This window comes from Pseudonocardia sp. DxW, from assembly GCF_058448985.1.
Genome location: NZ_JBZFLK010000001.1, coordinates 396278 through 450107, shown reverse-complemented (window position 1 = coordinate 450107; position 53830 = coordinate 396278). Strand labels below are relative to the sequence as shown.

Here is a 53830-nt window from a genome sequence, read left to right as displayed (position 1 = left end):
GGTGATGAGCTTCTTCGTCGGCGGCGGGCTCGGCCTGCGCGACGGCAGCCCGCTGGCGATCCTGTTCAGCCTGGTGGTCATCGGGGTGGCGGCGTTCAGCCTGCTGCTCGACTTCGACGCCGCCGACAACGCGGTGAAGGCCGGTGTGCCGGAGAAGTACTCCTGGTACATCGCGTTCGGTCTGATGACCACGCTGGTCTGGCTCTACATCGAGATCTTCCGCCTGCTGAGCTACTTCCAGGGCGACTGACCCGCAGCACGACCCGGCCCACGCGGGCCGGGGAGCGGGCCGGACTCGCCCCCTCCGGTCCGACGCGCCGCGGACACCTCCGGGTGTCCGCGGCGTCGTCGTGTCCGGTCGTGTCCGGGCTTACCTGCACGCTCCGCGCGCCGTACCGTCTCCCTCGTGCCCGGGAACGACCCGGTCGCGGCCGGGGTCACCATCTTCCTGGCCATCGCACTGGGACCGGCGGTGCTGGTGGGGCTGCTGGTGCGCGCACCGGCGCTCGTCCGGCGGGTCGTGGCGCTGCGCCGCCGTTCCCGGCCCGCGCCACCGGTGCCGGTGGGGCCGCCGCTGGAACGGCTCGTCGCCGACCTGCGCCGGCTCGACCGGCTGCGCCGTGGCCCGCCGCCGAGCACCCGGTTGCGCCGGGTGGCGCTGCTCGCCGCCTACGACGACGTGCTGCTCGCCGCCTGCCGGGCCACCGGCGTCGAGGACCCGCCGCTGCGGGCCTGGGTCGACGCCGGCGGCACCGCCGGAGCGCTCGACGCGGGGCGCGACCTGGCCCGGCTGCGCACCGAGGCCGCGCTGGAGGCGACCGGGGTGCGGATCGACCCGCCGGGCCCGGCCGCCGCCTGAGGGGCGCTCAGGACAGCCGCTCGAGCACCATCGCCATGCCCTGGCCGCCGCCGACGCACATCGTCTCCAGGCCGTAGCGGCCGTCCCGGGCGCGCAGCCCGTTGAGCAGCGTCGTGGTGATCCGGGCGCCGGTCATGCCGAACGGGTGGCCGAGCGCGATCGCGCCGCCGTGCACGTTCAGCTTCTCCTCGGGGACGCCCAGGTCGCGGGCGCTGGGCAGGACCTGCGCGGCGAACGCCTCGTTGATCTCGACCAGGTCGATGTCGTCGATGGTCAGCCCGGCCCGGTGCAGCGCCTGCTCCGAGGCCGCCACCGGCCCGTAGCCCATGATCTCCGGCGACAGGCCGGTGACGCCGGTCGAGACGACCCGGGCCAGCGGCGTGATGCCGAGCTGCTCGGCCCGGGTGTCGGACATGACCACCAGCGCCGCGGCGCCGTCGTTCAGCGGGCAGGCGTTGCCGGCGGTGACCAGCCCGTCCGGCCGGAACACCGGCTTGAGCTGGGAGATCTTCTCGTAGGTGGTGCCCGGCCGGGGGCCGTCGTCGGTGCGCACGACGGTGCCGTCGGGCAGCGTCACCGGGGTGATCTCGCGCTCGAAGAAGCCGTCCGCGATGGCCTGCTCGGCGAGGTTCTGCGAGCGCACGGCGAACCGGTCCATGTCCTCGCGCGAGACGTTCTTGTAGCGGGCGAGGTTCTCCGCGGTCTGGCCCATCGCGATGTAGGCGTCCGGCAGCAGGTTCTGCTCGCGCGGGTCGGTCCAGGTCTGCGCGCCCTTCTCCGCGGTCTCCGCGGTGCGGGCCTCGGCGTCGGCGAACAGCGGATTGTGCGTGTCCGGCCAGGAGTCGGAGGTGCCGCGGGAGAACCGGGACACCGTCTCCACACCGGCCGAGACGAACACGTCGCCCTCGCCGGCCCGGATCGCGTGCAGCGCCATCCGGGTGGTTTGCAGCGACGACGAGCAGTAGCGGGTGATCGTGGTGCCCGGCAGCCCGTCGTACCCGAGCTGGACGGCCACGATCCGGGCCAGGTTGTTGCCCTGCTCGCCGCCGGGGAGACCGCAGCCCAGCATCAGGTCGTCGATCTCGGCCGGGTCCAGTGCGGGGACCTGGTCCAGGGCCGCGCGCACCATCTGCACGGTCAGGTCGTCCGGGCGCATCCCGGCGAGGGAGCCCTTGTTGGCTCGGCCGATCGGGGAGCGGGCCGCAGCGACGATGACGGCTTCGGGCATGGGACGTCCTCCTCCAGCGCAGGGGTCGGCCGCGACTGTACTCGCGGGTAACCGGACGTCCGCCCGGGACGTGACGAAACTGTCAGAGGGTCCCGGCATGCTGGCGCCATGACCTCCTGGGGAGAGTTCCGGTCCGCCGAGCCCGCGTTCGCCGAGCTGGCGCAGCGGATCCTGCAGCGCGGCGTCGCCCTGGTGATCGCGACCCTGCGGGCCGACGGCGCACCCCGGGTGTCCGGGATCGAGGTCGTGTTCGACGACTCCGGGCCGGTCACCGAGCTGGCGTTCGGCTCGATGCCGGGCGCGCGCAAGGGCGCCGACCTGCGGCGGGACCCGCGGTTCGCGCTGCACGCCGCACCGGCCGACCAGAGCGGCGGCGACCTGGGCGACGGTGATCTCAAGGTGGCCGGGCGGGCCGTCTGGAACGGGCCGATGTCCGGGCCGGTCGCCGGCGACGCGTTCCGGGTCGATCTCGGAGAGGTGGTCTGGACCGGCCTGAACGACGCCCGGAACCGGCTCGTCGTGCGCTGGTGGACGCCGTCGACCGGACTGCGCTCGGTGGAGCGGGAGTGAGCGGTGCGAGGATGCCCCCATGCGCTACGTCGAGCACGTCGTCGACCTGGTCGGGAACACCCCGCTCGTCCGGCTGGGAGCGGTCGCCGAGGGCATCGCCCCGCCGGTCCTCGCCAAGGTCGAGTACCTGAACCCGGGCGGCTCGGTGAAGGACCGGATCGCCCTGCGGATGGTCGAGGCGGCCGAGGCGTCCGGCGAGCTGCGCCCCGGCGGCACCATCGTGGAGCCGACCTCGGGCAACACCGGCGTCGGGCTGGCGATGGTCGCGCAGCGCAAGGGCTACCACTGCGTGTTCGTCTGCCCGGACAAGGTGGGCGAGGACAAGCGGAACGTGTTGAAGGCCTACGGCGCCGAGGTCGTCGTCTGCCCGACCGCCGTCGACCCGGACCACCCCGACTCCTACTACCGCACGTCGGACCGGCTGGTCAGCGAGATCGAGGGCGCCTGGAAGCCCAACCAGTACGCCAACCCGGCGAACCCGGAGTCGCACTACCTGAGCACCGGCCCGGAGATCTGGGAGCAGACCGACGGGAAGATCACCCACTTCGTGGCGGGGATCGGCACCGGCGGCACGATCTCCGGCATCGGCCGCTACCTCAAGGAGGTCTCCGGCGGCGCGGTGCGGATCATCGGCGCCGACCCGGAGGGCTCGGTCTACTCCGGCGGCACCGGCCGGCCCTACCTCGTCGAGGGGGTCGGCGAGGACTTCTGGCCGACCACCTACGACCGGGACGTCTGCGACGAGATCATCGCCGTGACCGACGCCGACTCGTTCGACATGACCCGGCGGCTCGCCCGCGAGGAGGCGCTGCTCGTCGGTGGTTCCTGCGGGATGGCCGCGGTCGCCGCGCTGCGGGCCGCGGCGACGCTGCCGGCCGACGCGGTGGTCGTCGTCCTGCTGCCCGACGGCGGGCGCGGCTACCTCGGCAAGGTCTTCAACGACGCCTGGATGGCGAGCTACGGCTTCCTGCCGCCGTCCGATGGCGCCACCATCGGGGACGTGCTGCGCCGCAAGGACGGCTCCATCCCGGCCCTGGTGCACGCGCACCCGAACGAGACGGTCGCCGACGCGGCGCTCTACCTGCGCGAGTTCGGCGTCTCGCAGATGCCGGTGGTCAAGGCCGAGCCGCCGGTGATGGCCGCCGAGGTGGCCGGCGCCGTCGTCGAGCGGGACCTGCTGGACGCGCTGTTCACCGGCCGCGCCCAGCTCGCCGACCGGCTGGAGGACCACATGTCCCCGCCGCTGCCGACGCTGGGCGCCGGGGAGTCGCTGCAGGACGCGATGGCGGCGTTCGTGAAGGCCGACGCCGCCCTGGTGCTGATGGACGGCAAGCCGGCCGGCGTCGTCACCCGGTCCGACGTGATCGCCTTCCTCGGCAACGGCTGACCGGCCGCAGGCCGATCGGGCGGCGCGCGTACCCTCCGAGCGCATGCAGGGCTTCTCCACACGGGCGATCCACGCCGGTCAGGACCCCGACCCGACCACGGGCGCGGTCACCACGTCGATCCACACGAGCTCCACCTTCGCGCAGGACGGCGTCGGCGGGACCCGTGGCGGGTACGAGTACTCGCGCAGCGCGAACCCGACCCGCACCACCCTGCAGGAGTGCCTGGCCGCGCTGGAGGGCGGCCGGCACGCGCACGCGTTCGGCTCCGGCATGGGCGCGACCGACACCCTGCTGCGGGTCCTGCTCCGCCCCGGCGACCACCTGGTCATCCCGCACGACGCCTACGGCGGCACGTTCCGGCTGGTCGACAAGGTGCTCGCCGGGTTCGGCGTCGAGCACACCACGGTCGATCTCGCCGACCTCGACGCGCTGCGCGCCGCGCTGCGCCCGAGCACCCGGGTCGTCTGGTCGGAGACCCCGACGAACCCGCTGCTGGGGATCGCCGACATCGCCGGCCTGGCCGGGATCGCGCACGAGGCCGGCGCCCGGCTCGTCGTCGACAACACCTTCGCCTCGCCGTACCTGCAGACCCCGCTCGCGCTCGGCGCGGACGTCGTCGTGCACTCGACCACCAAGTACGTCGGCGGGCACTCCGACGTCGTCGGCGGCGCCCTGGTCACCGACGACGACGAGCTCGCCGAGCGGATCTCGTTCACCCAGAACTCGGTCGGCTCGGTCCCCGGCCCGTTCGACGCCTGGCTGACGCTGCGCGGGGTGAAGACGCTCGCGGTGCGGATGGAGCGGCACTGCGACAACGCCGAGCGGATCGCCGAGCTGCTCGGCGCGCATCCGGCGGTCTCGCAGGTGCTCTACCCGGGCCTGCCCGGCCACCCCGGCCACGAGATCGCCGCGAAGCAGATGCGCCGGTTCGGCGGGATGGTGTCGTTCCTGGCCGCCGGCGGTCGGGAGGCGGCGCTGCGGATCTGCGCGGAGACGAAGCTGTTCATCCTCGCCGAGTCGCTCGGCGGGGTCGAGTCGCTGATCGAGCACCCCGGCCAGATGACCCACGCCTCGACCGCCGGGTCGATGCTGGAGGTGCCGGACAGCCTGGTCCGGCTGTCGGTGGGGATCGAGGACGCCAAGGACCTGGTCGACGACCTGCGGACCGCGCTCGACACGGTCCGCTGAGCGGCCACATCGAGCACGGTCCGCTGAGCGGCCACATCGAGCACGGTCCGCTGACCGGCCACATCGAGCACGGTCCGCCGAGCGCGCCGGTGCTCAGCTGCGGGACTGCTCCGGGGCCGTCGCCGGGTCGGTGACGGTCGGCGGCGGGGGGACGACGAGGTCCCCCGGCTCGACGCACCCGCCGACCAGCGCCCAGGTGCCGTCCGGCCCCGGCTCGTAGCGGCCGGGGTCGTCGCAGCCCGCGCCCTGCACCGTCGTCACGGCGAGCGCGGTCAGCGCGGCCGCCAGCAACAGCGGCGCGGTGGTGCGCAACCGGGTCATTCGCGAGTTCCTCCCCGACCCCGGACGCCGGGCCGAACGGACCCCGCACCGTCCGGGGCCCGCGCAGCGCGCCTCTACCCCGAGTGGCTCGGGGATCACGCCCGGTGGACATCCGCGAGGCTACCGGCGGTGGTGCGAGACTGCCCGGATGGTCGCCCCGCCGGACGCCTCCGTCACCCCGCCGGTCACCTCCGCCGACGTGTACGCCGCCCGCGAGCTGCTGGCCGGTGTGGTGCGCACCACACCCGTCGCCGGGGCCAGGGCGCTGTCCGATCTGGCCGGCACGCCGGTCCACCTCAAGTGCGAGAACCTGCAGCGCACCGGCTCGTTCAAGATCCGCGGCGCGTACACCCGGATCGCCCGGCTCACCCCCGAGGAGCGGGCCCGCGGCGTCGTCGCGGCCTCGGCGGGCAACCACGCCCAGGGCGTGGCGCTGGCGGCCCGGCTGCTCGGCGTCCGGGCCACGGTGTTCATGCCGGAGCGCGCCGCGCTCCCGAAGGTCGACGCCACCCGCGGCTACGGCGCCGAGGTCGTGCTGACCGGCCGGTCGGTGGACGAGGCGGTCGGTGCGGCCGCCGAGGCCGCCGAGCTCTCGGGCTCGGTGCTGGTGCACCCGTTCGACCATCCGGACATCATCGCCGGCCAGGGCACCGTCGCCTGCGAGATCCTCGAGCAGGTGCCCGACGTCGGCACCGTGCTCGTCTCGGCGGGCGGTGGCGGGCTGCTCGGCGGCATCGCCGCGGTGCTGCGCGAGCACCGGCCCGGCACCCGGATCGTCGGCGTGCAGGCCGCCGGGGCAGCAGCCTGGCCCGCGTCGCTCGCGGCCGGTCGGCCGGTCCCGCTGGGCGGGATGCGCACGATGGCCGACGGGATCGCCGTCGGACGCCCGGGTGACGTCACGTTCCCGCAGGTGGCCGGCCTGATCGACGAGCTGGTCACGGTCGGCGAGGACGCGCTGTCCGGCGCGCTGGTGCACTGCCTGGAACGGGCGAAGCTGGTCGTCGAACCGGCCGGCGCCGCGCCGGTCGCGGCGCTGCTGGAGCACCCGGACCGGTTCGCCGGGCCGGTCGTCGCCGTGCTGTCCGGCGGGAACGTCGATCCGCTGGTCCTGCTGCAGGTCATCCGCAACGGGCTGGTCGCGTCGTCGCGGTACCTGACGCTGCGGGTGCAGGTGCCGGACCGGCCCGGCGCTCTCGCCGAGCTGCTGGCCCGGGTCGGGACGCTCGGCGCGAACGTCACCGACGTGGCCCACTCGCGGATCAGCGGTGCGCTCCCGGTCGGCGAGGTCGACGTCGAGCTGAGCCTGGAGACCCGCGGGCCCGAGCACCGGGACACGATCGTCGCCGGGCTGCGGGCGGCCGGGCACGTCGTGACGGCGCCGGCCTGATCCGTGCCGTGCCGGGCCGGTCCTGTCCGGGGCCCGGTACGACGACGGGCCCGGCCACACCGGCCGGGCCCGCGTCGTCAGGTCCGGCGTCAGCCGGTGAACGCCTCGATCCCGACCAGCGTGACCTTCATGTTCCCGCCGTCGGGGAGCTGGTACTCGCGGGCGTCGCCGGGCTTCGCGCCGAGCAGGGCCGCGCCGAGCGGGGAGTTCGGCGAGATCACCTGCAGGTCGCCGTGGCTGCCCTCTTCGCGGGAGCCAAGCAGCACCTTCTCGGTGTCCTCGTCGTCCTCGTACTTGATGGTGAGGACGGTCCCGGGGGCGGCCTGGTCGGCGCTCGACGGCGTGGTGCCGACCTGCGCGGTGCGCAGCAGCTCCTGCAGCTGGCGGATCCGCGCCTCCTGCTGGCCCTGCTCCTCGCGGGCCGCGTGGTAGCCGCCGTTCTCCTTCAGGTCGCCCTCCTCACGGCGGGCGTTGATCTCGGCGGCGATGACGGGCCGGTTCGCGATCAACCCGTCCAGCTCGGACTTCAGCCGGTCGAAGGCCTCCTGGGTCAGCCAGGTCGCCTGGGTATCCGTCACCGTCATCAACTCCTTCAGGGAACAGGGCGTGTCGCCGCCGGGCGCCGGGCGCCGACGGGGCAGCGGGGTCAGCGGCACCGGGCGGCACGCCCCGAGTAAGGAAAAACACGACCCGCTGGCGGGCCGTGTACGAGACACCCTAGCACGATGCGCGCCGCTCGTCGCAGCTCCTCGATGAACGGCGACGCCTCCGAGTTGGTTCCCGATGGGCGGATCGTCGCAGGTGAGAGCGATGATAGCCGAGCGGCCGATTTCCTTTCCGACGTGCAGCGGAACCGCCCGCCGCAGCGTTCCGGTACGGGCGTCCAGCTCTGGGAACAGCGGAAACCCGGACCGCGTTGGCAGAGCTGAGCATCCCGTGCGGAGCGGTCGTTGTCGGTCCCCTCTGCCAGGATCACGACGAACACGAACTCGCCGCCCGCGCCGGTCCCGGTCGCGCAGCGGGCCCGAGCAAGGTGACCGTGGAGGAACCCGCCCGATGACCCCATCGCCCACGCCACAACCCGTGTCCCAGCCCCTGTCGCTGCCGGCTCCCGGCGAGCGGCCCCGGCTGCTCACGGTGCACGCCCATCCGGACGACGAGTCGTCGAAGGGGGCGGCCACCACCGCCCGGTATGCCGACGAGGGCCACGAGGTGCTCGTCGTCACCTGCACCGGCGGTGAGCGCGGCAGCGTCCTCAACCCGGCGATGGACCGGCCCGAGGTGCTGGCGAACATGACCGAGGTCCGGCGCGCCGAGATGGCCCGGGCCGCCGAGATCCTGGGCGTCCGGCACGCCTGGCTCGGCTTCGTCGACTCCGGCCTGCCCGAGGGCGACCCGCCGCCGCCGCTGCCCGAGGGTTGCTTCGCGCTCGGCGACGTCGAGCAGCAGACCGGGGAGCTGGTCCGGCTGGTCCGCGAGTTCCGCCCGCACGTGATCGTCACCTACGACGAGAACGGCGGCTACCCGCACCCCGACCACATCCGCACGCACGTCATCTCGATGGCCGCCTGGGCGGCCGCCGGCGATCCGGCCCGCTTCCCGGAGGCCGGTCCGCCGTGGCAGCCGCTCAAGCTGTACTACGGCCACGGCTTCTCCCGGGCCCGGCTGGAGGCGTTCCACCAGGCGTTCCTGGAGGCCGGCGAGGAGTCGCCGTACGCCGAGTGGCTGGAGAACTGGCGGGCCGACCGGCCGGACCCGGGTACCCGGGTGACCACCCGGGTGCCGTGCTCGGACTGGTTCGGCCGCCGGGACGACGCGCTGCGCGCGCACGCCACCCAGATCGACCCGACCAGCCGGTTCTTCTTCACCCCGCTCGAGGTGCAGGCCCGGGTCTGGCCGACCGAGGACTACGAGCTGGTGCACTCGCTGGTCGACACCGCCACCCCGGAGGACGACCTGTTCACCGGCATCCCGTTCGAGCGCGGGGAGCAGCGGAGGGCAGGCTGACCCGCGGGTAGCCTGGCCGTCGGGCGCGGCGCGAGCCGCGGCCGTGACGGTGACGGTTCGGTGAGTGCGGAGGCGGTCGGCGGTGCTGTTCGACGGCGCGACGGTGGTGGCGCGCGAGCTCGCGGCGGGCTTCCTGGTGCCGATGCAGGAGCGCCCGCCGCCCCCCGGGCAGCTGCCCGAATGGGGCAGTGCGGCGCCGGTGGGGCTCGCGGTGGTGCTGGTGCTGCTGCTGGCGACGGCGTTCCTGATCCGGAACATGAGCAAGCGGATCACCCGGTTGCCGGAGTCGTTCGACGAGCCGGGCGATCCGGGCGAGCGCGGCGGGCAGGACGCCGGCGCGGAGCCGCGCAACACCTGAGAGGCTGTGCGGCATGCCGAACCGGCTCGCCGCGGCCACCAGCCCGTACCTGCTCCAGCACGCCGGCAACCCGATCGACTGGTATCCCTGGTCGGCCGAGGCGTTCGCCGAGGCCCGCCGCCGGGACGTCCCGGTGCTGCTCTCGGTCGGCTACGCGGCCTGCCACTGGTGTCACGTGATGGCCCACGAGTCGTTCGAGGACCCGGCGATCGCCGCGGTCGTGAACCGCGGCTTCGTGGCGATCAAGGTGGACCGGGAGGAACGCCCGGACATCGACGCCGTCTACATGGCGGCCACCCAGGCGATGACCGGGCAGGGCGGCTGGCCGATGACCTGCTTCCTCACCCCGGACGGTGAGCCGTTCCACTGCGCCACCTACCTGCCGCCGCAGCCCCGGCACGGGCTGCCGTCGTTCCGGCAGCTGCTCGACGCGGTGTCCGGCGCCTGGACCGGGGACGGCGAGCGGGTTCGGGTCGCCGCGGCCCGGATCGCCGAGCAGCTCGCCGAGCAGGCCGCGTCCGATCCCGAGCCGGTCGCGATCGGCGAGCAGACCCTCGACGACGTCGTCGAGACGCTGGCCGGGCAGTACGACCCGGAGCACGGCGGGTTCGGCCGCGCCCCGAAGTTCCCGCCGTCGATGGTGCTGGAGTTCCTGCTCCGCCATCACGAGCGGACCGGCTCCGAGCAGGCGCTGCGGCTGGTCGAGGGCACCTGCACGGTGATGGCCCGGGGCGGTCTGCACGACCAGCTGGCCGGCGGCTTCGCCCGCTACTCGGTCGACGACGGCTGGGTGGTTCCGCACTTCGAGAAGATGCTCTACGACAACGCGCTGCTGCTGCGCGCCTACGGGCACCTCGGCCGCCGCGGCTCGGCGTTCGCCGCGCAGGTCGCGGACGGGACCGCCCGGTTCCTGCTCGACGCGCTCCGCACCCCGGAGGGCGGTCTGGCCTCGGCGCTGGACGCCGACACCGACGGGACCGAGGGCCTCACCTACGTGTGGGCGCTGGCGCAGCTGCGCGAGGTGCTCGGGCCGGACGACGGCGACCGTGCCGCCGAGCTGCTCGGCGTCACCGCGGAGGGCACCGCCGGCGACGGCACCTCCACCCTGAGGCTGCTGCGCGACCCGGACGACCCGGCGTGGTGGGAGCGGACCCGGTCCGCGCTGCTCGCGGCGCGCTCGGCGCGGCCGCAACCGGCCCGCGACGACAAGGTGGTCACCGCCTGGAACGCGCTCGCCGTCGTCGCGCTGGCGGAGGTGGGGGCGGCCACGGCCCGCCCGGAGTGGGTGCGGGCCGCCGACCGGATCGCCGATCTGCTGCTCGACGTGCACGTCGTCGACGGGCGGCTGCGGCGCTCGTCGCGGCACGGCCGGCCGGGGGACGCCGACGGCGTGCTGGAGGACCACGCGCTGCTCGTCGCCGGGCTGCTCGCGCTGCACCAGGCGACCGGCGACCCGGGCCGGCTGGCCGCGGCGCTGGAGCTGCTCGACACCACCCTGGAGCGGTTCGCCGCACCCGATCGGCCGGGCAGCTACCTGGACACCGCCGCCGACTCCGCGGACGCCGACCTGCTGCTGCACCGGCCGCGCGAGCTGACCGACAACGCCTCGCCGTGCGGTTCGTCGGCGCTCGCCGAGGCGCTGGTGACGGCGTCGGCGCTGGCCGGGCCGGACCGGGCGGCCCGCTACCGGGAGGCCGCCGAACGGGCCGTGCGCTCGGTCGGGACGCTCGCCGGGCGCGCGCCGCGCTTCCTCGGGCACTGGCTGACCGCGGCCGAGGCGCTGGTCGGCGGTCCGCTGCAGGTGGCGGTGGCCGGCGAGGCCGGTGCCGGGCCGCTGACCGACCGGGCCCGCCGGGAGGCGCCCGGCGGCGCCGTCGTCGTCGCGGGGGAGCCGGACGCGGACGGGATCCCGCTGCTCGCCGGGCGCGGCACGGTCGGTGGCAGCGCGGCGGCGTACGTGTGCCGGGGTTTCGTGTGCGACGTGCCGGTGACCGGGCCCGACGAGCTGGCGGCGTTGCTGGCCCGATGATCCTCATCGCGCTATGACGTAATGAGTGCAATGCTGTAATCGCCGAACCGGGGGTGTCCGATGATGACAGCACGAGGACGTGGACGCGGCGGCTGGCAGCAGGCCGACCTGCCGCCCGCCGACGACGCGCAGGCCTGGTTCTCCGGCCGGCTGCCGGACGGGTGGTTCGCCGGGGCGCCGGAGGTCACCTGCGACCGGGACGAGATCGTCGTGGTCGGCGAGCTGCCCGCGCTGGACACCGCGCATCCCGACACCGACGCCGGTCGGGCCGACGCGGCCGCCGAGGAGTCCGGCCGGATCTCCCGGTTCCGCGAGGAGACCCGGGAAGCGCGGATCGAGATCGCCCGGCAGGCGGAGGCCCGCTACCGGCGCAAGGTCGCGTGGGGAGCCCGGCTCGGCGGGACGACCGAGCTGTTCACCACCATCTCGGTGCCGGTGATGACCCGGCTGCGGCAGCCGGAGCGGCTGGTGCTCGACACCCTGGTCGACGCCGGCGTGGCCCGGTCCCGCTCGGACGCGCTGAGCTGGTCGGTCCGGCTGGTCGGGCAGCACGCCGACGAATGGCTGGCCGAGCTGCGGTCGGCGATGGCGCGGGTGGACGACCTGCGGGCCCAGGGCCCGGGCTGAGCCCGGTCTGCGCCGGCCCGGCCCGGTCAGCGCAGCAGCACCAGCCAGATCGCGATGTGGTGGCAGGCCCAGGCCAGCACGGTCGCCGCGTGGAAGATCTCGTGGTAGCCGAACGTCGCGGGCCACGGATCGGGCCGGCGCAGCGCGTACACCACCGCGCCCGCCGTGTAGAGCGCCCCACCGGCGAGCAGCAGCACGAGCGCGGCGACGCCGCCGCCGTCGAGCAGGCCGGGGAGCACGAAGACGGCCACCCAGCCGAGCGCGACGTAGATCGGCACCCCGACCCAGGACGGTGCCGACGGCCACGCCAGCTTCAGCGCGACCCCGGCGAGCGCGCCGCCCCAGACCACCGCCAGCACCCAGGTCGCGGTGTCCGCGGGCAGGGCGAGCACCGCCACCGGGGTGTAGGTGCCCGCGATGAACAGGAAGATCATCGAGTGGTCCAGGCGCTTCATCAGCCGCCGTCGGCCCGGATCGCTCCAGGTGCGCCGGTGGTAGAGCGAGCTGATCCCGAACAGGCCGAACGTGGTCAGCGTGTAGACCGCGGTCGCGACCGCGGCCGGTGCGCCGACCAGCGCGCCGGCGATGCTGATCAGCGCTGCGCAGGCGAAGACGGACGCGACCAGGCTCCACAGGTGCAGCCAGCCGCGCATCCGGGGCTTCAGCGGCGCGGGGGCCGTGCTCAGCGAGGACACGTCCCGACGTTACGTGCCGTACCGGCGCACGTCCCGGCAGGCGGGCGAACGCCACACCCGTTGCGGCGCCCGGCGACCAGCGCCCGCGTCGGCTCCCGGCGGTCGGACTAGGGTCCGTGTTCGTGGCAGTTCGAGATCTGCTCTACACGGTGTACGAGCGCAGGATCCTGCGCCAGATCGCCGGCGCCGACAGTCCGAAGCACGTCGCGCTGATCCTGGACGGCAACCGTCGCTGGGCGCGCGAGGCCGGGCTCGACGATCCGGCCGAGGGGCACCGCGCCGGTGCCGCCAAGATCGCGGAGATGCTCGGCTGGTGCTCCGAGGCCGGGGTCGAGGTGGTGACGGTCTTCCTGCTCTCGACCGACAACCTCGACACCCGGTCGCCGGACGAGCTGAAGGACCTGCTCGAGATCATCGGCGGGGTGGTGGACGACCTGTCCGGCCCAGAGACGCCGTGGCGGTTGCGGGTGGTCGGGGCGATGGAGCTGCTGCCGGCGTCGCTCGCGGACCGGTTGGCGGCGGCCGTGGCGCGCACCGGCGACCGCGGCGGGCTGCAGCTGAACGTCGCCGTCGGCTACGGCGGCCGTCAGGAGATCGCCGACGCCGTCCGCAAGATGCTGCTCACCCAGGCGGAGTCCGGCCGGACCCTGGAGGAGATCGCGGAGAGCCTGGACGTCGACCACATCGCGGAGCATCTCTACACGTCCGGTCAGCCGGATCCGGACCTCGTCATCCGGACCAGCGGTGAGCAACGTCTGTCCGGCTTCCTGCTGTGGCAGTCGGCCCATTCGGAGTTCTGGTTCTGCGAGGCGTACTGGCCGGAGTTCCGGCGGGTCGATTTCCTGCGCGCGCTGCGCGATTTCGCCGCACGGCACCGACGTTTCGGCGGCTGATCCGAATTCGTGCGTAACCTTCGGCGCACTCGCTCGTTATGGAGGATTCAGTCGTGCGGGCGGGCGCGCCCCCGGTGATGCGAGAAGGGCCCCGGGGGTGCACCCCGGGGCCCTTCTGCTGCGCGATGCGCGAACGACTTACTTGTAGCCCTTGTCGCTCTTGTCGCCACCGTGCTGCTTGCCGCCGTTGTCCTGGTCGAACTCGTCGCCGACCTCGGAGGCGTTGGTGCAACTGACGCTGTTGTCCGAGGTGACGCCGGAGGAGTTCTCGGCCTCGGAGAACAGGCCGCCCAGGGCACCCTGGATCAGGCTGTTGCCGTTGAGCGCGGTGCCGCAGAGCTGCGGGGACACGTTCAGGTTGTTGCCCGAGACGTTGACCAGACCGGTGCTGGACTTGTCCGCGACGTTGCCGCCGTTGTGCCCGAACTGGACATCGGTCTTGTCGATGTCCTTCACGTCGGTGTAGGTCTTGTTGTAGCTGTCCTTGGTCTTGTTGTAGCTGTCGGTCGCCTCGTGGCTGTCGCTTGCGAACGCCAGCGGGCTCAGCGCGACGAGCGACGCGGCGCCGGCCGCGACGACGATTCCAGCCTTCTTCAGCACAGTCCGTCTCCTGTTTGAGTCGGAGAGCGCGCACGGGGGATCCGGAGCACTCTCAGTACTTGTCGACGCTCGAACCGGGGAGCCCGCATCGACTGGGCGTCAATCTAACGGAGGCTTCCGGCGGCGACAATCTGACCCTCCGTATTTTTTTCGGTGGAGCTGCGGGCCGTTCGGGTACCAGGGGATTCGTCGATCGCGATCTCCCCTCGCCCGGCGTGGCGAACGGGCGTGTCGTGACTGCGCCGGTCGGTGTATCCCGAACGGGCCGAGCGGTGCAGGGGGAGACGGCGTGCGGAAGGGGGCGCCGGGGAGTCGGCGCCGGTGAGCGTTCGCGCCGGAGCGCCCGGCGCGGCGGGACGGTCCGGGCGCGCTCCGGTGTACGGCCCCGCGGCGCGGTCGGGTGTGGTCCCGCGGCGCGGTCCGGGCATGGTCCGGCGGCGCGGTCCGGGTGTGGCTCGGGTGCGGTCCTGCGGTGCGACCTCGCGGTGCGGCCCGGCGGCGTGGTCCGGGTGCGGCCCCGCGGTGCGGTCCGGCGGTGCGGTCCGGCGGAGTGGTCCGGTACGGCCCGGCGGCATGGTCCGACGGCGCGGTCCGACGGTGTGATCCGGGTGTGCTCCGGCGGAGCGCGGCGCTCCGGCGGACCGGCCGGGCCGGGGCGTCGCCGGGATACCACCGGCGCGAGCGGGTCCGTGGGCGGGCGCCGGGCCGCGGCGTGAACAGAGCCGGAGTCCGCGGCCCGCCCGACCGGACCGGATCCCGGGCCGGTCACCGGGAGTGAGCAACCGCCCGGCATCCGGATGGTCCCGGCAAACCTGCCGCCCCGACGGGTGAGACCGCTGCCCCGATATGCACCGCGGGTGCTCCCGGCGCGATCGCGTCCATCTGTCGGGGGAAACCTGAAAATGGCACGAAAAAACCCCGGAGCAGTCGCTCCGGGGCTTTTCCGGTGATCAGTTCGAGATCAGCCGATCGAGTCGCCGGCGCCGGACTCCTGCGCGCAGGCGTCGGACTGGTCGGTGACCGAGTCGCCGGACTTGGCCTTGGCGTCGCCCAGGATGCCCAGGGCGCCGGTGAGGCCGTTGAGGGCCGAGGCGTCCTCGACCGGGACCTGCACGCCCAGGACGTTGACCGGGATGTTGTTGTTGCAGGCCTGGATCGGCACGTTGACGTTGTTGCCGTTCAGGCCGGCGATGAGGCCCTTGGCGTCCTTGTCGATGACGTTCTCGGCACCGTGGTGGTGGCCGCCCTTGTGGCCGTGGTCGTCGCCCTTGTCACCGGCGAAGGCGATCGGGCTCACCGCGAGCAGGGACGCGGTGGTGGCCGCAACCAGGATTCCAGCCTTCTTCAGCACAGTTTTCTCCTGTTGAGTCTCGAGTCGGCGCGAAGCCGGTCTCACGCTTGCCGACACGTTGACAAGTGGGGGAGCCCGTGCCGACTGCGTGACAATCTATAGCTCCGGCCGGCGCCGAACAAATCGCACAACACCATCGGGTTAACATATTACTTTATGTTCCGATACTCCCTGGATCGGGCATTCACGACGCGGTTCACGACGCGGTCACGCCCGGAAGTGCGATCACCGACGGTGATTACGTACGGCCGATCGGATGCGTACCCGGCGGCTGCGGCCGTCGTTCGGTGTCGTCGCGCCTACGCTCCGGGGGTGTCACCGGAGGGCCTGCCGCGCGAGATCACCCGGCTCGCGTTGCACCTGGAGCGGCTCCGGCCCGGCGTGCTGGACGGGCCGGGCCCCGATCCGGAGCTCGCCCGGGCGATCGGCGCACAGCCCCGCCCGGCGCCCGCCGAGCTCGTCGTCCGGGCGTCGGCGCTGCGCCGGGAGATCGCCGCCGGGGGCCTGCCGGCGTCGTCGGCGGCGCACTGGGACGCACTGCTGGTGGCGCTGCACTGCCACGCGCGGATCCTGGCCGGGGACCGGCCGGGCTACCTGGACGAGGTCCGCGCGCTGTTCGGGGTGAGCCCGCGCCGGACCGACCCGGACCGCTACCGGGAGGCGCATCGCGTGCTCGCCGGGCTGCTGCCCGGCCGCGGCCCGGTCGCTCCGCGGATGCAGGCGTACCGGGACGCCGATCTGGTCCCGCCTGCCCTGCTCGGTGCCGCCGTCACCGCGCTGACCGCCGAGCTGCGCCGTGCGACCGGCGAGCGGCTCGGCCTGCCGCCGGGGGAGCAGGCGGTCGTCGAGCTGGTCCGCGGGCGGCCGTGGACGGCGTTCACCCGGTACCGGGGCGGCCTGCGCAGCCGGGTGTCGATCAGCACCGGCGCCCGGCTCCGGGCCGGATCGCTGCTCCCGCTGCTCGCCCACGAGATCTATCCCGGGCACCACACCCAGTACTGCCGGGCGGAGCGGGCCGCGGCCCGGCATCCGGAGCTGGCACTGCGGCTGGTGCACAGCCCGCAGGGGCTGATCGCCGAGGGCGCCGCCGAGGTCGCGGCGACCGTGCTGCCCGGCCCCGGCTGGGGCACCGTGGCACAGCGGGTGCTCGCCGGGATCGGCGTGCGGATCGACGGCGGGCTCGCCGAGCGCGTCGAGACCGCGCTGGAGCTGCTCGGCCGGGTCCGCCAGGACGCGGCGCTGCTGCGGCACGTCGACGGCGCCGGCCCGGACGAGGTCGTCGCCCACCTGACGCGCTGGCTGCTGCTGCCCGAGGACCGGGCCCGGCGGGTGCTCGCCTTCCTCGACCACCCGCAGTGGCGCAGCTACCCGGTCACCTACGCCGAGGGCGCGCCGCTGGTGCGCGACTGGCTCGCCCGGGTGCCGGACGGACCGGTGGCCGGCCTGCGCCGGCTGCTGGACATCCCGGTCCTCCCCGCCGATCTCGCCGCACCGGACCGCCCGGAGATCGGGAACGGTTCCGATCCGGCGGCACCCGCGGGACTCCCGGTACCCCGTCCGTAGCACCCCCGGCTGCTCCGTACGGCGGGCGCCCGGCCGTGTTCACGCAGGTCGGGTGACGCCGGACGGTGTCGATCACACGATGAACGGCAGGTTACAACTCTGCCATCGGGGTTCTTTGTAGCTCACCGACCGAGAGTTGCTATTGACCGCACGAGGGTGACCACTAGTAGCGTCCATGTTGACGCGCCGTATCCGATGCGGCTCGTCCGGGAGGCCCTGGACGTGGTGTCGAACGCACCCGAGAGGGCCGGCACCCGGCCCTTGCGGGCGTGCCGGCCGGAGGACCGCCATGGTCCGCCGACGCCGTCACGTCCCGCGTCAGGACCGGCCGGCCCGACGCAGAGCAGGTGTGGTGCCGCGCCTGCGAGGGAGCACCCGTGACCGATCGTCGTCCCGCCCTCACCGATCAGGCTCCGATCTCGGAGACCGTCGGGGACACGCCGGCAGGTTCCACCCGCTGCTACGTGCTCGACACGTCCGTCCTGCTGTCCGACCCGTGGTCGTTGCTCCGCTTCGACGAGCACCAGGTCGTCCTGCCGCTGGTCGTGATCTCCGAGCTCGAAGCCAAGCGTCACCACCCCGAACTCGGCTGGTTCGCCCGGACCGCACTCCGTCAGCTCGACGAGATGCGGGTCAGGTACGGCCGCCTGGACGCGCCGATCCCGATCGGCGACAAGGGCGGAACCCTGCACGTCGAGCTCAACCACTCCGATCCCGCCGTGCTGCCGGCCGGGTTCCGCACCGACTCCAACGACTCGCGGATCCTGGCCTGCGCGCTGAACCTGCGGGCCGATCCCACGTCACCGGCCGAGGTGACGCTGGTCACCAAGGACATGCCGTTGCGGGTCAAGGCCGCGGCCGTCGGGCTGGACGCCGACGAGTACCACGGTCAGGACGTCCTGTTCTCCGGCTGGACCGGGATGACCGATCTGGAGGTGGGTGCCGACGACGTCGACGCGCTGTTCCGGGACGGGGTGATCGACCACGACGCCGCCCGCGACCTGCCCTGCAACACCGGGCTGCGGCTGGTCGGCGTGTCCAACGCGCTCGGCCGGGTCACCGCGGACAAGCGGGTGAAGCTGGTCCGCGGCGACCGGGACGCGTTCGGCCTGCACGGACGGTCCGCCGAGCAGCGGATCGCGCTCGATCTGCTGCTCGACAACGAGGTGGGGATCGTCTCGCTCGGTGGCCGGGCCGGCACCGGGAAGTCGGCGCTCGCCCTCTGCGCCGGCCTGGAGGCGGTGCTGGAGCGCCAGGCGCACCGCAAGATCGTGGTGTTCCGGCCGCTCTACGCCGTCGGCGGGCAGGACCTCGGCTACCTGCCGGGCAGCGAGAGCGAGAAGATGCAGCCCTGGGCGCAGGCGGTCTTCGACACGCTCGGTGCGCTGGTCAGCCAGGACGTCATCGACGAGGTCATCGCCCGCGGGATGCTGGAGGTGCTCCCGCTCACCCACATCCGCGGCCGGTCGCTGCACGACACCTTCGTGATCGTCGACGAGGCGCAGTCGCTGGAACGCAACGTGCTGCTCACCGTGCTGTCCCGGCTCGGGTCGGCGTCCCGGGTGGTGCTCACGCACGACGTCGCGCAGCGGGACAACCTGCGCGTCGGCCGGCACGACGGGGTCAACGCGGTCATCGAGAAGCTCAAGGGGCATCCGCTGTTCGCGCACGTGACCCTGACCCGCAGCGAGCGCTCGCCGATCGCCGCGCTGGTCACCGAGATGCTGGAGGGCCCGGCCTCCTGACCGGCGGACCCGCGGCCCTAGAGCCCGTGCGGGGTGCCCTCGGTGAACCCGGCGGTGGTCTGCACCCCCACCACGGAGCGCTCGTGCAGCTCGTCGACGGTGCGGGCACCGGCGTAGGTGCACGCCGAGCGGACGCCGGAGCAGATCTCGTCCAGCACGTCCTCGACGCCGGGGCGCTCCGGGTCCAGCTGCTGGCGGGACGCCGAGATGCCCTCCTCGAACAGCGACTTGCGGGCCCGGTCGAACGCGTTGTCGCCGCGGGTCCGGGCACTGACGGCGCGCTTGGACGCCATCCCGAAGGACTCCTTGTACGCCCGGCCCCGCTCGTCCCACAGCAGGTCACCGGGGGACTCGTAGGTGCCGGCCAGCCAGGAGCCGATCATCACCGAGGCGGCACCCGCGGCCAGCGCCAGCGCGACGTCGCGGGGATGCCGCACGCCACCGTCGGCCCAGATCACCGCGCCGCGCTCGCGGGCGGCCGCGGCGCACTCGGCGACCGCGGAGAACTGCGGCCGCCCGACGCCGGTCATCATCCGGGTGGTGCACATCGCGCCCGGGCCGACCCCGACCTTGACGATGTCCGCGCCGGCCTCCACCAGGTCGGCCACCCCGTCCGCGGTCACCACGTTCCCGGCCGCGATCGGCACCGTGCTCCCGGCGTCGTCGACGACCCGGCGGACCGCGCCGATCGCGTCCAGCATCTTCTCCTGGTGGCCGTGCGCGGTGTCCACGACCAGGACGTCCACCCCGGCGTCGAGCAGCGCCTTCGCCTTCACCCCGACGTCGCCGTTGATCCCGAGCGCGGCCGCGGTCCGCAGCCGGCCCGCGTCGTCGAGGGCGGGGGTGTAGATCCCGGCCCGGATCGCGCCGAGCGGGGTGAGCAGGCCGGCGAGCCTGCCGTCCGGGTCGAGGCCGAGCGCGACCGTCGCCCGGCGCGCGTCGATCCGCTCGAAGACCTCGCGCGGCGCGGTGTCGACCGGGAGCACCAGCGGGTCCGGCGCCAGGACGTCGGCCAGCCGGGTGAACCGGTCGACGCCGGCGCAGCCGGCCTCGTTGACGGTGCCGACCGGGCGGCCGCCGTCGTCCACCACGACGACGGTGTCGTGCGCCCGCTTCGGCAGCAGGTTCAGCGCGTCGGCGACCGCGTCGCCGGTGCGCAGCACGAGCGGGGTGTCCCACACCGGGTGCCGCGACTTCAGCCAGGACACGATGCCGGCCACGGCGTCGGTGGCGACGTCCTGCGGCAGCACGGTCAGCGCTCCGCGGCGGGCCAGCGTCTCGGCCATCCGGCGGCCCGCGACGGCCGTCATGTTGGCCGCCACCACCGGGACGGTGGCGCCGCTGCGGTCGGGGGCGGTGAGGTCGACGTCGAACCGGGAGGCGACCGAGGACCTGCGCGGGACGAGGAAGACGTCGTCGTAGGTGAGGTCGTGTTCCGGCCGGCGGTCGTCGAGGAAGCGCACGGTATCGGGATCCTACGCGCCGTAGGACCGTCCCGGCGTGTCACGCGGCTGTCATTCGCGGGGAACCGTCGAGCAATGCGTTACCCCTACCGTGGAGTACATGCCGGTGCCGTCGCCGATTCCGCGGGTGCGTGCTTCCGACGCGCGCCGGGTCCGTGACCTGCTGCGGATCGCGATCGCCGGGCGCCCGCGGATCCGCGGCCTGCTGCCCCGCGAGGACGAGCTGATGATCGGCTACGGCGTGCCGCGGTCGTCGGTGCGGGCGGCGCTCGCGCTGCTGTCCGAGGAGGGCCTGCTGCGGCCGGGGCCTGCGGCGCACCGGATCGTGGCGAAGCCGGACTACCCGGGCCGCACCTCGGTCGTCGCGGACCCGGGGGAGCGGCCGCGCCCGCTGGAACGGTCCGGGATCGCCGCACCCGACGTGCTCGCGGCCTGGCTCGGGGTGCCCGCGGGCAGCCCCTGCCTGCGGGTGGAGTGCGTGGCCCGGACCGCGGGCGGCGGGGCGGTCCTGGAGACCCACTACGTGGCCGCGCCCGCAGCGGCCGACCTGCTGACGGTCCCCGACACCGGCCCGTTCGACCGGCTGCTGGCCGAAGCGCACCTGCGGCCGGGGGCGATCCGGGCCCGGTCCGGCCCGGTGCCCGCCGACCCGGACGCGGCGACCCTGCTCGGGGTGCCCGCCGGGACCCCGCTGCTCGGTGTCGAGCGGACGCTCACCGGCCCGGACGGGCGGGTGCTGGCGGCCGGTGTGCTGCGGGCCCGCCCCGGCACTGCGGTGCCGTCCGCCCGCGATCACCCCGAGAGCAGCGCCCGCACCGCGTCCAGCGAGTCGGCCTCGGCGGGGGTCTTGTCCGGGCGGTAGCGCAGCACCCTGGCGAACCGCAGCGCGACCCCGCCCGGGTAGCGGGAGCTGCGCTGCGCCCCGTCCAGCGCGATCTCCACGACCAGCTCGGGCCGCAGGTACAGCACCCCCGGCTCCTCGGCCCGCGCGTACCGCGGGAACGTCCCGGTCTGCCAGGCGAGCAGCTCGTCGGTCATGCCCTTGAAGGTCTTGCCGACCATCACCGGTTCGCCGCCGTCGGGATCGCGGGCCCCGAGGTGGATGTTGGACAGCGATCCGGTACGCCGCCCGTACCCCCATTCCGCGCCGAGCACCACCAGGTCGAGGGTGTGCACCGGCTTCACCTTCTGCCAGGCCTTCCCGCGCCGGCCGGCCGCGTACGGTGCCGCCAGATCCTTCACGACGACGCCCTCGTGCCCGGCCTCGAGCGCCCCGTCCAGCACGGCGGCGGCCTGTTCCGGCGTCGGCCGCCGCACGCCGGGCATCCGCAGCGGGGCCCGGTCCTCCCCGGCGAGCAGCCCGGCGAGCAGGTCGAGCCGGGTCTCCAGCGGCTCGTCGACCAGGTCCCGCCCGTCGAGGTGCAGCAGATCGAAGAAGAACGGGCTGAGCAGCACCGCACCCTCGTCGTCGCCGGAGCCGAACCGGCTCATCGTGTCCTGGAAGGCGCGCGGGCGGCCGTCGTCGTCGAGGGCGAGGGTCTCGCCGTCGAGCACCGCCGCCGAGCAGGGCAGCGCGCGGGTCAGCTCGACCAGCTCCGGCACCGCATCGGTGATCTCGCGCAGCGTGCGGGTCCACACCCGGACCTCGTCGCCGGCGCGGTGCACCTGGATGCGGGCGCCGTCGAGCTTGTGCTCGACGACGACGCCGGTGCCGAGCGCGGCCAGCGCGGCATCCAGCGAGTCGCCGGGCGAGGCCAGCATCGGGCGGACCGGGCGGCCGACCCGCAGGCCGATCTCCGCGAGCGCACCCTCCCCGCCGCCGAGCGCGGTCGCCGCGGTCTCCGGCAGCCGCCCGGACAGCATGAACGCCCGCCGGACCGCCGCCTGCCCGGCGCCGGAGGCGACGGCTACCGCGTCGACCATCAGCCCCTCCAGCGCGCCCTGCCGCAGCTCCCCGGTGAGCAGCCGGTGCAGGAACCGCTGCTCGTCGGCCGTGGCGGCACCGTAGAGCCGGTCCAGCAGCTCGCGCCTGCGCCGGGCCGAGCCCTGACCCGCGGTGCCGGCCAGCTCGTCGAGCAGCTCGTCGACCTCCTGCACGGTCCACGACGGCGTGCCTGCGGGTGGCACGTCGACCGCGGCGAGGGTGCGCCAGCCGGTGCCGATCCGGCCCTGCCGGGGTGTGCCGGACAGCCAGGCCACCACCGGCAGCACCTCGCCCGGCGCGGCGGCCCGCAGCAGGTCGGCGAGCGCGGCGGTCTTCTCCCGGCGCGCCCGGGTCGCCCCGACCGCGGCCGAGGTGGTGACGACGTCGCTGAGCAGCACCCGGTCAGTGAAGCAGCGACCCCCGACAGTCGCGCGCCGTCGTCACACCGCGGTGCGCGACGGCGGGCCCGCCGGTGGCCGGTCGGGGACCGGGCCGGCCCCGTCCGGTGACTGCCCGGCGGCCACGGACGGCGGCCGGGGCGCCGGCGGCGCTGCCGGCACAGTGGGCGCTGCCGGCACAGTGGGCGCTGCCGGCACAGTGGGCGCTGCCGGCGCAGTGGGCCGGATCGTCCGGCGCCACAGCTCGGCGACGGTGACGACCCCGCGGCACACGCCGTCCGGGGTGACGACGACCAGATCGTCGTACGCCCGGGACGGTTCCCCGGCCAGGCTCAGCTCCAGCGCCCGGGGCAGCGGGGCCCGCTCGTCCACCGTGCGCGGCGGGTCGGCGAGCGAGCTCGCGGGCTTGTCCGCCCACAGCGCGTGCCCGAACCGGCCGGTCATGGTGAGCAGGAACCGGCTCCGGTCCAGGTAGCCGACCGGCCGGTGGGCGGCGTCGACGAGCACCACCCCGGCCGAGTCCGGGTGCTCGCGCATCGCCTCGCGGGCGGTGTCCGCGGTGACGTCGGCGGTCAGAGTGACCGCGGGACCGGCCAGCCCGCGGACCGGTGGACCGGCCGGTGCGGCCGGGACCGGCGCACCCGGTGTCGACCGCAGCAGGGTGAGCAGCTCGGGCAGCGTCGCCGGATCGGGATCGGGGGTGGAGCGGGCCCCGCCGAGCAGCGGGCCCTGGGCGAGCGCGACGCCGCTGGCGTACAGCCCGGCCAGTCGCTCCGGGTCCCGCACACCGGTCGCGGCGACCGGGGTCCCGACCGATCGGGCCACCTCCAGCACGGCGCGCACCGCGGCGCCGGAACCGGCGTCGAGCACGCCGTCGGCGAGATCCGGCTCCAGCTTCACCACGTCCGGCCGGACGGCGGCGACCAGTTCCGGGCCGAACGCGCGACCCGCGCCGTCCAGCCCGATCCGGAACCCCCACCGGCGCAGCTCGGCCAGCGCCGGGACGAGGTGTACGGCCGGTGCCGCCGCGGTGATCGGCGGGCCGACCTCCAGCAGCGGGGCGACCGTGCCGAGCATCGGGCGCAGCCGCTCCCGCGCGTACAGCACGGTGTCCGCGGCGACGTCCACCTGCAGGTTGGTGCCGGGTGCGGCGCGGGCCGAGACGACCGCCGACACCGCGGTGCCCGCGTCCAGCTCGGCGACCTGGCGGGCGCCCCAGCCGCGGTCCGCGGCCTGCACGGCGACCGCGTCGTACGGGCGCCGGGGCACCACCTCGACACCGGCGAACCGGCCCGTGCGCAGGTCGTGCACCGGTTCGTACGCGAAACGCTGATCGGTCATCCGGCGGGTCCGTTCGGTCACGATGATCGAGAGGGACCACACGGTGGCACGCGATGGTGGACCGGACGGGGGACAGCAGGTGAACAGCGGATGGACTGACCGGCCGCGTTCGGCCGATCGCGGACCGTTGTGTCGTGCATCCGTGACAGGTCAGGGGCAGATGCCCGATGTGCCCGCCGTTCCGGCGCGCCACGATCCCCGGCCATGACGGACAGCGACAGCTCCCGCCGGCCGGCCACCCGGCCCGGCCGGTCCCCCTCGGTCGTCCTGCTGGCGGTGCTGCTCGCCGCGGCCGCGCTCGCCGGCTGCGACACCGGGCCGCCTCCGCCGCCCCCGGTCCCGCCGCCGACGGGCGCGCCCGCGTCCGGGCACGACCACCACTGAGCGGCCGGTCAGCTCCGCTTCTCGCCGCGGGTCATCGCCAGCACGTCGAGGGCCCGGTCCAGCTGCTCCTCGGTGAGCGCGCCGGACTCCACGTGCCCGCGCTCCACGACGACCTCGCGGATCGTCTTGCGCTCCTTCAGTGCCTGCTTCGCGATGGCCGCCGCCTCCTCGTAGCCGATCACCGAGTTCAGCGGCGTCACGATCGACGGCGACGACTCGGCGTACTCCCGGGTGCGCTCCAGGTCGGCCTGCATGCCGTCGACGACCTTGTCCGCGAGCAGCCGGGCCGCGTTGGCGAGCAGCCGCGCGGACTCCAGCACGTTGCGCGCCATCACCGGCATCATCACGTTCAGCTCCAGGTTGCCCTGGCTGCCGGAGAAGCCGACCGTCGCGTCGTTGCCCATGACCTGCGCGCAGACCATCATCGTCGCCTCGCAGATCACCGGGTTGACCTTGCCCGGCATGATCGAGCTGCCCGGCTGCAGGTCCGGGAGCGCGATCTCGGCGAGCCCGGTGCGCGGGCCGGAGGACAGCCAGCGCAGGTCGTTGGCGATCTTGTAGAGGCTGACGGCGACGGTGCGCAGCGCCCCGGACGCCTCGACCAGCCCGTCCCGCGAGCCCTGCGCCTCGATGTGGTCGGTCGCCTCGGACAGCTGGTCCAGACCGGTCGCCTCGCGCAGCTTCTCGACGGCGGCGGCGCCGAACCCGTCCGGCGCGTTCAGCCCGGTCCCGACGGCGGTCCCGCCGATCGGCAGCACGGCCAGCCGGGGCAGCGCGTCGCGGACCCGGTCGGCGCCGTAACCGGCCTGGCTGGCCCAGCCGCCCGCCTCCTGCCCGAGGGTGATCGGGACGGCGTCCATCAGGTGCGTGCGACCGGCCTTCACGACCCCCGACCAGTCCGACGCGCGCCGCCGCAGCGCCGCCTCCAGGTGCTCCAGGGCCGGGACGACGTCGGTGGCGAGCGCCTCGGTCGCGGCCACGTGGATGGTGGTCGGGAAGACGTCGTTGGACGACTGCGAGGCGTTGACGTGGTCGTTCGGGTGCACCGTGAGGCTGCCGCCGCCGGCCCGCTCGGCCAGCGTCGCGATCACCTCGTTGGCGTTCATGTTCGACGACGTGCCCGAGCCGGTCTGGAACACGTCGACCGGGAAGTGCTCGTCGTGCGCGCCCTGCGCCACCTCGTCGGCGGCGGCGGCGATCGCGGCCGCCCGGTCGGCGTCCAGCACGCCGAGCTCGCCGTTCACCCGGGCCGCAGCCGCCTTGACCAGGCCGAGCGCCCGGATCTGGGCGCGTTCCAGGGGGCGGCCGGAGATCGGGAAGTTCTCGACGGCACGCTGGGTCTGGGCCCGCCACAGCGCGTGTGCCGGGACCCGGACCTCGCCCATGGTGTCGTGCTCGATGCGGTAGTCGGAGCTCATACCGGCAGGTCTACTCCACCCGGACGACCGCCGCTGCCTTAGGTGAGGCTCACCTCAGTGGATCACGGGAGCGGCGGGGCTTCGCCCTCGACGCCGTCGAAGTCGACCGAGGAGAACTCGCGCAGCTTGGTCAGCCGGTGGTAGCCGTCGATCAGCCGGACGGTGCCGGACTTCGACCGCATCACGATCGACTGGGTGGTCGCGCCGCCGCCGCGGTAGTGCACGCCGCGCAGCAGCGGGCCGTCGGTGATGCCGGTGGCGCAGAAGAAGACGTTCTCGCCGCGCACCAGCTCGGCGGTGGTGAGCACGGCGCTCAGGTCGTGCCCGGCGGCGACGGCCCGGTCGCGCTCCGCGTCGTCGGTGGGCCAGAGCCTGCCCTGGATCTCGCCGCCCATGCACTTCATCGCGGCCGCGGTGATGATCCCCTCGGGGGTGCCGCCGACGCCGTAGAGCATGTCGACGCCCGAGCTGGGACGGGCGGCGGCGATCGCACCGGCGACGTCGCCGTCGGAGATGAACGAGATCCGGGCGCCCGCCTCCCGGATCTCCCGGACGATCTGCTCGTGCCGCGGGCGGTCCAGCACGCAGACCGTGACGTCGGCGACGTCGACCTGCTTCGCGCGGGCCACCCGGCGGATGTTCTCGGCGACCGGCGCGGTGATGTCGATGACGTCGGCGGCCTCCGGCCCGACCGCGATCTTCTCCATGTAGAACACGGCGGACGGGTCGAACATCGCGTCCCGCTCGGCGACCGCGAGCACCGCGAGCGCGTTCGGCATGCCCTTGCTCATCAGCGTGGTGCCGTCGATCGGGTCGACGGCGACGTCGCAGAACGGGCCCTCGCCGTTGCCGACCTCCTCGCCGTTGAACAGCATCGGGGCCTCGTCCTTCTCACCCTCCCCGATGACGACCACCCCGCGCATCGACACGCTCGAGATCAGCTGGCGCATCGCGTCGACGGCCGCGCCGTCCCCGCCGTTCTTGTCGCCGCGGCCGACCCAGCGGCCGGCCGCCATCGCTGCGGCCTCGGTGACCCGGACCAGCTCCATCGCCAGGTTGCGGTCGGGCGCCTCACGGCGGCGGGCGGGCTGGCTGGCGGGCTGACTCAACGGACGTCTCCTTCACGGCGGCGTGCTCGGCGGGTCCCCGGTCGGGGGACGCGACCGTCCGATCCTCGCACGTGGGCGGGTCGCGGAGGAGTGATGAGCGACCGACGCCATGCCTGGGAGACGATGGGGGGGTGAGTTCGCGACCGGATCCGAGCACGACCCCGCCGTCCGACGAGTCCTCCGGCGAGCCCTCCGGTGGGGTGACCGGCGAGCCCTCCGGCGGGGTGACGGCCGGTGGCGGGACGGCCGGGCGCGCGGCCCCCCGGGTCGGGCCGCGGGCGCTGCGCAAGCCGGGGCGGGGCGAGACCTCGGTCCGGGACATGATCGGAGCGCTGCTGATCCTGGTGCCGGTCGGGCTGCTGCTGTTCAGCGTCGGGAACTCGTGCTCGTTCGCCCCCGGCATGCCGGTCGAGGACCCGAACTCCGGGCCGACCGTGAACGTGCAGAGCCGGCTCGCGGAGTACGCCGTCGGCTCGGCGTTCCCGCTGCGGGTGCCGGACGTGCCGTTCCGCGCGAACTCGACCGACCGCGGCCCGGTCGAGGGCGGCGGCACCGCCGTCCGGATCGGCTACGTCACGCCGGACGCCGACTTCCTCAGCCTGGTGCAGACCGACGGGACCGCGGAGGGGATCCTCGCGACCGAGTCGGGTGCGGCGGGGCGGGGGGAGGGCCCGCCGCTGATGCGCGGGACCCTCGACGCCGCCGGGCTGGAATGGGAGGTCTACCAGCGCGACGGCGGTGAGCCGTTCCGGATCGCGACGCTCCCCGGGGACCCCGACGTCCGTCTGCTGGTCACCGGCTCGGGCTCCGACGAGCAGTTCCGCACCCTCGCGGACGCGGTGGTGGAGGCGCCCACGGCCGGCGGGGGTTGAGCGTCCGGCGAGGTCGCGCGGGCGCGCGGGCGCTCGGGCCCGCGTTCGCACGGGTTCGTCGCGTTCGCACGGGATCCGATCCCGTGCGGATGAGGTGAACCCATGCGGATCAGGCGAGCCGGTGCGGGGCGAGCCGGTGCGATGGCGTTGCGCGGGCGCCCGCGGGTCAGGGGTGCGGCGTCAGGCGGCGGCGGAGCCGGGACAGGAGGTGTTGCGGCTCCTTGAGGTCCCGCCAGGTCCAGCGCACGACCTCCGGGCCGAGCTCGCGCAGGAGGTCCTCGCGGATCTTCTCCTCCACGACGGCCCGGCCCGGCGTCTGCCCGGGCCGGAGCAACCGGCCGTACTTGCTCTCGCCGTCGAACTCGCCGATCACCGGCGGCGTTCCGTCCCACCAGAAGTCGACGGTCGCCACCCGCTCGCCGTTCCACCCGGTGATCTCGCGCTGCAGCACCGGTTCGGGCAGCCCGGACCGGTGGAACAGCAGCCGGCTGAGCGACTCCCCGGGACTGGCGGAGCGCCCGTCGGCGAACGCGACGACCCGGGCGGCGTTGCGCACCCCGGTGCGTCCGGCGGCGGCGCGGAGCGCCCCGTCGAGGTCCGCCCGGTCGGTGTGCGGGGCGCGCAGCGCCGCGTCGGCGACGATGACGACGAGAGCCTGGGCGAACGGTCGCTCGCGGGCAATGTCGATCGCCGTCCGGGCCGGGGTGGTGACAGCGATGCCGCCGACCCGCGTGACGTCGGCGTCGCTCAACGGGCCCACGTGCAGGTGCAGGTCCCGGCCGCGCCGGGCACCGCTGGCCCGGTTCCGGGTGAGGTGGACGAGATCGAGCGGGAGGTTCCAGACGTCCAACCCGTGCAGGACGGCCGCGGAGGCATGGCTGACCACCGCGGGAGCGCCGAGCCGGGCCAGCACGCCGCGCACCGCCAGGATGTGCCGGGCAGCCTCCTGGTCGTCCGGCCCGCAGCGGCTGCGCGACGCCTGCGGTCCGGGCACGTACATCCCCCGGCACACCCGGCTCAGCCGGCCATCCCGCAGCGCCCTCGCGATCCCGGAGTCCGCCAGGCCCGCGGAGTGCAGATCGGTCCGGCGGTACGGGCCCGCTCCGGCTGCGGCGTCGAGGAACATGCCACCAACCATCCCGCGCGGTGGCGGCCCGCGACCCCACGGATCGCAGCCTGTGGACAACCCGGCGACGTTCGCACGGGTTCGGTGCGTTCGCACGGGATCCGATCCCGTGCGAACGCGACGACCCCGTGCGGATCCGGCCGGTGCAGGGGCTCCGGCGGCCGGGGGTCAGGAATCCGAGGACTCGGCCTCGGAGAGCTTGGTCTCGATGCGTTCGCGGGCCCCGGCGAGCTGCTCGTCGCAGCGCCGGGCGAGCGCCTCGCCGCGTTCCCAGAGCGCGACGGACTCGTCGAGGCCGAGCCCGCCGACCTCGAGCGCACGGACGACCTCGACGAGCTCGTCACGGGCCTGTTCGTAGCCGAGGCCGTCGACCGCGGGCCGCTCGCTCATGGGGTGTCCTCCGGATCGGGATCGGATTCGAGGTCGGTCTCCGCGCCGGTCTCCGCGCCGGTCTCTGCGCCGGTCTCTGTGCCGGTCACCGTCGCGGCGACGGCACCGTCCGCCACCCGGATCCGCAGCGCCGCCCCGGCCGGGGCGTCGGCGACCGACCGCAGCAACGGCGGCACCCCGTCACCGGCACCGGGGAGCTGCACGATCGCGTAACCGCGGGCCAGCGTCGCGGACGGCCCGAGCGCGGTGAGCCGTGCACCCAGGTGCCCCAGCTCCGCCGCGGACCGGTCCAACCGGCGCAGCATCGCCCGGTGCGCCGCGGCGCGGGCGTCGGCGATCTCGTCGACACGGGCCGCGACCAGCCGGAGCGGATCGGCGAGCGCGGGCCGGGAGCGCAGGTCGGCGAGCCGGCGCTGCTCCCGGTCCACCCAGCCGTGCAGCGCCCGGCGGGCCCGGTCGCGCAGACCGGAGATCCGGGCGGTCTCCTCGGCGAGATCGGGCACCAGGCTGCGGCCCGCCTCGGTGGGCGTCGAGCACCGGACGTCGGCGACGTGATCGACCAGCGGGGTGTCCGGCTCGTGGCCGATCGCCGACACCACCGGCGTGCGGCAGGCGGCGACCGCCCGGCACAGCGTCTCGTCGGAGAACGGCAGGAGGTCCTCCACGCTGCCGCCGCCGCGGGCGAGCACGATCACCTGCACGTCCGGGTCGCGATCGAGAACCTGCAGCGCACCGACGATCTGCTCGACGGCCAGCCCGCCCTGCACGGCCACGTTCTCGATCCGGAACCGCACGGCGGGCCAGCGCAGCGTCGCGTTCGTCACGACGTCGTGCTCGGCGGCCGAGTCCCGCCCGGTCACCAGGCCGATGGTGCGCGGCAGCAGCGGCGGCCGGCGTTTGAGCGCCGGATCGAACAGCCCCTCGGCGGCGAGCAGCCGGCGCAGGCGCTCGATCCGGGCGAGCAGCTCGCCGAGCCCGACCGCGCGGATCCGGTCGACGCGCAGGCTCAACGTGCCGCGCCCCAGGTAGAACGACGGCTTGCCGTGCACGATCACCCGGCTGCCCTCGGCGACCGCGCCGCCGGACTCGCGGACCAGCGCGGCCGGCGCGATGAGCTGCAGCGACACGTCCGCCGCCGGGTCACGCAGGGTCAGGAACGCCGTGGAGGACCGGGCGTTCACCTGCGCGAGCTGACCCTCCACCCAGACCGCACCGAGACGGTCCACCCACTCGGCGATCTTGCGGGCGACCGTCCGGACCGGCCACGGGTTCTCCTCCGAGGCCGGGGCGCTCACTTCTCCTGGGACAGCGTCGCGATCCGGTTCGTCAGCATCGTGACGTAGGCCGGGCGGTTCTCGTGCGCCGTCTCCCAGGCGAGCAGGTCCGACAGGTCGTCGACGCTGAGTGTGCGGAGCTTCCCGCGCAGCTGCGGCACGGTCATCGTCGGGTACTCGGGGACGGCGTACGGCGCACCGGTGGTCGCCTCCGCGCGGTTCGACGTGCCGGCGGGCCGCTCGGGCCGCGAGATCGGGATCCCGGAGCGGGCCGGGCGCAGCGACGACACCGTGCCGTTGCGCGGGTCGGTGACCGGCTGCGGCTCGGGCAGGCTCAGGTCCGGGATGTCGTCGTCGAACGTGGCCCAGCTGGGCACCTCGTCGGCCGGCCGCAGCGCGCCCAGCGCGCGGTCGCCCTTGATCGCGAGCTCGGTGACCTTCTGCTGCAGGCGCATCGACACCTGCAGTGCCTGGCTGACCGCGGTCACCGGCAGCTCGACGGCGTGCCGGGGCAGCTCACGGGCCTGCTCGACGGCGGTGACGACGAGGCCCGCGGCGATCCGCACGGGGAACGGCAACGGCGACATGCGAGCCATTGTCCCCTGATCGGCGCGCCGGTGTCGCGCGGGGACGGTCGAGCGTGTCACGTGACGCTGCCCGGGCCGGAGGTGATCCGTACGCTGGAGCCCATGTCCGGTACTGCCAAGCAGGTCCTGCTCGCCAAGCCCCGCGGCTACTGCGCAGGCGTCGACCGCGCCGTCGAGGCGGTGGAACAGGCGCTCGACAAGTACGGCGCCCCGGTGTACGTCCGCAAGGAGATCGTGCACAACAAGCACGTCGTCGAGACCCTGCGCGACCGCGGCGCGATCTTCGTGGAGGAGGCGTCCGAGGTCCCGGAGGGCGCGCACGTCGTGTTCTCCGCGCACGGTGTCTCGCCCGCGGTGCGGGAGGAGGCGAAGGGCAGGCAGCTGCGGACGATCGACGCGACCTGCCCGCTGGTGACCAAGGTGCACCAGGAGGCGAAGCGGTTCGCCCGCGAGGACTACGACATCCTGCTGGTCGGCCACGCCGGGCACGAGGAGGTCGAGGGGACCTCCGGCGAGGCGCCCGAGCACATCCAGCTCGTCGAGTCGGCCGCCGACGTGGACAAGGTCACCGTCCGCGACCCGGACAAGGTCGTGTGGCTGTCCCAGACGACGCTCAGTGTCGACGAGACGATGGAGACCGTCCGCGCCCTGCGGGAGCGGTTCCCGAAGCTGCAGAACCCGCCGTCGGACGACATCTGCTACGCCACCCAGAACCGCCAGGTCGCGGTGAAGACGATGGCCCCGCGCTGTGACCTGGTGCTGGTCGTCGGGTCGCGGAACTCGTCGAACTCGGTCCGGCTGGTGGAGGTCGCGCTCGGCGCCGGCGCCGGCGCGTCGTACCTGATCGACTACGCCAAGGAGATCGACGAGAGTTGGCTGGAGGGCGTCAGCACGGTCGGCGTCACCAGCGGTGCGTCGGTGCCCGAGGTGCTGGTGCGCGGCGTCGTCGAGCACCTCGCGGAGCGCGGCTTCGGCTCGGTCGAGGAGGTCGACACCGCCGAGGAGACGCTGGTGTTCTCGCTGCCGCGGGAGCTGCGCCCGGCGCGTGCCGCGGCCCGCTGACCCCGGTACGACGAACGCCCCGGACCTGGTCGGTCCGGGGCGTTTCTCGTCCGTGCGGTGGATCAGGCGCGGGCGGCGTGCACCGCCTGGGCGGACACCACCTGGACCTGGTCGCCGATCTCCAGGTTGTTGTACCAGGTGATGGCGTTCTCCCGGCTGAGCCGGACGCAGCCGGCCGACGGGGTGTCGGTGCGGCCCTCGTGGAACGCGATGCCGCCGTCCTGGAAGAACACCGACCAGGGCATCGGGGCGGGCTCGCCGTTGGACATCGTGTACTCGCCGCTCTTGTGCAGCTCTTCCTTGCGGTAGACGCGCAGCGAGTGGCCCACCGGCGTCTCCTTGCCCGGGCCGCCGATCGCGACCGGCACCGGGCCGTGCGTGATCTTGCCGTTCTCGAACAGCCAGGACTGCTTCGTGTCGAGGTCGACGCAGGCGCTGGCGGTGATGGTGCACGGGGTGCCCGGCACCAGCGGCTGCTCGCGGAACGCCTGCGCGGCCGGGGTGGCGGCCAGCGCCGTACCGACACCGATCAGCGCGAGTGCCGCGGTGACGAGGGCGACGACGATCGCGGGCCGGGGGGAGCGGGTGCTCCGGGTGGTGGACATCGTTCTCCAGGTCGTCCGGCTGACGTGCAGGGCGCGGCGGGGTCACACCGGCTCCTGGTTGTGTGACGCCCGGGTGGGGCGTCGGGTTGCCTCGATCTTCCGGCCCGTCGTGCCGGATCCGGCCACCGGGGTCCGGTCGTGGTGCTCACCTGTGACAACGCGCGAGAGACGGTCCGGATTCGGGTCGTCACTCAGCGGGATCGTCGGCGTGTCGCCTCCGAGGCGCCACCGCGTGTCGCCGACGACGGCCGGGACGATCCGCGCCCGCCGATCCGCGAGCCGCCGGTGCCGGAGATCCCGCCGGAGGCACCGCGGGCGGAGGCGCCGGTCCCCGAGCCGCGGGGAGTGCTGCCGGACGCGCCGGTGCCGCCGGCCGATCCGCTGCGGGGAGAGCCGCCGGTGGATCCGGCGCCACGGGTGGTGCCGCTGCTGCCCGCGCCGCGGGTGCTGCTGCCGCGGGTGGTGCCGCCGGTGCCTGCTCCACGGCCGGTGCTGCCGGTGCTGCGGGGGGCTCCGGCCGGTCGCGCACCGCGCGCGGAGCCGGTCGCCGCGGCCTCACGGGCGAGGGCGCCCGCGGAACCGTCGGCGGTGCGCCTGCCGCGCCGGTCGGTGTCCGGCCGGGAAGTGCGGGACCCGGCGCGATCCTGCCGCCGCTCGGAGCGGCTGCGCCGCGGACCGTCCGGATCGTGGCCGCCCGGGTCCCGGCCGAGCCGGGCCCGCAGCCGCCCGACCGAGTCGTCGGGGCCGAGCCGCTGGCGGACCAGCCGGAACGCGGCGAGCGCGAGCACCGCCAGGGTGGTCACCGCCATCGCCGGGAACGCGTTGATCAGCGGGGCGCCCGCCATCAGCACGCTCTGTGCGGTGCCGCCGCCGCTCGGTGCCCCGATCAGGATCGCGACCACGGGGACGACCACGGCCAGCAGCAACGGCGGCTGCACCGCGGGCAGGAAGATGCCGCGCCTGCGCACCCAGCAGACCGCGAGGACGCAGCCGAGCAGGTACGCGATCTCGAACACCCGGCCGACCGTGCCGATCCGCAGGAAGTCGACGAGGACGCCGAGTGCGGTCGCCGCCACGGCGAGGCCGATCGCGGCCACCGGCGGGATCCCGAGCACCGGCCGGAGCAGCGAACGCTCCCGGACCGGCCAGCCGCCCCGGCCGGGCGCCGCGGGCCGGGGGGTGGTGGACCCGCCGGGCCGGCGGGCCGAGCTCGAGCGGGTCGTGTTCACCCGGTCAGCCTAACTCGCCGCGCGCGGCCTGCCGGTGCCCCTCGTCCGCCGCGCCGTCCCCGGCGCCGAACGCGTCGCCCCGCGCGCCGTCCGCCCGCGACGACCGGCGATCGGGCCGGTCGGCGAGCTCGGCGGCCCGGCCGAGATCCTCCAGCGACACCAGCGCCTCGCCCGCGGAGGCCACCAGCTCCGGCGCCGACACGGCGCGCGGGGTGCGGTCGACGGTCCCGGGCTCGTCGAGCTCGGTGTCGCTCACCTGGAGCTCGGTGAACTTGCGGGCGCTCACCAGCACCCGGGCCTCCAGCGAGGAGACCGTGCGGTTGTAGCTCTCGACGACCGAGTCGAGGCTGCGGCCGAGCCGGGCGACGTGCGTGCCCATCGTGGCGAGCCGGCCGTGCAGCTCCCGGCCGAGCCGGTGCACCTGGGCGGCATTGCGGGCGAGCGCCTCCTGCCGCCACCCGTAGGCGACCGTGCGCAGCAGGGCGACCAGCGTGGTCGGCGTCGCCAGCACGACGTTGCGCCCGAACGCGTGCTCCAGGAGCCCGGGGTCCGAGCGCAGCGCGGCCTCCAGGAACGGGTCGCCCGGCACGAACAGCACCACGAACTCCGGCGTCGGCTCGAACGCCTCCCAGTACGCCTTGCCGGCCAGCTGGTCGACGTGCGCCCGGAGCTGGCGGGCGTGTGCGGCCAGCTTCTGCGCGTGCACCTGCGGGTCGCCCGTCTCCACGGCCTCCAGGTACGCGGCGAACGGCACCTTCGCGTCGACCACGACCTGCTTGCCGCCGGCCAGCCGGACGATCATGTCCGGCCGGACGCCGCCGTCCTCCCCGTCGGCGCTGACCTGGGTGGAGAAGTCGCAGTGCTCGACCATCCCGGCCATCTCGGCGACCCGCTGCAGCTGCATCTCGCCCCAGCGGCCACGCACCTGCGGCGCGCGCAGCGCGTTGACGAGCGCCTTCGTCTCGGTGCCGAGCTTCTCCGAGCTCGCCGCCATCGCCCGGACCTGCTCGCGCAGCCCCGCGTAGGCGGACTCGCGCTCCTTCTCCACCGACCGCAGCTGCCCCTCGACCCGGCAGAGCGCCGCCGAGACCGGATCGAGCAGCTGCTCCACGGCCTTGGCCCGCGCCGTCTCCTCGCCCTGTGCCCTGGCCGACAGCTCGGCCGTGGCCTCCTTGATCCGGCGCTCGGCGAGGGTGACGAAGGCCTCGTTGTTCCGGGCCAGCGCATCCTGCGAGAGGGCGGCGAACGAGTCCTTCAACCCGGCCTCGGCCTGCGCACGGGCCTCGCGCTCCGCGTGCAGCGCCGCGGTCGCGCCGGCGGCCTCGGACTCGGCCCGCCGGGCCCGCACGGTCGCCTCGTCGAGCGACTCGTGCAGCTCCTCGATGCGCTCCAGCAATCCGGTCCGCTCGGCACGCAGGCCCGCCGCATCCGCCCGGGTGGTCGCGGCCGTGTTCGCCGCGGTGCGGGCCGCCTCGGCGGCCTCGGCCCGGAACCGGGCGGCCGCCAGCAGCCAGGTGACGGCGCAGGCGATCGCGGCGCCGAACAGCGACCCGGCGAGAAGGCTGGTGACATCCACGTCCCGCAGCGTGCACCCGACCCCTGACAGTTCCGGCGAACCGGCACGTCGCGGGCGTGTCCGCGGGCCGATGTTTGCCGATCGGCGCAACGGGGGACGGCCGGACGGCCCAGTGGGTTGCGTCCCGGCGACGGACCTCACCGCGGGCGAACCGTTCCCCGGGTGCGCACGTCGTCCGGAGTGTGAGCACGTCCCGGCCCGCCGGGACGGACCCAGCGAGGAACGAGAGAGGTACCCACGTGAACACCCGACTCGCCCACCCGCACCGCACCGCAGGCACCCTCGGACGCGCCGCGGCCGCGGCGCTCCTCGCCGCAGGGGCCGTGCTGGCCCCGGCCGGCGTCGCGAACGCCGCCCCGGCCGGACCCGGGGAGCCCGCGCCGAGCTCCTGCCGGCCCGACCACGTGAACGCGACCGTCACCCCGGCACCGGCGAGCGCCGGGCACCGGCACTACACGGTGGTGCTGAATGCCGCCCCCGGTACGGCCCCGTGCACGCTCGCCGGATCGCCGTCGAACCCGGTCTTCAGCCTGAACGGCTCGCCGCGGGCGGTGACCGCGCTGCCCCATGGTGAGCAGAGCAGAGCGGTCGTGTTCGGCCCCGCCGATCCGGTGCAGTTCGACGTCCAGGTGCCGGACGGTCCGGGGCCGGCCTCGGCGAACGAGATCACGATGACGCCGTACTCGCCGGACTCGCCGTTCCCCGGACCGGTCACCGCGCACGGTCCGCTCGCCGTCGACGCCGGGACACTGGTCGGGCCGGTGACCGAGCACCGGCCGGGCTGACCGGTACCGGCGCCGGGCTCAGGTCAGCCGCAGGTCCGCCGACTCGTGGTCGAGCAGCCACCGCTTCACGGCGAGCCCGTAGCGGAACCCGCCGAGGGTCCCGTCGCTGCGCAGCACCCGGTGGCAGGGCACGAACAGGGCGGCCGCGTTGTGCGCGCAGGCCCCGGCCGCGGCCCGGACCGCGGCCGGCCGGCCGGTCTTCTCCGCGTACCCGGTGTAGGTGACCGGGGCGCCCGCCGGGACCGTGCGCAGGACGTCCCAGGCGTGCTCGCGGTAGGGCCCGGAGCGCTGCCGGACCGGCACGTCGTCGATCACGGACAGGTCGCCGTCGTGGTAGCGGTCCACGACGTCGCCGACGGTCCCGAGATCACCGCCGGTGATCCCGGACGGGGCCAGTGCCGGGTGGACCAGCGCGAGCAGTTCGTCCACCGACGCGGTCCAGCCCGAGGCGAGCACGTACCCGTCGGTGTCGACGACGGCGGTGAAGGGCCCGGCCGGGGTCTCCCGGGTGGCCCAGACAGCGGTTCCGGTCATGTGTTCCTCCGAACGGACGGGACGGCGGACGCGGCGGCCCGCCACAGATGGGTGGCGGCGTAGGACCGCCAGGGGGCCCAGGCCCGGGCGCGCCCGGCCAGTGCGGACGCCTCCGCCGGCAGGCCGAGCGCCTCGGCGCCGCGCCGGACCGCGAGATCCGACGCCAGCAGCTCGTCGGGATCGCCGAGCACCCGCATCGCCAGGTAACCGGCGCTCCACGGGCCGATCCCGGGCAGCGCGCACAGCTCGGCCCGCAGCGCGGCCGGGTCCCGGCCGGCGTCCAGCACGAGCTCGCCGGACGCCAGGGCGGCGCACAGCCCGCGCAGCGCCTCCGCGCGCCGGGCCGGGCCGCCCGGCGGCGCCGCGGCGAGCCCGTCGGCCAGCGTAGCGGGATCCGGGAACAGCAGGTCCGGGCCGTCACCGGTGTGCAGCTCGGCGGGCAGCGGCGAGCCGAACGCGGCGGCCAGCCGGGCCGCGGCGGTGCGCGCCGCGGCGACCGACACCTGCTGCCCGAGCACGGTGCGCACGGCCGTCTCGGCCGGATCGACGGTGCCCGGCAGCCGGATCCCGGGCGTCGCCGCGACCAGCGGGGCGAGCACCGGATCGGCGCCCAGCACGGCGTCCACCGCCTGCGGGTCGGCGTCGAGATCGAGCAGCCTGCGCAGCCGGGAGACGGCCGGGCCGACGTCGCGCGGGTCGGTCGCGCGCAGCGTCGCGAGCACCGCCCCGGGCCGGGCGGTCAGGTCGAGATCGACGGTCGCCGGGCCGTGCGGCAGCCGCAGCGTGCGGCGGTACCGGCTGCCGTCGACCGTCTCCACCCGGTCGACGGCCCGGACGGCGAGGTGCTCGAGCAGGCCGTGCGGGTCGAACGGTGCCCGGTAGGGCAGTCGCAGGGTCAGCGCGCCGGGTGCCCCGGCGGCGTCGCCGGGCCGGGCCGGCCGTCGCCGGGCGGCCTCGGCCCGCAGCTGCGACGGCGGCACCCCGTAGACGGCGCGGACCGTGTCGTTGAACTGGCGGACGCTGCCGAAACCGGCGGCGAACGCGATGTCGGCCAGCCCCAGCGGGGTCGTCTCGACCAGGATCCGGGCGGTGTGCGCGCGCTGCGCGCGGGCCAGCGCGAGCGGGCCGGCGCCCAGCTCGGCGGACAGGATCCGGCCGAGCTGGCGGGAGGAGTAGCCGAGCCGGCCGGCCAGCCCGGGCACCCCCTCCCGCTCGACGACGCCGTCGGCGATCAGCCGCATCGCCCGCCCGGCGGCGTCCGCCCGCAGGTTCCACTCCGGGGACCCGGGGACGGCGTCGGGCAGGCACCGCCGGCAGGCCCGGTAGCCGGCCGCCTGGGCCGCGGCGGCGGTGCGCAGGAACTCGACGTTGCGCGCCTTCGGCGGCGGCACCGGGCAGGACGGCCTGCAGTAGATCCGGGTGGTCCGCACGGCCGTGACGAACTGGCCGTCGAACCGGGCGTCCCGGGCCGAGACGGCCCGGTAGCAGGTGTCGTGGTCGAGGAGCACGGCACCGACGATGCCACCGAGCGCGGCCCGGGACTCGCGGGAATCGGTCGCCGGTGTCGGCGGGTCCGCTCAGCCGTTGCAGGCGGCGCCGCGGATCCAGCCCTGCTGGCAGGCGAACTCGATCTGCTGCCTGCGCTCGTTCTCGTCGTCGGGCGCGCCGCGCGGCGGGAGACCGTCGCCGGGGCGCGCGGACGGCGGGTCCGCGGGATCGGCCGGGGTCCCGGCGCCACCGTCCCCGGTGCCGCCACCCCCGCCGCCGCCACCGCTGCCACCGCCCGGTGCGGCCGGCGCACCGCCCGGGGCCGGCCCGGTGCCGCCACCCGTGCCACCCGTGCCGCCGGTGCCGCCGCCCGTGCCACCAGTGCCGGTCGGGCCGCCGGTGCCGCCGGTGTCACGGCCGGGCGAGTCGGCGGACCATCCGGCACCGGGCCCGTCGTCGGAGCCGGTCGGCGGGACGGTGAACGGCGACGCCGCCGGTGCCGGTGGCGGGGCGGTGGACGCCGGCGCGGGCGGCGGGAGTGGAGTGTCGTCCGGTCCGGTCGCGCTGAACGACACGGCGGACACGGTGCCGGCGGTGGCGAGCACGGCCACCCCGGTCGTCAGCAGGGCGTGCATCCCCGGCAGGCGCATGGATTCCCCTCGGTGTCGGAACCGCTTTTCCCACCCGCCGGGACCGGTACTGGGCCCAACGGGTGATGCGCCGGCCGCGATGGCGAACGTTGCGTCACGTCCGGGCGCTCGGCGCAGTATGGCGTACGCCGGTCGGAGTAACGACGGCGACGTTGCGTGACATTTCGCAAGGGGGAGTCGCCGATCGCTCCGGCGACCGGTACGCGATCATGATCAGGCAGTGTCCGAGGAGGAGACCACCATCGCGAGCGAACCCGCCGACGCCGGCCGCAGCGGCCGACGCGCGGGCCGGGCGACCGCGGCACGCACCCGCATCGTCGGGTGGGTGCTGCTGCTCGTGCTCAGCTCGCTCGGGGTGGTCACCCTGGTCACCTGGCTGCTGCTGATCGACGAGACGGACCGCCGGATCGAGACCGCACTGACGTCGGAGATCGCCGAGTTCGCCCGGGTCACCGAGACCGGGATCAACCCGACCACCGGGCAGCCGTACGGCTCGGTCGACGAGATCCTCCGCTCGGTGATCGCCGCGAACGTGGCCCGGCCCAACGAGAAGTTCATGGGCTACCTCGACGGCCGGTTCCGGTGGGAGTCCCGGCGCACCAGCCCGCGGGTGCTGCTGCGGGAGGACCCGGCGTTCAACGCGATGGTCTCCTCCGTGCAGCGGCACACCCGCGGCTCCTACCAGAGCATGGCCGGAGAGGTGCGCTGGTCGGCGCTGCCGGTCGGGCTGGCCGGCGACCCCTCGCGCGGGGTCATCGTGATCGGCTACTTCACCGACCAGGAGCACGAGTTCGCGCACGAGGCCGCCCGGCTGATGGTGATCGTCGGCGTCGGCACGGCGCTGCTCGCCGCGGTGGGCGCGTGGCTGGTCGCCGGCCGGATCCTGCGCCCGCTGCGCGACGTCGCGACCACCGCCCGCACGATCACCGGCACCGACCTGTCCCACCGGGTGCCGCAGCGGGCCAGGGCCCGCGACGAGATCGCCGAGCTGGCCCGGACGCTGAACGCCATGCTCGACCGGGTGCAGAGCGGGATGGAGGCGCAGCGCCGGTTCGTCGACGACGCCGGGCACGAGCTGCGCACCCCGATCACGATCGTCCGCGGGCATCTCGGCGTGCTCGATCCGGGCGATCCCGACGACGTCACCGACACCGTCGCCCTGGTCGACGACGAGCTGGAACGGATGAACCGCCTGGTGTCGGAGATGCTCGCGCTCACCCGCGCCGAGCAGCCGTCGCTGCTGCGCCCGGAGCAGGTCGACGTCGCCGAGCTGACCCGTGAGCTGTTCGACAAGCTCACCGGGCTCGCCGACCGGGACTGGGTGCTGCAGTCGGTCGCCCCGGTGCGGGTGCGGATGGATCCGCACCGGATCACCCAGGCGATCGTGGCGCTGGCCGACAACGCGACCCGGTTCACCGGTCCGGGCGACCGGATCGCGCTCGGTTCGGAGACCGTCCGCGGACGGGTGCGGATCTGGGTGTCCGACACCGGGCCCGGCGTCGCGCCGGAGGACCGCACCCGGGTGTTCCGGCGGTTCGCCCGCGGCGAGAACGCCCCGCGTTCGGACGGCGCCGGCCTCGGCCTGTCGATCGTCGAGGCCATTGCGACCACGCACGGCGGGCGGGTGCTGCTGGAGAGCACCCCCGGCCGCGGCGCCACCTTCACCCTGGACCTGCCGGGGGACGCGCGGTGAGCAGCCGGATCCTGGTCGCCGAGGACGAGCCGCGGATCGCGTCGTTCCTCAAGAAGGGGCTGGTCGCCGCCGGTTTCGAGGTGACCGTCGTGCCGGACGGGCCGGGGGTGCACGATCACGTCGTCGGCGGCGGGTTCGACCTCATGGTGCTCGACATCGGGCTGCCCGGCCTGGACGGGTTCGCCGTCCTGCGCCGGATCCGCGCGGCCGGCAGCACCGTCCCGGTGATCATCCTGACGGCGCGGGACAGCGTGGGCGACACCGTCGCCGGCCTCACCGGCGGCGCCGACGACTACATGGCCAAGCCGTTCCAGTTCGAGGAGTTGCTGGCCAGGGTCCGGCTCCGGCTGGAACGCTCCCGCCCGGCGCCGGACCCGGAGGTACTGGCGTTCGGCGGGCTGGAGCTGGACCCGCGGACCCGGCACGTCGCCGTCGACGGGCGGACCGTCGAGCTGTCGGCGCGCGAGTTCGCGCTCGCCGAGGCGTTCCTGCGGCACCCCGGGCAGGTGCTGTCCCGGGACCAGCTGCTGCGGCTGGTGTGGGGCGGCGAGTCCGGCTCCGGATCCAACGTCGTCGACGTCTACGTGCGCTACCTGCGACGCAAGCTCGGCGCCGGCCGGATCGCCACCGTCCGCGGCACCGGCTACCGGCTCGAACCGGGCTGAGAGGGGTCCGCGGAGGGCGACTACCCTGGTCGTCCGTGTCCCTCACCCTCGGCATCGTCGGTCTGCCCAACGTCGGCAAGTCGACCCTGTTCAACGCGCTGACCCGCAACGACGTGCTCGCCGCGAACTACCCGTTCGCGACGATCGAGCCGAACGTCGGGGTGGTCCCGCTCCCGGACCCGCGGCTGGGCGAGCTGGCCCGGATCTTCTCGTCGGAGAAGATCCTGCCCGCCACGGTGTCGTTCGTCGACATCGCCGGGATCGTGAAGGGCGCCTCCGAGGGCGCCGGGCTGGGCAACAAGTTCCTCGCCAACATCCGCGAGTCCGACGCGATCTGCCAGGTCGTGCGGGTCTTCGACGACGCCGACGTGGTGCACGTCGACGGCCGGATCGATCCGGCGAGCGACATCGAGACGATCGCGACCGAGCTGGTGCTGGCCGACCTGCAGACCCTGGAGCGGGCGCTCCCGCGGCTGGAGAAGGAGGCCCGCACGCAGAAGGACCGGCGCCCCGCGCTGGAGGCGGCCCAGGCCGCGGCCGAGGTACTGAACAGCGGCCGGACGCTGTTCCAGGCCGGCGTCGACGCCGCCCCGCTGCGCGAGCTCACCCTGCTCACCACCAAGCCGTTCCTGTACGTGTTCAACGCCGACGAGGCCGTCCTCACCGACGACGCCCGCCGCAAGGAGCTCACCGAGCTCGTCGCCCCGGCGCAGGCCGTCTTCCTCGACGCCAAGGTCGAGGCCGAGCTGCTGGAGCTCGACGACGAGTCCGCCGCCGAGCTGCTGGAGTCGATCGGGCAGGACGAGCCGGGCCTGGCCCAGCTCGCCCGCGCCGGGTTCACCACGCTCGGCCTGCAGACCTACCTGACCGCGGGCCCGAAGGAGTCGCGCGCCTGGACCATCCCGCAGGGCGCCACCGCGCCGCAGGCGGCCGGGGTCATCCACACCGACTTCGAGCGCGGCTTCATCAAGGCCGAGGTGGTGTCGTACGACGATCTCGTTGCCGCCGGATCGATGAACGCCGCGAAGTCCGCCGGGAAGGTGCGGATGGAGGGGAAGGACTACGTCATGCAGGACGGCGACGTGGTCGAGTTCCGCTTCAACGTCTGACCCGGGTCCGCATCGTCACCCTCGCTCCGATCCGCGAGCACGGAGGTCCCGACGGAGTGGTCGAGGCGAGAGCGCATCAGTACTGATGCAGTTATGATGCAGCCATGCGGACCACCGTCGACCTGCCGCCTGCGGTGCACCGGCAGGCCAAGGAGATCGCCGAGCAGCGTGGTCTGTCGCTGTCCGCCGTGATCGCCGAACTCACGGCCCGCGGCCTGATCCAGCTCGGTCAGCAGGCCTTCATCGGCCGCGACGAGCGGTCCGGCTTCCCGGTGGTGAGCATCGGTCACCGGGTCACCTCGTCGGAGGTCGCCACCGTGCTGGACGAGGAGTGACGACCCACCTGCTCGACGCGAACGTCCTCATCGCACTCACCGTGGCCGAGCACGAGCACCACGACCGTGCGTCGAGGTGGGTGGCGGGGATCGAGCGTTTCGCGCTGTGCCCGGTGGTCGAGGGGGCACTCGTCCGATTCCTCGTCAAGGCGGGTGAGACGCCCGCGGTGCCGGTCGAGCTGCTGCGGGCGGTCCATGCGCTTCCCGGGTGTGAGTTCTGGCCCGATGCGGTCTCCTACGCCGACGTGGCTCTCGGCCACGTCCGGGGACACCGCCAGGTGACCGACGCCTACCTGGCGGGCCTCGTCGCGGCCCGTACCGACGCCACGCTCGCCACCATGGACGAGGCGCTGGCGAAGGCGCTTCCCGAGCTGGTCACGCTCGTGCCGCGGGCCGGCCCGGGTGACTGAACCCCGGCGACGGACGATCACGCCGTGCCGGTCCCCGGAACAGGTCGTGGCGCGACCGGCCGCCACCACCGGACGTCGCAGCGCCCGTCCGCCCGCAGCGCGACCGTGTGGTGGCTGCCCGCCGCAACGGCGACGACATCGGTCCAGCTGTCGACGTCGCACTCACCGGCCCGGTCGTCGCCCACGGCGACCACGGTCCCGTCCGACCGGCACCCGACGGAGTGTCGGCGCCCGGCCGCGAGCCCGGTCACCCGGTGCCGGCTCACCCCGCGCCGCGCCCGCTCCATCCCGGCTCCAGCGCCGCCCACTCCGCGCCGATCTCGCGACCGGCCCGCCGTGAGGTGACGATCCGCGCCCGCAGCAGCAGCCCGCCACCGATCAGCAGGACCAGCGCGGCCGCGGTCAGCGCAGGCCCGTTGCCCTCGGTGGGCGGCGCCATCGGGTCGCCCTGCTGGTCGGTCCAGATGCTGCGGGTCTCGCCGGGCGCCGGACGTCCGCCGAGCACCAGCGGCCCGACGTGCGGGCGCCCGTCGGGCCCGGTCCAGTGGGCGCGGACGGTGCTGCGGACCGGACCGCCCGGTTGCGGCGCCGCGGTCACGGCCAGCACCGTCGCGACCGTGCTGTGCGCGTCGGGCACCTCCCGCTGCACGGCCCGGATGCCGGCCAGGTGCCCGATGCAGAGCGCGACGGTCACCAGCACGACGACGAGGACCGGCGTCGCCCGCCGCAGCTGTGCCGCGCGCTGCGTGTCCGAGCGGTCTGAAATGTTCACCATCGAAGCCTGACTCGGGTCGGTGTCGTCTGGAAGAGCGAAGAGTCGGACCCAGCCTTCGGCTTTCACAGAGTCTGTAGCCTCTTGACATGGCGTTCGAGGTGCTCGACCTCCGGTTGTTCCTCGGAGTGGTCCAACGGGGCTCCATCACCCGCGGCGCGGAGCTGGTGCATCTGTCGCTGGCCTCGGCGAGCAGCCGGATCGCGGCGATGGAGGGCGCGGCCGGCCTCCCGCTGTTCGACCGGCACCGCCGCGGCGTCACTCCGACCCGGCAGGGTGAGCTGCTGGCGTCGCACGCCCGGGAGATCGTCGGCCGGCACGACCGGATGCGGCTGGAGCTCGCCGATCTCGCCGGGGGGCACGCGGCGACCGTCACGATCCTGACCAACACCGCGGGCGCGACCCTGCTCACCGGCCCGGTGACCGGGTTCCTGCACGAGCATCCCGACGTCGACGTCGACCTGGTCCAGCAGCCGAGCCACCGGATCGTCGCGGCGCTGGCCGAGGGCCGCGCCGAGCTCGGCGTGCTCGCCGACAACGTGGAGCTCGGCCGGCTGGAGGCGATCTCGCTGGGGCCGGATCCGCTGGTCGTCGTGGTCCATCCCGGGCACCGGTTCGCCGGGCGGGCGGCGGTCGCGTTCGCCGAGGTGCTCGACGACGACGCCCTGGTCGGCTACTCCGAGGGCAGCCCGCTGGAGGAGCACCTGCGGTCGCACGCCGTCCCACTGGGCGGCCATCCGCGGCACCGGGCCCGTTTCCCGGACGCCGGCTCGGTCTGTCACGCGGTGGCGGCGGGCGTCGGCATCGCCGTGCTCCCGGCCCGCGACGTCGCCGACGGCCTGGTCGGGGTCCCGCTGCGCGACGGATGGGCCGCCCGCGAGCTGCTCGTCGCCTGCCGCAGCTGGACCGGCCTGAGCAGCCCGGCCCGGGCGCTCGCCACCCTGCTGCGCGGCCGTTAGCCGGTTACCTCGCAGGTCATCGACGGGTGCCCGTCGACGGCCGCAGGATCGGCACCGTGGATCTCCTGGTGAGCGCGACGTTCCTGCTGGTCGGCCTGGTCAACGCGGCCCCGGTCGCGGGACTGCTCGGTGGCTCCGCGCTGCGCAGGCTCTACGGGACGACGCCGGCCGATCCGGCCACCGCGGTGCTGCTGCGGCACCGGGCGGTGCTGCTCGGCCTGCTCGGCGCGGCGCTGGCGGTGGCGGCGTTCGTCCCGTCCTGGCGGATGCCGGCGGGGATCGCCGGTCTGGTGAGCATGGTCGTCTTCGTGGTCCTGGCGCCGCCGCGGCGCGGCCTGCCCGCCGGCATCACCCGCACCGCGGTGATCGACGTGCTGCTGTCGGTGCTGCTGGCCGGCGCGCTGCTCGCCGGGTGATCAGAAGACCGTCCCCAGGTCGTCGCCGAGGATGCCGTCCAGCGCGTACTCGGCGAGCGCGGCCACCGTCATCGACGGGTTGCAGGCCCCGGTCGATCCGGGGATCAGCGCGCCGTCGACGACGTAGAGGCCGCGCTGGCCGAGGACCCGGCCGGCGGCGTCGCACACGTCGCCGATCGTCGCGCCGCCCAGCGGGTGGTAGGTGGTGGTGTCGAACGCGGTGTTGTCCAGGGTCGGGTTCAGCAGGCCGGTGACCAGGTCGCCGCCGACGATCCGGCGGATCCGGGCGGTGACGTCGCGGGTGAGCTGCGCGTCGTACGCCTGGCTCCAGTGCAGGACGGCGTCGTCGCGCACCGGGTCGTAGCGGAACTCGCCGCGCGGCTCGACGATCCCGTAGCCGATGATGCTGGTGGTGCCGACGTCGACCGGGAACGGCACGCCGGCCTGGATGACGGTGAGTGCGCGCGCCGGGTCCGACCAGTCCCGGACGCCGACGCAGGCCGGCCCGCCCTGCAGGGCGCCGGGGCTCTCGCCGACCGGGGCCCAGGCGAAGATCCGGTCACCGTTGTTGCCCCAGCGGGTGCCGACGCCGTCGGGCAGGTCCGGAACGAGTCCCTTCGCCCGCGCCTTCACCAGCAGCCGGGTGGTGCCGGCCGAGCCCGCGGCGAGGAACAGCGCGTCGGTGACGATCCGGATCCGCTCCAGCACGACGCCGTCGGTGCCGATCCGTTCGGTGTGCACCACCCAGCGTCCGGAGCGGTCCCGCTCGACGTCGGCGGCCCGGTGCAGCGGCGCGACCTCGACCAGCCCGGTCGCCTCCGCCTCGGCGAGCCAGGTCCGGTCGACGGTGTTCTTGCCGCCGTTGTTCGCGCCGTAGAGCACGTCCCCGGTGCTGTAGGACAGCGGGAGCTCGCCGCGCAGCTCGCGCCGCACCACGTCCCAGTCGAGCGGCAGCGGCACCCGGAAGCCGGGGGTCCCCGCCTCCTCGGCCCGCCGCAGGAACTGCCGGGAGCTGCGGTAGCGACCGTGCGCGAGCACGTCGTCCGGGATCGTCGCCGGGGCCAGCACCGCCTCGACCCGGCGGTAGTGGTCGCGGTCGAACCGCTCGAAGTCGAGCTCGGCGGGCATCGACGCGGCGAACGTCTCGGCCGAGGGCTGCATCGTCATCCCGTGGTAGACGAGCGAGCCGCCGCCGACGCCGGCGCCGCAGAGCACGTCCATCCCGATGCCGCGGACCCGGTCGAGGACGCCGGTCCAGGGCTTCCAGACGGCGGGCGGGGATCCGGTGAGCACCGGTCCCGGGGTCAGCCAGGACGCCCGCCGGTCCGGCGAGAACATCAGCGGGAAGGTGTCGCCGCCGGGCCGGACCGGCCAGCGGACACCGCGTTCGAGCACCAGCGCGGGGACGCCGGCCCGGGCCAGCCGGGCCGCGGCGACCGCCCCGCCGAACCCGGTACCGACGACGACCGCGCGCCGCCGTTCCTCCCGCGCCGGGGCCGGCGCCGCGACGGCGGACCGGGTGCCGAGGTGCAGTGCGGCCGCACCGCCGGCGGCCGCTGCGGCGGCCAGCAGGGAGCGCCGGGTGAGAGTCGGCATCGACGGACTCCTCGGGGTGACGCCCGGGCGTGGCCGGGCCGTGAACGGGGGGAGCGTTCGTTCCGTGCCGGGACGACCCTAGCCGAGCTTCTCCGACACATGTCGGATTGGGGTCGCTCCCCGGCCCGCCCGCGGACCGGCCGGGACGCACCGCCGTCCGGCGTAGTCGATCACGTCAGATGGCGTAGTGGCAGGTCAAGGGCCGTCGGGCCGGTGACCGTGGCCGGTGCGCCGGAGTGCGGCGGGGCGCTCTCGCAAGAGGGCCGTTCGGCGATCGATATGCGGCGAGCGGTGCGGTGAAAGGTGGGGAACGGTCCAGTCGTCGTTGCTCCGACCGGGTCACTTCGGCACGTCGTCGGCCAGTCGAGAGGGTGTCGCGCCGGATCGCCGGAAAGTGGTCGGGCCCTAGGACGTGTCGGTCGCGCCGGCGTTGCACCGATGTGATCTGCGCCTCTTGTCGAGGGTCGCCCGTAACGATCTGTGAAGTGTCGAAATCTCACGGAGAGTGCTATCCAACACCTGCTGGATAGCACTATGTGTAGTTGATCAACGGCGAGCGGTAGGACTGTCGTCGGAGAACCGGATGAATGGGGCACCAAGTGAGGGGCGACGTCCTCTTGCGTGGAGGCATTCCGTACGTTCTGCGACACCGGGCCGTGACACAGCGTGAAAGCTGACGGTCGGTTCACACAGATGAGAAGGAGAGCCATGAACGCCCCCGAGACGTCCTCCTCCCGCCGTACCGCGCGGCGGATCGCCACCGTCGGCGCCCTGACCGTCCCGCTCGCCCTCGGCTCCGCCGGGATGGCCCTCGCCGGTGACTACCACGACAGCGGCAAGGGCCACGACAAGAAGCGCGACTGCGCCCCGTCCTTCGCCTCGCAGGAGGGCGGCCTGCTCGGTCTCGACGCGGCCGTCGACCCGGCCCTGAACATCGGCGGCATCGCCAACAGCGGCCCGGTCTCCCAGCACATCGCCGCCGTCGACGAGTCCAACTCGGGCATCGTGCAGTCCGGCTGCGGCGCCGGCCACGCCGTCCAGGTCGACGACCTGGTCGGCCTCGGGCTCGACGTGAGCCCGTCGGTCAACCTCGGCGGCATCCTCAACTCCGGTGCGGTCGAGCAGTCCACCACCACCGTCGACCGCTCCAACAGCGGCGTGCTGCAGTCCGGCTCCGGGCACGGCCCGGGTGGCGGCTACGCCTCCCAGAAGGGCGGCCTGATCGGGATCGACGCGACCGTCAACCCGTCGATCAACATCGGCGGCCTGCTCTCCAGCGGCCCGGTCTCGCAGTCGACCACCTCGGTGGACCAGAGCAACTCCGGGATCGTCCAGGGCTGACAGCCCGCACCGACCCGCACCGACCCGCACCGCGGGCGGCACGTGCCGCCCGGGCCGATGGACCCGGCCCGGGCGGCACGGCCGGTCCGGGACGGCCGAGCAGGCTCAGAAGTCCCGGCGCACCAGCATCCGCCACGCCCACCCGGCGGCCACCTCCGGGGCGGGCAGCGGATCGCGTTCCAGCCAGCTCGCCGCCACCCCGAGCAACGACCAGGTCATCCCGGCCGCGAACACGTCCAGCGGGATCCCGGCGTCGGACTCGGCGAAGCCCATCCGCTGGGCGGTGTCGGCGACGAAGCCCTGCATCCAGCGCCGCATCACCGCGGCCGCGTCCGGTGCGGCCGCACCGCCGAGCGCCTGCCGGTAGAGCGTCGCGTGATCGGACACGTGCGCGAACCAGCGCAGCAGCGCGGCCGGCGGCTGCGCCCCGATCTCGGCCAGGACCAGGTCGGACAGGTCCGCCCCGGCGAGCGTGGCCTGCGCGCTCAGCGCGTCCGCGAGCAGCGACTCCTTGTCGGTGTAGTGCTGGTAGAAGCTGCTGCGGTTCACCCCGGCGCGCTCGGCGACGTCGGCGACGGTGATCGCCTCCAGCAGGCGCTCGCGGGCGAGCGCCAGCAGCGCGTCCTGCAGCCGCCGGCGTGTCCGCACCACCCTGGGATCCACCGCGGCATCCTCGCAGCTCGGCTCCCGGCGCGCCGTCCGTCCGCGCCCGGACCGGCTGTGGATCATCAGGATTGCCGAGGCCCGGCGCGGCCGGCCCCGGCATGCTGGTCCGCGGGGCGCCGCCGGGCGCCGGGACGGAGCGCCGGGTGACGACCGGGTGGACCTGGTGGGACGCGGTTGTGGCGCTGCTGCTCGCGGCCGCGCTCGGCACCGCCGCGGCCGGGTTCCGCGCCGCCCTGCCGGCCGCCGCCCGGCCGCCGGCCGCCGGCGGCACCGGCGCGGCTCTGGTCGCCGCCCTGGTCGTGACGCTGCTGGTGCACGGCGATCCGGTGCTCCAGACGACGGCCGTGGTCGCCTGCGGCTGCCTCGCCGTCACCGGCTCGATGGCACGCCGGTCGCACGACCGCGGACGGACGCAGCGCTGCTAGGTTCGGCGTCCGTCCGTACCCGGGAGGCGCTCGTTGATCACCGTGCGGGCGCTGGGTCCCGACGACTGGCGGACCTGGCGCGACCTGCGGCTGGCCGCGCTGGCCGAGGCGCCGCAGGCGTTCCACAGCCGGCTCGCGGACTGGGTGGGTGCCGGTGAGCACGAGTGGCGGGACCGGCTGCACGCCCCCGGCCGCTACCTGGTCGCCGAGCTGGACGGCCGGCCGTGCGCGCAGGTGGTGGCGGTGCCGCCGGATCCGGACGGCGTCGCCGACCTGGTCGCCCTGTGGGTCGCTCCGCACGCCCGCGGCACCGGGGTGGCCGACGCGCTGATCGCGGCCGTCTCCGAGCACGCCGTCGGGTGGGGTGCGCGGCGGCTGGCCCTGCACGTCGTCGTCGGCAACGAGCGGGCCGCGGCGCTGTACCGCAGGCACGGGTTCGCCGATCTCGGCGTGGTCGAACGGCCGGACGGGATCACCGAGCACCGGATGGAGCGCGCCCTCCCGCTGCCGGTCCCGGACGGGCCCTGACCTGCGGCGGAGCCGGAACTGTCAGGGGTGGGTCCTAGCGTTGCGCCCATGACCACCGCAGCCGGGCCGGTGCCCACCCTGACCGAGGTCGCCGCCGCCGTGCGGTCGTCCTGGGACCGGGACACCTGTGACGACGCGGACCGCGCCGGCTGGAGCCCCCGGCTGCCCTCGCGCGGGCAGTGCGGGGCCACCGCCCTGGTGCTGCACGACCTGTTCGGCGGCGATCTGCTGCTCGCCGAGGTGTGGCATCCGGACGGCCGGCTGCAGGGCTACCACTGGTGGAACCGGTTGCCCGGTGGCGTCGAGATCGACCTGACCGGCGACCAGTTCGCCCCGGGGGAGACGGTGCAGCCGCCCCGGGTGGTGGTCCGACCGCCCGGGCCGCCGCGGCGCTGCGGGGCCCAGTACGCGCTGCTGCGCCGACGGGTGCTGGCCCGGATCGGTGGTCCCGGTGCCGCCCGCTGAGCCGGGCCCGGCCGCCGGACCGGCGGCCGGGGCGGTGCGGTCAGTCGGCGGGGCCGCCCGCCGCGTGCCGGCCGGCCGCCTCGTCCCGGCGTCCCTCGCGCAGCAGGTCGCGGATCTCCACCAGCAGCTCGACCTCCGTCGGATCGGCCGGGCCCTCCTCCTCGCCGCGCTTGCGCCGCTCCTGGACCGTCTTCAGCGGCAGCACCACCAGGAAGTACACGACGGCCGCGGTGATCAGGAAGGTGATCACGGCGTTCACGAACATCGCCCAGTTGAACTCGATGCCGTTCACCACGAAGGTGCCGCCGAGCTCGCCGCCCCCCGACACCAGCCGGATCAGCGGCTCCAGGAACGCCTCGGTGAACGCCGTGACGACCGCGGTGAAGGCCGCGCCGATCACCACGGCCACCGCGAGATCGACGACGTTCCCGCGCATCAGGAAGTCCTTGAAACCCTTGAACATGCCCGTCCCCTCCCGGTCGACCCGGCCGGTGAACCGACCGGCCGGGTCCAGAGCCTGGCACCACCGGGGCCGGCACGGGGGCGCACCACGCCGTGCCGGGGCTCAGCGGCGCCCGTCCCGGACGGCGTCGGCGAGCGTCCCGAGCAGCGCGTCGGTGGTGTCCCAGGACATGCAGGCGTCGGTCACCGACCGGCCGCGCACCATGTCCGGCCCGAGCTCCTGGCGGCCCTCGACGAGGAAGCTCTCCATCATCAGGCCGGTCACCGCGCGCTCCCCGGCGGCGATCCGGCCGGCCAGCTCGCCGACCACGCCGGCCTGCCGCACGTGGTCCTTGCCGCTGTTGCCGTGGCTGGCGTCGACCACCACCCGGTCCGGCAGGCCGGCCTCCCGCAGCCGGGCCGCGACCGCGGCGACGTCGTCGGCGGAGTAGTTGGGCCGGGCGCCGCCGCGCAGGATCACGTGGGTGTCCGGGTTGCCGGTGGTGGTCACCAGGCCGGCGAGCCCGTCGGCGTTGACCCCCATGAACACGTGCGAGGCCGCCGCCGCGCGCATCCCGTCGACCGCGGCGCGGACGTCGCCGTCGGTGGCGTTCTTGATCCCGACCGGCATCGAGAGGCCGCTGACCAGCTGCCGGTGCACCTGGCTCTCCGCGGTGCGGGCGCCGATCGAGCCCCAGCTGACGACGTCGGCGATGAACTGCGGGGTGATCGGGTCGAGGAACTCGCAGCCCACCGGCAGGCCCAGCGCGGAGATGTCGAGCAGCAGCTTGCGGGCGGTGCGCAGGCCCCGGTTCACGTCGAACGTGCCGTCCAGGCCCGGGTCGTTGATCAGGCCCTTCCAGCCGACGGTGGTGCGTGGCTTCTCGAAGTAGGTGCGCATCACGACGCACAGCTCGCCGGACAGCTCCGCGGCCCGGTCGGCCAGCCGCCGCGCGTAGTCCAGCGCGGCGTCCGGATCGTGCACCGAGCAGGGGCCGACGACGACCAGCAACCGGTCGTCGGCGCCGTCGAGGATGCCGGTGACAGCGGCGCGACCGCGGGTGACCGTGTCGGCGACCGCAGGGGTGCACGGCAGGTCGTGGCGCAGCAGCGCGGGGGAGATCAGCGGGCTGATCCGCTCGATGCGCCGGTCGTCCAGCGGGGCGTCCAGCAGCGGAGCGGTGGGGGTACTCATCGGGGACCGCGGTCCTTTCCCGGCGGACCGCCCCGGATCACCTCGCCCGAGCCGGTCCGTGATGCCGGCTCGAGGGATGGAGGGTCAGCGCACTACAGCACCGGCCGACCCATCCCGGGCCGGCTGGCGAAACCAGTAGTAGGCGCTGTGCACGACCCGACCGTACCCCACCCGGCGTCCGGAGATCGAGCGCGTGCCCGGCCCGGCCGCGTGGTACCACCGACGCATGCGGATCGCGCTCGCCCAGATCTCCTCCACCCCGGACCCGGATGCCAACCTCGCCGAGGTCGACCGGCTCACCCGCGAGGCGGTCGCCGCGGGGGCCCGGCTGGTGCTGTTCCCGGAGGCCACGATGTGCCGCTTCGGGGTGCCGCTCGGCCCGGTCGCCGAGCCGCTGGACGGCCCGTGGGCCGGCCGGGTGCGCGCACTCGCCGCCGAGCACGGGGCGACGGTGGCCGCCGGGATGTTCACCCCGTCCGGCGACGGCCGGGTCCGCAACACGCTGCTGGTCACCGGCGGCGGCGTGGACACGCACTACGACAAGATCCACATGTTCGACGCCTTCGGGTTCGCCGAGTCCGACACGGTCGCCGCCGGGACCGAGCCGGTGACCGTGGGCCTCCCGGAGGCGGACGGCGCCGGCACCGATCCGGTCACCGTGGGCCTGTCCACCTGCTACGACGTCCGGTTCCCCGGCCTCTACCAGCGGCTCGCCGACGCCGGCGCCACGGTGCTCGTCGTCCCGGCGTCCTGGGGGGCGGGGGAGGGCAAGCGCGAGCAGTGGGAGCTGCTGGTGCGGGCCCGCGCGCTGGACACCGGCTCGTTCGTGGTCGCCTGCGACCAGGCCGACCCGACCACCGTCGGCGGCGAGCACGGCCGGGCGCCGACCGGGATCGGGTACAGCCTGGTGGCGGGTCCGCGGGGCGAGATCGTCGACGGGCTCGGCGCGGAGCCGGGTCTGCTCGTCGTGGACCTCGACCCGGCCGTGGCCGGGCAGGTGCGCGAGCAGGTCCCGGTGCTGCGCAACCGGCGCTTCTGAGAGGTCCCCGGGGCCGTCCGGCCGGTGTCCGGGGTGCCGCTCAGCCGCCGGCCGCGGTGATCCGGTCCGAGATGTGCCCGGCGAGGTCGGTGTCCTTCGCGGTCAGCCCGCCCTCGGAGTGGGTGGACAGCCGGAAGGTCAGCGTGTTGTAGCGGATGTCGATGTCCGGGTGGTGGTCGGCGGCCTCGGCGTCGTCGGCGACCCGGTCCACCACCGCTATCGCGGCGGCGAAGTCGGGCAGCTTCGCGGTGCGGACGAGCGCGTCGCCGTCCCGCTCCCAGCCCGGGAGCTTCAGCAGCGATGCGGTGATCTCGGCGTCGGACAGCTTGGGGGTGGCCATCGCCCCATCGTGGCGTAACCGCCCCGATCCGGCCCGGCGGCCCGCCGTGCACGGTCCGCGGGCGGTCACGAGCCACGCCCCAGCAGGTACCCGGCGACGCCGGCGCCGGCGACGGCGAACCCGGCCGCGCGCAGCGTCGTCGCCCAGGCCGCTGCGGTGTCCACCGGCGCGCTGAACGTGCCCGCGAGCACCTCGTGCCAGTGCCCGGTCGGCAGCGCCGGTGCCGCAGGCCCCCACAGCACCGCCACCAGCGGCGCGACGACCAGCGCCACCAGCCCGGCCACCACGACGACCGAGGGGCGCCGCGCCGCCGCCGACACGGCGAGCAGCAGGATGCCGAATCCGGTCAGCTGACCGGCCGTCCAGACCGTGAGCAACAGCGCCCTGGCCAGCGTCGGGCCGGTCCCGAAC

The 53830-nt window shown here is 74.7% G+C and carries 59 protein-coding genes (2 of these 59 cut by a window edge); 30 read left to right on the top strand and 29 right to left on the bottom strand.

Features of this window, described 5'->3' with window-relative positions; all coding sequences use genetic code 11:
* Both ACVJO7_RS02210 and ACVJO7_RS02205 read left to right on the top strand, forming a co-directional pair.
* Positions 1–250 carry the final stretch of a Bax inhibitor-1/YccA family protein gene (locus ACVJO7_RS02210; RefSeq protein ID WP_344026582.1) on the top strand. It extends 551 nt beyond the left edge of the window, so the window shows 250 of its 801 coding nt (coding positions 552–801); the start codon falls outside the window, past its left edge; it ends in the stop codon at positions 248–250.
* Positions 251–406: 156 nt separating this feature from the next.
* Positions 407–859, top strand: coding sequence for a hypothetical protein (locus tag ACVJO7_RS02205; RefSeq protein WP_344026580.1), 453 nt, complete (start codon positions 407–409; stop codon positions 857–859).
* Positions 860–866: 7 nt separating this feature from the next.
* On the opposite strand, the gene ACVJO7_RS02200 is transcribed toward ACVJO7_RS02205, so the two are convergent.
* Positions 867–2087 (bottom strand): acetyl-CoA C-acetyltransferase, encoded by a 1221-nt coding sequence (locus ACVJO7_RS02200; protein ID WP_344026578.1) that lies wholly within the window; start codon positions 2085–2087, stop codon positions 867–869.
* A gap of 108 nt (positions 2088–2195) precedes the next feature.
* Between ACVJO7_RS02200 and ACVJO7_RS02195 the strand changes: the two genes are divergently transcribed.
* The 3 genes from ACVJO7_RS02195 to ACVJO7_RS02185 are packed head-to-tail and all read left to right on the top strand — an operon-like array spanning position 2196 to position 5233.
* Positions 2196–2657, top strand: a complete 462-nt coding sequence (locus tag ACVJO7_RS02195; protein WP_344026576.1) for a pyridoxamine 5'-phosphate oxidase family protein — start codon at positions 2196–2198, stop codon at positions 2655–2657.
* 19 nt (positions 2658–2676) lie between these two features.
* Positions 2677–4044, top strand: a complete 1368-nt coding sequence (locus tag ACVJO7_RS02190) for a cystathionine beta-synthase (protein WP_491671465.1) — start codon at positions 2677–2679, stop codon at positions 4042–4044.
* Positions 4045–4087: 43 nt separating this feature from the next.
* A complete protein-coding gene (locus ACVJO7_RS02185; RefSeq protein WP_491671464.1) occupies positions 4088–5233 on the top strand; it encodes a cystathionine gamma-synthase in 1146 nt (381 codons plus the stop codon).
* A gap of 93 nt (positions 5234–5326) precedes the next feature.
* Here the strand turns inward: ACVJO7_RS02185 and ACVJO7_RS02180 are convergent, their stop codons facing one another.
* Positions 5327–5554: a hypothetical protein gene (locus ACVJO7_RS02180; RefSeq protein ID WP_491671463.1), complete on the bottom strand. Its 228-nt coding sequence runs from the start codon at positions 5552–5554 to the stop codon at positions 5327–5329.
* A 148-nt stretch (positions 5555–5702) separates the two neighbouring features.
* Here ACVJO7_RS02180 and ilvA point away from each other — a divergent pair, with 148 nt between their 5' ends.
* Positions 5703–6941, top strand: coding sequence for a threonine ammonia-lyase (gene ilvA / locus ACVJO7_RS02175; RefSeq protein WP_344026568.1), 1239 nt, complete (start codon positions 5703–5705; stop codon positions 6939–6941).
* Between the two features lie 89 nt (positions 6942–7030).
* Here the strand turns inward: ilvA and greA are convergent, their stop codons facing one another.
* On the bottom strand, positions 7031–7519 hold the full coding sequence (gene greA, locus ACVJO7_RS02170) for a transcription elongation factor GreA (protein WP_344026566.1): 489 nt from the start codon (positions 7517–7519) through the stop codon (positions 7031–7033).
* 505 nt (positions 7520–8024) lie between these two features.
* Between greA and mca the strand changes: the two genes are divergently transcribed.
* From mca to abmR, 4 genes are all read left to right on the top strand, one after another.
* Complete coding sequence (mca, locus tag ACVJO7_RS02165; protein WP_491671462.1) at positions 8025–8948, top strand: mycothiol conjugate amidase Mca; 924 nt, start codon at positions 8025–8027, stop codon at positions 8946–8948.
* 64 nt (positions 8949–9012) lie between these two features.
* A complete protein-coding gene (locus ACVJO7_RS02160; RefSeq protein WP_344026562.1) occupies positions 9013–9306 on the top strand; it encodes a hypothetical protein in 294 nt (97 codons plus the stop codon).
* Positions 9307–9319: 13 nt separating this feature from the next.
* The gene (locus ACVJO7_RS02155) at positions 9320–11335 is read left to right on the top strand and encodes a thioredoxin domain-containing protein (RefSeq protein ID WP_491671461.1); all 2016 of its coding nucleotides are present in this window, start codon (positions 9320–9322) and stop codon (positions 11333–11335) included.
* Between the two features lie 60 nt (positions 11336–11395).
* Entirely contained in the window at positions 11396–11962 is a 567-nt protein-coding gene (abmR, locus tag ACVJO7_RS02150) for an ATP-binding transcription factor AbmR (protein ID WP_344026558.1), read from the top strand.
* Between the two features lie 26 nt (positions 11963–11988).
* On the opposite strand, the gene trhA is transcribed toward abmR, so the two are convergent.
* Entirely contained in the window at positions 11989–12615 is a 627-nt protein-coding gene (gene trhA, locus ACVJO7_RS02145) for a PAQR family membrane homeostasis protein TrhA (RefSeq protein ID WP_344026833.1), read from the bottom strand.
* Between the two features lie 164 nt (positions 12616–12779).
* Here trhA and ACVJO7_RS02140 point away from each other — a divergent pair, with 164 nt between their 5' ends.
* Positions 12780–13550, top strand: a complete 771-nt coding sequence (locus tag ACVJO7_RS02140) for an isoprenyl transferase (RefSeq protein WP_344026556.1) — start codon at positions 12780–12782, stop codon at positions 13548–13550.
* 138 nt (positions 13551–13688) lie between these two features.
* Here the strand turns inward: ACVJO7_RS02140 and ACVJO7_RS02135 are convergent, their stop codons facing one another.
* Together ACVJO7_RS02135 and ACVJO7_RS02130 are read right to left on the bottom strand one after the other, a co-directional pair.
* Positions 13689–14150, bottom strand: a complete 462-nt coding sequence (locus ACVJO7_RS02135) for a hypothetical protein (RefSeq protein WP_491671460.1) — start codon at positions 14148–14150, stop codon at positions 13689–13691.
* Positions 14151–15111: 961 nt separating this feature from the next.
* Entirely contained in the window at positions 15112–15501 is a 390-nt protein-coding gene (locus ACVJO7_RS02130; protein WP_358483380.1) for a hypothetical protein, read from the bottom strand.
* Between the two features lie 312 nt (positions 15502–15813).
* Here ACVJO7_RS02130 and ACVJO7_RS02125 point away from each other — a divergent pair, with 312 nt between their 5' ends.
* A complete protein-coding gene (locus tag ACVJO7_RS02125; RefSeq protein ID WP_491671459.1) occupies positions 15814–17064 on the top strand; it encodes a DUF885 domain-containing protein in 1251 nt (416 codons plus the stop codon).
* A gap of 416 nt (positions 17065–17480) precedes the next feature.
* Positions 17481–18809, top strand: coding sequence for an RNA 5'-3' helicase PhoH2 (gene phoH2 / locus ACVJO7_RS02120; RefSeq protein WP_344026831.1), 1329 nt, complete (start codon positions 17481–17483; stop codon positions 18807–18809).
* Between the two features lie 17 nt (positions 18810–18826).
* On the opposite strand, the gene ACVJO7_RS02115 is transcribed toward phoH2, so the two are convergent.
* Complete coding sequence (locus tag ACVJO7_RS02115; RefSeq protein WP_344026548.1) at positions 18827–20272, bottom strand: GuaB1 family IMP dehydrogenase-related protein; 1446 nt, start codon at positions 20270–20272, stop codon at positions 18827–18829.
* Between the two features lie 100 nt (positions 20273–20372).
* On the opposite strand from ACVJO7_RS02115, the gene ACVJO7_RS02110 reads away from it, so the two are divergent.
* Complete coding sequence (locus tag ACVJO7_RS02110; protein ID WP_344026546.1) at positions 20373–21134, top strand: GntR family transcriptional regulator; 762 nt, start codon at positions 20373–20375, stop codon at positions 21132–21134.
* On the opposite strand, the gene ACVJO7_RS02105 is transcribed toward ACVJO7_RS02110, so the two are convergent.
* Positions 21065–22594: an ATP-dependent DNA ligase gene (locus ACVJO7_RS02105; RefSeq protein WP_491671458.1), complete on the bottom strand. Its 1530-nt coding sequence runs from the start codon at positions 22592–22594 to the stop codon at positions 21065–21067. The genes ACVJO7_RS02110 and ACVJO7_RS02105 overlap by 70 nt on opposite strands.
* 42 nt (positions 22595–22636) lie before the next feature.
* On the bottom strand, positions 22637–23935 hold the full coding sequence (locus ACVJO7_RS02100) for an EAL domain-containing protein (protein WP_491671457.1): 1299 nt from the start codon (positions 23933–23935) through the stop codon (positions 22637–22639).
* Between the two features lie 204 nt (positions 23936–24139).
* On the opposite strand from ACVJO7_RS02100, the gene ACVJO7_RS02095 reads away from it, so the two are divergent.
* Positions 24140–24319 (top strand): hypothetical protein, encoded by a 180-nt coding sequence (locus ACVJO7_RS02095; protein ID WP_491671456.1) that lies wholly within the window; start codon positions 24140–24142, stop codon positions 24317–24319.
* Between the two features lie 8 nt (positions 24320–24327).
* On the opposite strand, the gene ACVJO7_RS02090 is transcribed toward ACVJO7_RS02095, so the two are convergent.
* Entirely contained in the window at positions 24328–25737 is a 1410-nt protein-coding gene (locus tag ACVJO7_RS02090) for a class II fumarate hydratase (protein WP_491671455.1), read from the bottom strand.
* Between the two features lie 62 nt (positions 25738–25799).
* Entirely contained in the window at positions 25800–26786 is a 987-nt protein-coding gene (glpX, locus tag ACVJO7_RS02085) for a class II fructose-bisphosphatase (protein ID WP_358483576.1), read from the bottom strand.
* A gap of 191 nt (positions 26787–26977) precedes the next feature.
* Between glpX and ACVJO7_RS02080 the strand changes: the two genes are divergently transcribed.
* Positions 26978–27718, top strand: a complete 741-nt coding sequence (locus ACVJO7_RS02080; protein WP_491671454.1) for a DUF4245 domain-containing protein — start codon at positions 26978–26980, stop codon at positions 27716–27718.
* Positions 27719–27884: 166 nt separating this feature from the next.
* On the opposite strand, the gene ACVJO7_RS02075 is transcribed toward ACVJO7_RS02080, so the two are convergent.
* The 4 genes from ACVJO7_RS02075 to ACVJO7_RS02060 form a co-directional block, all read right to left on the bottom strand.
* Positions 27885–28844, bottom strand: a complete 960-nt coding sequence (locus ACVJO7_RS02075) for a type IV toxin-antitoxin system AbiEi family antitoxin domain-containing protein (protein ID WP_491671453.1) — start codon at positions 28842–28844, stop codon at positions 27885–27887.
* Between the two features lie 168 nt (positions 28845–29012).
* On the bottom strand, positions 29013–29234 hold the full coding sequence (locus ACVJO7_RS02070; protein WP_491671452.1) for an exodeoxyribonuclease VII small subunit: 222 nt from the start codon (positions 29232–29234) through the stop codon (positions 29013–29015).
* Positions 29231–30529, bottom strand: a complete 1299-nt coding sequence (gene xseA / locus ACVJO7_RS02065) for an exodeoxyribonuclease VII large subunit (RefSeq protein ID WP_491671451.1) — start codon at positions 30527–30529, stop codon at positions 29231–29233. Before xseA ends, ACVJO7_RS02070 begins: the two co-directional genes overlap by 4 nt.
* On the bottom strand, positions 30526–31095 hold the full coding sequence (locus tag ACVJO7_RS02060; protein ID WP_344026528.1) for a lipid droplet-associated protein: 570 nt from the start codon (positions 31093–31095) through the stop codon (positions 30526–30528). Before ACVJO7_RS02060 ends, xseA begins: the two co-directional genes overlap by 4 nt.
* Positions 31096–31197: 102 nt before the next feature.
* Between ACVJO7_RS02060 and ACVJO7_RS02055 the strand changes: the two genes are divergently transcribed.
* Positions 31198–32157, top strand: a complete 960-nt coding sequence (locus ACVJO7_RS02055) for a 4-hydroxy-3-methylbut-2-enyl diphosphate reductase (protein WP_344026526.1) — start codon at positions 31198–31200, stop codon at positions 32155–32157.
* A gap of 62 nt (positions 32158–32219) precedes the next feature.
* On the opposite strand, the gene ACVJO7_RS02050 is transcribed toward ACVJO7_RS02055, so the two are convergent.
* The 3 genes from ACVJO7_RS02050 to ACVJO7_RS02040 form a co-directional block, all read right to left on the bottom strand.
* On the bottom strand, positions 32220–32762 hold the full coding sequence (locus ACVJO7_RS02050; RefSeq protein WP_344026524.1) for a L,D-transpeptidase: 543 nt from the start codon (positions 32760–32762) through the stop codon (positions 32220–32222).
* A gap of 191 nt (positions 32763–32953) precedes the next feature.
* Complete coding sequence (locus ACVJO7_RS02045) at positions 32954–33991, bottom strand: DUF6542 domain-containing protein (RefSeq protein ID WP_491671450.1); 1038 nt, start codon at positions 33989–33991, stop codon at positions 32954–32956.
* Positions 33992–33995: 4 nt separating this feature from the next.
* Positions 33996–35567 (bottom strand): DNA recombination protein RmuC, encoded by a 1572-nt coding sequence (locus ACVJO7_RS02040; RefSeq protein WP_491671449.1) that lies wholly within the window; start codon positions 35565–35567, stop codon positions 33996–33998.
* 239 nt (positions 35568–35806) lie between these two features.
* On the opposite strand from ACVJO7_RS02040, the gene ACVJO7_RS02035 reads away from it, so the two are divergent.
* Complete coding sequence (locus tag ACVJO7_RS02035) at positions 35807–36352, top strand: hypothetical protein (RefSeq protein ID WP_491671448.1); 546 nt, start codon at positions 35807–35809, stop codon at positions 36350–36352.
* 18 nt (positions 36353–36370) lie between these two features.
* Here ACVJO7_RS02035 and ACVJO7_RS02030 read toward each other — a convergent pair whose 3' ends face one another.
* From ACVJO7_RS02030 to ACVJO7_RS02020, 3 genes are all read right to left on the bottom strand, one after another.
* Positions 36371–36886 carry a methylated-DNA--[protein]-cysteine S-methyltransferase gene (locus tag ACVJO7_RS02030; protein ID WP_491671447.1) on the bottom strand — a complete coding sequence of 172 codons (516 nt, stop codon included), beginning with the start codon at positions 36884–36886 and terminating at the stop codon, positions 36371–36373.
* Positions 36883–38394 (bottom strand): DNA-3-methyladenine glycosylase 2 family protein, encoded by a 1512-nt coding sequence (locus ACVJO7_RS02025; protein ID WP_491671446.1) that lies wholly within the window; start codon positions 38392–38394, stop codon positions 36883–36885. Before ACVJO7_RS02025 ends, ACVJO7_RS02030 begins: the two co-directional genes overlap by 4 nt.
* 69 nt (positions 38395–38463) lie before the next feature.
* Positions 38464–39024 carry a hypothetical protein gene (locus ACVJO7_RS02020; RefSeq protein WP_491671445.1) on the bottom strand — a complete coding sequence of 187 codons (561 nt, stop codon included), beginning with the start codon at positions 39022–39024 and terminating at the stop codon, positions 38464–38466.
* 220 nt (positions 39025–39244) lie between these two features.
* Between ACVJO7_RS02020 and ACVJO7_RS02015 the strand changes: the two genes are divergently transcribed.
* The 5 genes from ACVJO7_RS02015 to ACVJO7_RS01995 all read left to right on the top strand — a co-directional run bounded on the left by ACVJO7_RS02015 (position 39245) and on the right by ACVJO7_RS01995 (position 43236).
* Positions 39245–40717, top strand: coding sequence for a sensor histidine kinase (locus tag ACVJO7_RS02015; protein ID WP_491671444.1), 1473 nt, complete (start codon positions 39245–39247; stop codon positions 40715–40717).
* Positions 40714–41382, top strand: a complete 669-nt coding sequence (locus tag ACVJO7_RS02010; RefSeq protein ID WP_491671443.1) for a response regulator transcription factor — start codon at positions 40714–40716, stop codon at positions 41380–41382. The genes ACVJO7_RS02015 and ACVJO7_RS02010 overlap by 4 nt, the downstream gene beginning before the upstream one ends.
* Before the next feature lie 35 nt (positions 41383–41417).
* Positions 41418–42491: a redox-regulated ATPase YchF gene (gene ychF, locus ACVJO7_RS02005; protein WP_344026506.1), complete on the top strand. Its 1074-nt coding sequence runs from the start codon at positions 41418–41420 to the stop codon at positions 42489–42491.
* 104 nt (positions 42492–42595) lie between these two features.
* Positions 42596–42826, top strand: coding sequence for an antitoxin (locus ACVJO7_RS02000; protein ID WP_491671442.1), 231 nt, complete (start codon positions 42596–42598; stop codon positions 42824–42826).
* On the top strand, positions 42823–43236 hold the full coding sequence (locus tag ACVJO7_RS01995) for a TA system VapC family ribonuclease toxin (RefSeq protein ID WP_491671441.1): 414 nt from the start codon (positions 42823–42825) through the stop codon (positions 43234–43236). Before ACVJO7_RS02000 ends, ACVJO7_RS01995 begins: the two co-directional genes overlap by 4 nt.
* Before the next feature lie 17 nt (positions 43237–43253).
* Here the strand turns inward: ACVJO7_RS01995 and ACVJO7_RS01990 are convergent, their stop codons facing one another.
* Positions 43254–43421, bottom strand: coding sequence for an RCC1-like domain-containing protein (locus ACVJO7_RS01990; protein ID WP_491671440.1), 168 nt, complete (start codon positions 43419–43421; stop codon positions 43254–43256).
* A gap of 77 nt (positions 43422–43498) precedes the next feature.
* Positions 43499–44008: a hypothetical protein gene (locus ACVJO7_RS01985; protein ID WP_491671439.1), complete on the bottom strand. Its 510-nt coding sequence runs from the start codon at positions 44006–44008 to the stop codon at positions 43499–43501.
* Between the two features lie 89 nt (positions 44009–44097).
* On the opposite strand from ACVJO7_RS01985, the gene ACVJO7_RS01980 reads away from it, so the two are divergent.
* Both ACVJO7_RS01980 and ACVJO7_RS01975 read left to right on the top strand, forming a co-directional pair.
* Positions 44098–44967 (top strand): LysR family transcriptional regulator, encoded by an 870-nt coding sequence (locus ACVJO7_RS01980; RefSeq protein WP_491671438.1) that lies wholly within the window; start codon positions 44098–44100, stop codon positions 44965–44967.
* A gap of 56 nt (positions 44968–45023) precedes the next feature.
* On the top strand, positions 45024–45383 hold the full coding sequence (locus tag ACVJO7_RS01975) for a hypothetical protein (RefSeq protein ID WP_491671437.1): 360 nt from the start codon (positions 45024–45026) through the stop codon (positions 45381–45383).
* On the opposite strand, the gene ACVJO7_RS01970 is transcribed toward ACVJO7_RS01975, so the two are convergent.
* Positions 45384–46979: a GMC oxidoreductase gene (locus ACVJO7_RS01970; RefSeq protein WP_491671436.1), complete on the bottom strand. Its 1596-nt coding sequence runs from the start codon at positions 46977–46979 to the stop codon at positions 45384–45386.
* 708 nt (positions 46980–47687) lie between these two features.
* Here ACVJO7_RS01970 and ACVJO7_RS01965 point away from each other — a divergent pair.
* Positions 47688–48320, top strand: a complete 633-nt coding sequence (locus tag ACVJO7_RS01965; RefSeq protein ID WP_344026488.1) for a hypothetical protein — start codon at positions 47688–47690, stop codon at positions 48318–48320.
* A gap of 105 nt (positions 48321–48425) precedes the next feature.
* Here ACVJO7_RS01965 and ACVJO7_RS01960 read toward each other — a convergent pair whose 3' ends face one another.
* Positions 48426–48983, bottom strand: coding sequence for a TetR/AcrR family transcriptional regulator (locus tag ACVJO7_RS01960; RefSeq protein WP_358483290.1), 558 nt, complete (start codon positions 48981–48983; stop codon positions 48426–48428).
* Positions 48984–49129: 146 nt separating this feature from the next.
* Between ACVJO7_RS01960 and ACVJO7_RS01955 the strand changes: the two genes are divergently transcribed.
* The 3 genes from ACVJO7_RS01955 to ACVJO7_RS01945 are packed head-to-tail and all read left to right on the top strand — an operon-like array spanning position 49130 to position 50404.
* A complete protein-coding gene (locus tag ACVJO7_RS01955; RefSeq protein ID WP_344026484.1) occupies positions 49130–49411 on the top strand; it encodes a hypothetical protein in 282 nt (93 codons plus the stop codon).
* Positions 49412–49453: 42 nt separating this feature from the next.
* Positions 49454–49939 (top strand): GNAT family N-acetyltransferase, encoded by a 486-nt coding sequence (locus ACVJO7_RS01950; RefSeq protein ID WP_344026827.1) that lies wholly within the window; start codon positions 49454–49456, stop codon positions 49937–49939.
* Between the two features lie 48 nt (positions 49940–49987).
* On the top strand, positions 49988–50404 hold the full coding sequence (locus tag ACVJO7_RS01945; protein ID WP_344026482.1) for a YunG family protein: 417 nt from the start codon (positions 49988–49990) through the stop codon (positions 50402–50404).
* 40 nt (positions 50405–50444) lie between these two features.
* Here ACVJO7_RS01945 and mscL read toward each other — a convergent pair whose 3' ends face one another.
* Positions 50445–50867: a large conductance mechanosensitive channel protein MscL gene (gene mscL, locus ACVJO7_RS01940; RefSeq protein WP_344026480.1), complete on the bottom strand. Its 423-nt coding sequence runs from the start codon at positions 50865–50867 to the stop codon at positions 50445–50447.
* A gap of 102 nt (positions 50868–50969) precedes the next feature.
* Complete coding sequence (locus ACVJO7_RS01935) at positions 50970–52040, bottom strand: 3-deoxy-7-phosphoheptulonate synthase (RefSeq protein WP_344026478.1); 1071 nt, start codon at positions 52038–52040, stop codon at positions 50970–50972.
* A 226-nt stretch (positions 52041–52266) separates the two neighbouring features.
* Between ACVJO7_RS01935 and ACVJO7_RS01930 the strand changes: the two genes are divergently transcribed.
* Positions 52267–53079 (top strand): carbon-nitrogen hydrolase family protein, encoded by an 813-nt coding sequence (locus ACVJO7_RS01930; protein WP_491671435.1) that lies wholly within the window; start codon positions 52267–52269, stop codon positions 53077–53079.
* Between the two features lie 40 nt (positions 53080–53119).
* On the opposite strand, the gene ACVJO7_RS01925 is transcribed toward ACVJO7_RS01930, so the two are convergent.
* The gene (locus ACVJO7_RS01925; RefSeq protein ID WP_491671434.1) at positions 53120–53419 is read right to left on the bottom strand and encodes a 4a-hydroxytetrahydrobiopterin dehydratase; all 300 of its coding nucleotides are present in this window, start codon (positions 53417–53419) and stop codon (positions 53120–53122) included.
* A gap of 65 nt (positions 53420–53484) precedes the next feature.
* A protein-coding gene (locus ACVJO7_RS01920) for an ABC transporter permease (RefSeq protein WP_491671433.1) crosses the window boundary here: on the bottom strand, positions 53485–53830 show its end. The gene runs 491 nt beyond the window's last position; the window shows 346 of its 837 coding nt (coding positions 492–837); the start codon falls outside the window, past its right edge; the stop codon is at positions 53485–53487.

Bases quoted from the DNA above. Each gene is read 5' to 3' on its own strand.
- ACVJO7_RS02155 (WP_491671461.1), top strand. From the start codon at position 9,320: ATGCCGAACCGGCTCGCCGCGGCCACCAGCCCGTACCTGCTCCAGCAC.
- glpX (WP_358483576.1), bottom strand. From the start codon at position 26,786: ATGGAGCTGGTCCGGGTCACCGAGGCCGCAGCGATGGCGGCCGGCCGC.
- ACVJO7_RS02095 (WP_491671456.1), top strand. From the start codon at position 24,140: ATGACGGACAGCGACAGCTCCCGCCGGCCGGCCACCCGGCCCGGCCGG.
- ACVJO7_RS02185 (WP_491671464.1), top strand. From the start codon at position 4,088: ATGCAGGGCTTCTCCACACGGGCGATCCACGCCGGTCAGGACCCCGAC.
- ACVJO7_RS02050 (WP_344026524.1), bottom strand. From the start codon at position 32,762: ATGTCCACCACCCGGAGCACCCGCTCCCCCCGGCCCGCGATCGTCGTC.
- ACVJO7_RS02190 (WP_491671465.1), top strand. From the start codon at position 2,677: ATGCGCTACGTCGAGCACGTCGTCGACCTGGTCGGGAACACCCCGCTC.
- ilvA (WP_344026568.1), top strand. From the start codon at position 5,703: ATGGTCGCCCCGCCGGACGCCTCCGTCACCCCGCCGGTCACCTCCGCC.
- ACVJO7_RS02110 (WP_344026546.1), top strand. From the start codon at position 20,373: ATGCCGGTGCCGTCGCCGATTCCGCGGGTGCGTGCTTCCGACGCGCGC.
- ACVJO7_RS01965 (WP_344026488.1), top strand. From the start codon at position 47,688: ATGAACGCCCCCGAGACGTCCTCCTCCCGCCGTACCGCGCGGCGGATC.
- ACVJO7_RS02055 (WP_344026526.1), top strand. From the start codon at position 31,198: ATGTCCGGTACTGCCAAGCAGGTCCTGCTCGCCAAGCCCCGCGGCTAC.
- trhA (WP_344026833.1), bottom strand. From the start codon at position 12,615: ATGCGCGGCTGGCTGCACCTGTGGAGCCTGGTCGCGTCCGTCTTCGCC.
- ACVJO7_RS02100 (WP_491671457.1), bottom strand. From the start codon at position 23,935: ATGACCGATCAGCGTTTCGCGTACGAACCGGTGCACGACCTGCGCACG.
- ACVJO7_RS02195 (WP_344026576.1), top strand. From the start codon at position 2,196: ATGACCTCCTGGGGAGAGTTCCGGTCCGCCGAGCCCGCGTTCGCCGAG.
- ACVJO7_RS01930 (WP_491671435.1), top strand. From the start codon at position 52,267: ATGCGGATCGCGCTCGCCCAGATCTCCTCCACCCCGGACCCGGATGCC.
- ACVJO7_RS02075 (WP_491671453.1), bottom strand. From the start codon at position 28,844: ATGTTCCTCGACGCCGCAGCCGGAGCGGGCCCGTACCGCCGGACCGAT.
- ACVJO7_RS01935 (WP_344026478.1), bottom strand. From the start codon at position 52,040: ATGAGTACCCCCACCGCTCCGCTGCTGGACGCCCCGCTGGACGACCGG.
- ACVJO7_RS01925 (WP_491671434.1), bottom strand. From the start codon at position 53,419: ATGGCCACCCCCAAGCTGTCCGACGCCGAGATCACCGCATCGCTGCTG.
- ACVJO7_RS01970 (WP_491671436.1), bottom strand. From the start codon at position 46,979: ATGCCGACTCTCACCCGGCGCTCCCTGCTGGCCGCCGCAGCGGCCGCC.
- ACVJO7_RS02030 (WP_491671447.1), bottom strand. From the start codon at position 36,886: ATGACCGGAACCGCTGTCTGGGCCACCCGGGAGACCCCGGCCGGGCCC.
- ACVJO7_RS02020 (WP_491671445.1), bottom strand. From the start codon at position 39,024: ATGCGCCTGCCGGGGATGCACGCCCTGCTGACGACCGGGGTGGCCGTG.
- ACVJO7_RS02200 (WP_344026578.1), bottom strand. From the start codon at position 2,087: ATGCCCGAAGCCGTCATCGTCGCTGCGGCCCGCTCCCCGATCGGCCGA.
- ACVJO7_RS01945 (WP_344026482.1), top strand. From the start codon at position 49,988: ATGACCACCGCAGCCGGGCCGGTGCCCACCCTGACCGAGGTCGCCGCC.
- mscL (WP_344026480.1), bottom strand. From the start codon at position 50,867: ATGTTCAAGGGTTTCAAGGACTTCCTGATGCGCGGGAACGTCGTCGAT.
- ACVJO7_RS01980 (WP_491671438.1), top strand. From the start codon at position 44,098: ATGGCGTTCGAGGTGCTCGACCTCCGGTTGTTCCTCGGAGTGGTCCAA.
- ACVJO7_RS02090 (WP_491671455.1), bottom strand. From the start codon at position 25,737: ATGAGCTCCGACTACCGCATCGAGCACGACACCATGGGCGAGGTCCGG.
- ACVJO7_RS02000 (WP_491671442.1), top strand. From the start codon at position 42,596: ATGCGGACCACCGTCGACCTGCCGCCTGCGGTGCACCGGCAGGCCAAG.
- ACVJO7_RS02180 (WP_491671463.1), bottom strand. From the start codon at position 5,554: ATGACCCGGTTGCGCACCACCGCGCCGCTGTTGCTGGCGGCCGCGCTG.
- ACVJO7_RS02060 (WP_344026528.1), bottom strand. From the start codon at position 31,095: ATGTCGCCGTTGCCGTTCCCCGTGCGGATCGCCGCGGGCCTCGTCGTC.
- abmR (WP_344026558.1), top strand. From the start codon at position 11,396: ATGATGACAGCACGAGGACGTGGACGCGGCGGCTGGCAGCAGGCCGAC.
- ACVJO7_RS02070 (WP_491671452.1), bottom strand. From the start codon at position 29,234: ATGAGCGAGCGGCCCGCGGTCGACGGCCTCGGCTACGAACAGGCCCGT.